39 protein-coding genes and 1 pseudogene are annotated in these 48,700 nt (G+C 32.6%); 23 read left to right on the top strand and 17 right to left on the bottom strand.

Annotation, left to right across the window (positions count from 1 at the left end; genetic code table 11):
• Positions 1-449: 449 nt before the first annotated feature.
• The 3 genes from lpdA to EM932_RS18125 all read right to left on the bottom strand — a co-directional run bounded on the left by lpdA (position 450) and on the right by EM932_RS18125 (position 4,037).
• Complete coding sequence (gene lpdA / locus EM932_RS18135) at positions 450-1,850, bottom strand: dihydrolipoyl dehydrogenase (protein WP_135878622.1); 1,401 nt, start codon at positions 1,848-1,850, stop codon at positions 450-452.
• Between the two features lie 82 nt (positions 1,851-1,932).
• On the bottom strand, positions 1,933-2,436 hold the full coding sequence (locus tag EM932_RS18130; RefSeq protein ID WP_211344320.1) for a hypothetical protein: 504 nt from the start codon (positions 2,434-2,436) through the stop codon (positions 1,933-1,935).
• Between the two features lie 107 nt (positions 2,437-2,543).
• The gene (locus tag EM932_RS18125; protein WP_246041140.1) at positions 2,544-4,037 is read right to left on the bottom strand and encodes a S41 family peptidase; all 1,494 of its coding nucleotides are present in this window, start codon (positions 4,035-4,037) and stop codon (positions 2,544-2,546) included.
• 227 nt (positions 4,038-4,264) lie between these two features.
• On the opposite strand from EM932_RS18125, the gene smpB reads away from it, so the two are divergent.
• The 3 genes from smpB (at position 4,265) to EM932_RS18110 (ending at position 7,283) form a co-directional block, all read left to right on the top strand.
• On the top strand, positions 4,265-4,723 hold the full coding sequence (gene smpB, locus EM932_RS18120) for an SsrA-binding protein SmpB (RefSeq protein WP_135878620.1): 459 nt from the start codon (positions 4,265-4,267) through the stop codon (positions 4,721-4,723).
• A 159-nt stretch (positions 4,724-4,882) separates the two neighbouring features.
• Positions 4,883-5,419 carry a hypothetical protein gene (locus EM932_RS18115; protein ID WP_135878619.1) on the top strand — a complete coding sequence of 179 codons (537 nt, stop codon included), beginning with the start codon at positions 4,883-4,885 and terminating at the stop codon, positions 5,417-5,419.
• Positions 5,420-5,435: 16 nt separating this feature from the next.
• A complete protein-coding gene (locus tag EM932_RS18110; protein ID WP_135878618.1) occupies positions 5,436-7,283 on the top strand; it encodes a Xaa-Pro dipeptidyl-peptidase in 1,848 nt (615 codons plus the stop codon).
• A gap of 294 nt (positions 7,284-7,577) precedes the next feature.
• Here the strand turns inward: EM932_RS18110 and EM932_RS18105 are convergent, their stop codons facing one another.
• Complete coding sequence (locus tag EM932_RS18105) at positions 7,578-8,219, bottom strand: protein-L-isoaspartate(D-aspartate) O-methyltransferase (protein ID WP_135878617.1); 642 nt, start codon at positions 8,217-8,219, stop codon at positions 7,578-7,580.
• Between the two features lie 158 nt (positions 8,220-8,377).
• On the opposite strand from EM932_RS18105, the gene EM932_RS18100 reads away from it, so the two are divergent.
• From EM932_RS18100 to EM932_RS18050, 11 genes and pseudogenes are all read left to right on the top strand, one after another.
• On the top strand, positions 8,378-9,337 hold the full coding sequence (locus EM932_RS18100; RefSeq protein ID WP_135878624.1) for a Gfo/Idh/MocA family protein: 960 nt from the start codon (positions 8,378-8,380) through the stop codon (positions 9,335-9,337).
• A gap of 10 nt (positions 9,338-9,347) precedes the next feature.
• Positions 9,348-10,238 (top strand): 3-hydroxybutyryl-CoA dehydrogenase, encoded by an 891-nt coding sequence (locus EM932_RS18095; protein ID WP_135878616.1) that lies wholly within the window; start codon positions 9,348-9,350, stop codon positions 10,236-10,238.
• 109 nt (positions 10,239-10,347) lie between these two features.
• A pseudogene (locus tag EM932_RS18090) lies at positions 10,348-10,713 on the top strand (four helix bundle protein).
• A 59-nt stretch (positions 10,714-10,772) separates the two neighbouring features.
• Positions 10,773-12,011: a DUF1015 domain-containing protein gene (locus EM932_RS18085; protein WP_135878615.1), complete on the top strand. Its 1,239-nt coding sequence runs from the start codon at positions 10,773-10,775 to the stop codon at positions 12,009-12,011.
• Between the two features lie 43 nt (positions 12,012-12,054).
• A complete protein-coding gene (locus EM932_RS18080) occupies positions 12,055-12,525 on the top strand; it encodes a DinB family protein (RefSeq protein WP_135878614.1) in 471 nt (156 codons plus the stop codon).
• A 12-nt stretch (positions 12,526-12,537) separates the two neighbouring features.
• On the top strand, positions 12,538-13,209 hold the full coding sequence (locus EM932_RS18075; protein WP_135878613.1) for a YggS family pyridoxal phosphate-dependent enzyme: 672 nt from the start codon (positions 12,538-12,540) through the stop codon (positions 13,207-13,209).
• 91 nt (positions 13,210-13,300) lie between these two features.
• Complete coding sequence (locus tag EM932_RS18070; protein ID WP_135878612.1) at positions 13,301-14,665, top strand: exonuclease domain-containing protein; 1,365 nt, start codon at positions 13,301-13,303, stop codon at positions 14,663-14,665.
• 2 nt (positions 14,666-14,667) lie between these two features.
• A complete protein-coding gene (locus EM932_RS18065; protein ID WP_135878611.1) occupies positions 14,668-16,632 on the top strand; it encodes a DUF3857 domain-containing protein in 1,965 nt (654 codons plus the stop codon).
• 24 nt (positions 16,633-16,656) lie between these two features.
• Entirely contained in the window at positions 16,657-17,508 is an 852-nt protein-coding gene (locus EM932_RS18060) for an ion transporter (protein ID WP_135878610.1), read from the top strand.
• Positions 17,501-18,406 (top strand): tRNA (adenosine(37)-N6)-dimethylallyltransferase MiaA, encoded by a 906-nt coding sequence (gene miaA / locus EM932_RS18055; protein WP_135878609.1) that lies wholly within the window; start codon positions 17,501-17,503, stop codon positions 18,404-18,406. The genes EM932_RS18060 and miaA overlap by 8 nt, the downstream gene beginning before the upstream one ends.
• 2 nt (positions 18,407-18,408) lie before the next feature.
• Complete coding sequence (locus EM932_RS18050; RefSeq protein WP_135878608.1) at positions 18,409-19,092, top strand: GNAT family N-acetyltransferase; 684 nt, start codon at positions 18,409-18,411, stop codon at positions 19,090-19,092.
• Between the two features lie 35 nt (positions 19,093-19,127).
• On the opposite strand, the gene EM932_RS18045 is transcribed toward EM932_RS18050, so the two are convergent.
• From EM932_RS18045 to EM932_RS18035, 3 genes are read right to left on the bottom strand one after another with little or no spacing between them, the layout of a single operon-like run.
• Positions 19,128-20,708 (bottom strand): hypothetical protein, encoded by a 1,581-nt coding sequence (locus EM932_RS18045; protein ID WP_135878607.1) that lies wholly within the window; start codon positions 20,706-20,708, stop codon positions 19,128-19,130.
• A 10-nt stretch (positions 20,709-20,718) separates the two neighbouring features.
• Positions 20,719-21,294: a hypothetical protein gene (locus EM932_RS18040; protein WP_135878606.1), complete on the bottom strand. Its 576-nt coding sequence runs from the start codon at positions 21,292-21,294 to the stop codon at positions 20,719-20,721.
• A complete protein-coding gene (locus EM932_RS18035; RefSeq protein ID WP_135878605.1) occupies positions 21,278-21,829 on the bottom strand; it encodes an RNA polymerase sigma factor in 552 nt (183 codons plus the stop codon). The genes EM932_RS18040 and EM932_RS18035 overlap by 17 nt, the downstream gene beginning before the upstream one ends.
• A 288-nt stretch (positions 21,830-22,117) precedes the next feature.
• Here EM932_RS18035 and EM932_RS18030 point away from each other — a divergent pair, with 288 nt between their 5' ends.
• Both EM932_RS18030 and meaB read left to right on the top strand, forming a co-directional pair.
• On the top strand, positions 22,118-22,672 hold the full coding sequence (locus EM932_RS18030) for a DUF2911 domain-containing protein (protein ID WP_135878604.1): 555 nt from the start codon (positions 22,118-22,120) through the stop codon (positions 22,670-22,672).
• A gap of 85 nt (positions 22,673-22,757) precedes the next feature.
• Positions 22,758-23,831 (top strand): methylmalonyl Co-A mutase-associated GTPase MeaB, encoded by a 1,074-nt coding sequence (gene meaB, locus EM932_RS18025; protein WP_135878603.1) that lies wholly within the window; start codon positions 22,758-22,760, stop codon positions 23,829-23,831.
• Positions 23,832-23,930: 99 nt separating this feature from the next.
• Here meaB and EM932_RS18020 read toward each other — a convergent pair whose 3' ends face one another.
• The 5 genes from EM932_RS18020 to mnmA form a co-directional block, all read right to left on the bottom strand.
• On the bottom strand, positions 23,931-24,500 hold the full coding sequence (locus tag EM932_RS18020) for a phosphatase PAP2 family protein (RefSeq protein ID WP_135878602.1): 570 nt from the start codon (positions 24,498-24,500) through the stop codon (positions 23,931-23,933).
• A 9-nt stretch (positions 24,501-24,509) separates the two neighbouring features.
• Positions 24,510-24,737 (bottom strand): hypothetical protein, encoded by a 228-nt coding sequence (locus tag EM932_RS18015; protein WP_135878601.1) that lies wholly within the window; start codon positions 24,735-24,737, stop codon positions 24,510-24,512.
• Between the two features lie 161 nt (positions 24,738-24,898).
• Positions 24,899-26,278 (bottom strand): MATE family efflux transporter, encoded by a 1,380-nt coding sequence (locus EM932_RS18010; protein WP_135878600.1) that lies wholly within the window; start codon positions 26,276-26,278, stop codon positions 24,899-24,901.
• A gap of 444 nt (positions 26,279-26,722) precedes the next feature.
• Positions 26,723-27,664 (bottom strand): NAD(P)H-dependent flavin oxidoreductase, encoded by a 942-nt coding sequence (locus tag EM932_RS18005; RefSeq protein WP_135878599.1) that lies wholly within the window; start codon positions 27,662-27,664, stop codon positions 26,723-26,725.
• Between the two features lie 240 nt (positions 27,665-27,904).
• A complete protein-coding gene (gene mnmA / locus EM932_RS18000; protein ID WP_135878598.1) occupies positions 27,905-29,092 on the bottom strand; it encodes a tRNA 2-thiouridine(34) synthase MnmA in 1,188 nt (395 codons plus the stop codon).
• A 183-nt stretch (positions 29,093-29,275) separates the two neighbouring features.
• Between mnmA and EM932_RS17995 the strand changes: the two genes are divergently transcribed.
• A complete protein-coding gene (locus EM932_RS17995; RefSeq protein ID WP_135878597.1) occupies positions 29,276-30,664 on the top strand; it encodes a fasciclin domain-containing protein in 1,389 nt (462 codons plus the stop codon).
• Positions 30,665-30,813: 149 nt separating this feature from the next.
• On the opposite strand, the gene EM932_RS17990 is transcribed toward EM932_RS17995, so the two are convergent.
• The 5 genes from EM932_RS17990 to EM932_RS17970 form a co-directional block, all read right to left on the bottom strand.
• Positions 30,814-31,512: a toxin-antitoxin system YwqK family antitoxin gene (locus EM932_RS17990; RefSeq protein ID WP_135878596.1), complete on the bottom strand. Its 699-nt coding sequence runs from the start codon at positions 31,510-31,512 to the stop codon at positions 30,814-30,816.
• 182 nt (positions 31,513-31,694) lie between these two features.
• Complete coding sequence (gene yidC / locus EM932_RS17985; protein ID WP_135878595.1) at positions 31,695-33,590, bottom strand: membrane protein insertase YidC; 1,896 nt, start codon at positions 33,588-33,590, stop codon at positions 31,695-31,697.
• Positions 33,591-33,739: 149 nt separating this feature from the next.
• Positions 33,740-35,380 carry a CTP synthase gene (locus tag EM932_RS17980; RefSeq protein WP_135878594.1) on the bottom strand — a complete coding sequence of 547 codons (1,641 nt, stop codon included), beginning with the start codon at positions 35,378-35,380 and terminating at the stop codon, positions 33,740-33,742.
• Positions 35,381-35,921: 541 nt separating this feature from the next.
• On the bottom strand, positions 35,922-36,332 hold the full coding sequence (locus EM932_RS17975; protein ID WP_135878593.1) for an efflux RND transporter periplasmic adaptor subunit: 411 nt from the start codon (positions 36,330-36,332) through the stop codon (positions 35,922-35,924).
• Positions 36,333-36,365: 33 nt separating this feature from the next.
• A complete protein-coding gene (locus EM932_RS17970) occupies positions 36,366-36,707 on the bottom strand; it encodes an efflux RND transporter periplasmic adaptor subunit (protein ID WP_135878623.1) in 342 nt (113 codons plus the stop codon).
• Positions 36,708-36,895: 188 nt separating this feature from the next.
• On the opposite strand from EM932_RS17970, the gene EM932_RS17965 reads away from it, so the two are divergent.
• The 6 genes from EM932_RS17965 to EM932_RS17940 form a co-directional block, all read left to right on the top strand.
• Positions 36,896-40,072, top strand: a complete 3,177-nt coding sequence (locus EM932_RS17965; RefSeq protein WP_135878592.1) for a SusC/RagA family TonB-linked outer membrane protein — start codon at positions 36,896-36,898, stop codon at positions 40,070-40,072.
• A 12-nt stretch (positions 40,073-40,084) separates the two neighbouring features.
• Positions 40,085-41,995, top strand: coding sequence for a RagB/SusD family nutrient uptake outer membrane protein (locus EM932_RS17960; protein ID WP_170179844.1), 1,911 nt, complete (start codon positions 40,085-40,087; stop codon positions 41,993-41,995).
• A gap of 26 nt (positions 41,996-42,021) precedes the next feature.
• Positions 42,022-43,971 carry a SwmB domain-containing protein gene (locus EM932_RS17955; protein ID WP_135878590.1) on the top strand — a complete coding sequence of 650 codons (1,950 nt, stop codon included), beginning with the start codon at positions 42,022-42,024 and terminating at the stop codon, positions 43,969-43,971.
• A 168-nt stretch (positions 43,972-44,139) separates the two neighbouring features.
• On the top strand, positions 44,140-45,801 hold the full coding sequence (locus tag EM932_RS17950; protein WP_135878589.1) for a sulfatase family protein: 1,662 nt from the start codon (positions 44,140-44,142) through the stop codon (positions 45,799-45,801).
• 21 nt (positions 45,802-45,822) lie between these two features.
• The gene (locus EM932_RS17945) at positions 45,823-48,330 is read left to right on the top strand and encodes a glycoside hydrolase family 2 TIM barrel-domain containing protein (protein WP_135878588.1); all 2,508 of its coding nucleotides are present in this window, start codon (positions 45,823-45,825) and stop codon (positions 48,328-48,330) included.
• A gap of 224 nt (positions 48,331-48,554) precedes the next feature.
• The coding region (locus EM932_RS17940) for an alpha-L-fucosidase (RefSeq protein WP_246041141.1) at positions 48,555-48,700 on the top strand (146 nt) is incomplete at its 3' end.

The following is a 48,700-nucleotide window of genomic DNA, read 5'->3' as shown; positions in this document are numbered from 1 at the left end:
CTTTTATTTGAATCTCGGACAGGAGTCGTTGTCTGTCAGATAAAGATAGCTTTAGCAGTTCTGACTTGATTTCTGATATATCCATAATCTAAATGTATAAAAATAATACCTATTTTAAACTACAGCCTTATTCTTCTAAAAAAATTAAATAGAAACCGAAGTTATTTAGATTTCCGTTTCCACGGGAATGACAACTTCAACGGAAACCCCGAGGCAGAGCCTCGGAGAATTCTTTTCGATTAAAAGAAAATTACGTGATCCTTAATTGATTGATTCCAAAAATGGCCATAAAAAGAGGCTTTCTGAAAAGTGGTTAATCTTGTCATTCAGAGCAACGCGAAGAATCTTATTTCACTCATAATCAGAGTCATATATTTTAAAAAGATTCTTCATTCCATTCAGAATGACACTTTTCAGACAGCCTCTTATTTTTAAGGTACTTTAATAAATTATATATGCAATGCTCTATCGTCGGTAGCCGCCAAAGCCGCTTCTTTAATAGCTTCTGTAAAAGTAGGGTGTGCATGAGACATGCGTGATACATCTTCAGCAGATGCTCTATATTCCATAGCCACAACAGCTTCGGCAATCATGTCTGCGGCTCGTGCACCCACCATATGCACTCCTAAAATTTCATCTGTTGCTTTATCTGCAAGAATTTTTACAAACCCGTCTAAATCCATACTAGCTCTGCTTCTACCCAAAGCACGCATTGGGAATTGTCCTTTTTTATAGTCTACACCAGCTTCTTTAAGTTGCTCTTCTGTCTTACCAACTGCAGCAACCTCTGGCCATGTATAAACAACCCCTGGAATTAAATTATAATCAATATGTGGTTTTTGTCCTGCTAATGTTTCTGCAACAAAAACACCTTCTTCCTCAGCTTTATGTGCTAACATAGCTCCTTTTACAACATCTCCAATCGCATAAATATTAGACACACTTGTTTGTAAATGATCATTTACTTCAACTTGTCCTCTATCATTTAATTTTACCCCTGCAGCTTCAGCGTTTAAGCCATCCGTATAAGGACGACGCCCAACAGATACTAAGCAGTAGTCTCCCTTAAACTCTACTTCTGCTCCTTTTTTGTTATCTGCTTTTACAATAACTTCATCACCTACACGCTCAACAGATTTTACTTTGTGAGAGGCATTAATTTTGAATTTCTGTTTCTTTAAAACTTTATTAAGTTCTTTAGAGAGCCCTGCATCCATAGTCGGAATAATACGATCCATGTACTCTACAACAGAAACTTCTGCTCCTAATCTTTTATAAACTTGACCAAGTTCTAAACCAATAACACCACCACCAATAACAATTAAATGTTTTGGTATTTCCTTAAGTCTTAAAGCTTCTGTTGATGTTATAACACGCTCTTTGTCAATATTTATAAATGGTAAACTTGAAGGTTTACTTCCAGTTGCTATAATTGTGTTTTTTGCTTCTATTTCTGTAGTTTCTTCTCCAGAGATTGTGATATGAGTTGCGTCTTTAAAACTTCCTAAACCTTGATAAACATCAATATTATTTTTCTTCATTAAGAAATCAACACCACCAATAGTCTGATCAACAACAGCTTGTTTACGAGCAATCATTTTTTCTAAATTCACCTTAACATCTCCTGGTATTTCGATACCGTGCTCTTCGAAATGCTTTACAGCATCTTCATAATGATGTGAAGAATCTAAAAGTGCTTTACTTGGTATACAACCAACATTTAAACAAGTACCTCCAAGAGTAGAGTACTTTTCTATAATGGCAGTTTTCATTCCTAATTGTGCACAACGGATAGCTGCTACATATCCTCCAGGTCCTGAACCAATTATGGCTACATCGTATGAATTCATAAATATATTTTGATGTTTTTATTAAAAATTTGAAAAACAAAAATACTGAATGTTTTATGGGTAGACAATAAAAAAAGCGTGTTTAATAAAGTGGAATTCTTGTTTCTTTTACCCCTAAAGAAATTAAGTACTCTTTAACTTCTAAAGCCTCGTCTCCTCCTTTTTTGGCGTGATGTAGTAAAGTAAAACCATGAGGTCCTTTTGCGTTAATTAAGCTGGGAGAAAATTCAATCATAGGTCTTAAGATATCCATTTTACCAAATAGTGCTGCAGTAAAAACGTTAGCCTGAGCGCCTTTGTCTAAAAAGTATTGCACAACGTCTTTATTACCTACATGGCTTGCAGCCCCCAGCCCTGTTTCAAAATCACCTGCTCCCCAATCATGAGCTGCATTAAGAAGTGTTGGATGCTCTTCAAGTAGCTCTTTAACCATATCAAACTTATCATGGGAAACCCTTACAAATTCTTCAACTAATGCTTTGTTTAATTGAGGTTCTTTTTGTGATTTACTAAAAGAAAACAATGGTAATATTGGAATGATTAAAGAAGTCATTCCAACTGACTTAATAAATTGATGGCGATTCATAATTTGGTTGATTTTTCAATAAAACTATGAAGAAAAATTTAATAAACGAGAGTGTTTAACACGTTTTATATTAAAAACACATTCTACGAATCCATAACCTCATAAAATCATCTCTTTTCCTTAATATCATTTAATACCCATTCTAATTCTGAATCTCTTTTTAGGTTTCTATCGTTAACTGTTGGTAAAATTTCAATATCTGGTTTTACACCATAGCCATCTGGATTTTGTTTTTGTGGTGCTTCTACTTGCATCATACCCATCCTTATCTTTAGTTTGGTATTTGGCAATTCATATATTTTATAAATGCCCGCAACAGTACCATTATAGGCACCTCCCGTTTCTTCCCCTACAAAAGTAGCTCTCTTGGTTGCTTTTAAATGCGTTGAGATTAAAGAGGAAGCCGAAAATGAATTTCCATTAATCAATACATAAATGTGTCCAGCAAAATGTAAAGGCCTAGGGGTTCTAACCTTTGTTTGCCTAAATCTGTAATACAGCTTGCCATCTTGTTTTCTCGTTCTTATTAAATTCTGAACTATGATTATTGGGGATACAATACCTGACAATATTTTTAAACTATTTGGTGTTGTATTACTCATTAAAAATTTCAAAAATGGTACCCGACTATTTACCTCACTATCTTCTATAAATTTATATTTATCTTTGGTTAAATACGAATATAGATAATCAATTTCGGCGATTCTCCCTCCTCCATTATCTCTTAAATCTAAGATTAAATACTTTGTTTTTGCTGAATCTAATTTTGCAAAACTTTCCTTATAAAATTTTTTATAACTTCCATTAGTAAAACTTCTTAGTTTCATATAAGCCACATCTTTAGCTTTTTTCACAAAGCCAAAATTTCGTGTATATTCTTTATTCTTTTTTATAAAACCATGTTTTCTATTAAACTTCCGCTTCTTTTTAGAAGCCAGTCGATTTGCTTTTTTCTCTTCAGAAGTTAATTTTATACGCTTTTTAGTTTTGGTGGAGTCTTGCTTTTTAGGCTTTTCTTTCTTTTTTAATCTTCTAAACGTCTTAATAAATAAGGAGTCTTTCTTTTTAAAAGTAACCCTTAAACTATCTACAAACCCTTTATCCTTATAATAAAAATTAGAAAAATGCCGCCCTACGTACCTATTATGCAATGTAGTATTATAGCCGTCTGAAGAAAAACGTGTTTTATACAAATCTATTAAATCGGAAACCAAATCCTCTTCTATTTTGACCACTTCACTACCTACCATTGTAGAATCTTTTCCTCTGGTATTTTTAACCCATAGCTTGTTTTCTAAATATTCAAAATCCAAAGCATAAAACTCAAATTTCTTCTTAAGCAATTGCTTACGTTCTTTCTTTGTATACCACTTATTTGCAGAACTTAAAGAAATATGACCTTGTTTTACCTGAGATATTACTGGTGCTAACTTTTTGTAGAATTCCCTAGAGTTAATTGGTGTAATAATTGTGCGTTTCAAGCTATCAAACTTAAAATCCAAAACTTCTTTGGAAGTATATTGATATAATTTGGGATGATGTCTTTTTAATTGACTATATACTTTATCTATATCTTCGTGCAAATCAATAACATCATGCAATTTCGTGATTTGTTCATTATGATTTTTGAGACTCCTACAAGAGATCAAAATAAAAAAAACGAAAAGTAATAAAACTGCCTTTCTCATATACTAAATTGAATTCCTCTTGCTAAAGTAATTGTATTTACTTAAAAGTATAATCAATTAATAATTCTTTAACGCCCTATTTAATTTTTCGATAGTGTCACACATAAATAACTTCATAAAATTATGTAGTTTTGTGCTCCATGCAAAAAACCATTAACATACAAAACAAAAAAGCGCGCTTTCAGTATGAGATATTAGACAAGTATACTGCGGGAATTGTGCTAACTGGAACAGAAATAAAATCCATACGTAGTAGCCGAGCTTCCATAGCTGAAAGTTTTTGTGAGTTTAATGAGCAAGGAGAACTTTTTGTTATCAATATGACCATTGAAGAATATGCTTTTGGTAATTATTACAATCATCGTCCCAAAGCAGAAAGAAAACTATTGCTAAACAAACGAGAGCTAAAAAAACTATTAAAAGAGGTTCAAAATACTGGGCTCACTATTGTTCCTTTACGATTATTTATAAACGAAAAAGGATACGCTAAAATGGACATTGCTTTAGCAAAAGGTAAAAAACTATATGATAAAAGAGAAACTATTAAGGATCGGGACAATAAACGTGATTTGGATAGGATCAAGAAAAACTTCAAATAATTTTCCGGATTTTACTGAAACCAGTTAAGCATGGCTGTTTGTGTACCAGCGTTGATGCACTCATCGATAAAAGAGCCTTAAATTTAAGAAAGCATTAACGATTAAAAGCCAACAAATGCTTTACTTTGTTAATCAAAATAAGATTTACCATATTTTAAGATGAAAAAAACGATATCCATTATACTATTGTGTATTGTAACATTATCTGTAACATCACAAGAAAAAAAAGAAGCAGCAAAAGACTATTCTGAAAAAGTAAAAACACTAGATAGTACTGTAAAAACATTATATGCTGTTATTTCGGGAGAAAGAGGCGCAAAGAGAGATTGGGAGCTATTTAAATTTTTATTTAAACCTGGAGCCAAATTAATCCCTTCCGGAAAGAACAAAGAAGGTGAGATTAAAGTACGCTATATGTCTCCTGATGATTATGTTAAAAGTTCAGGAAAATGGCTTGTTGAACATGGTTTTTTTGAAAAAGAAATACACAGAGAAGTCAATACTTTTGGTAATATTACCCAAGTATTTAGCACCTATGAAGCTTTTTATAGCAAAGATGATATCAAGCCATTTATGAGAGGTATCAATAGTATTCAACTTTTAAATGATGGTAAACGCTGGTGGGTTATCAATATTTTCTGGACTCAGGAAACTAATGAAAATAAGATTCCTGAAAATTATCTTCCAAACGAATAAATCTCAATTAAAAAATATGAATTCCTCTCTAAGACTAAAGTCTATACTATTAACAGGCACCTTATTTATTACAGGTGTTTTTTCAAGTTTAGGACAAAAAGCAAAAACGACACCTGTCTTTAAAGATGGCGAAGCTCAAGTAGTAGAAGCATTTAATGACCCTAGCAAATGGATTAGACATGATTTGTGGGTAGAAACAACGTTTGATACCGATGGCGATGGTAAACCAGATCGTATGCATGTTGCTGTTACCAGACCAGAACAAACTGAAAGTGAAGGATTAAAACTTCCTATTATTTATATTTCCAGTCCTTATTTTGCTGGTGTTGCGCCAGATGTAGATGGCCTTTTTTGGGATGTAAAACATGAACTTGGGGAATCTGCTAAAGAACGTGTTCATGCAGAAGTAACCCGAATGGGGAAACGTCCAATTATCTCTAATTCTCATATACGAAAATGGGTTCCTAGAGGTTATATTGTGGTTCACTCTTCTTCTCCTGGTACTGGACTTTCACAAGGGGCTCCAACTATTGGAGGCAAGAATGAATCTTTAGCTCCAAAAGCTGTTATTGATTGGCTTTGCGGACGTATAAAAGGTTATAAAACTATTGATGGAAATGAACTTGTTACAGCCTATTGGTCTTCTGGAAAAGTTGGTATGACAGGAACATCCTATAATGGCACATTACCTGTAGCAGCGGCTACAACGGGTGTAGATGGCTTAGAAGCTATAATTCCTATTGCACCTGTAACCTCTTTTTACAACTATTACAGATCTAATGGTTTAGTAAGATCTCCTGGCGGGTATTTAGGAGAAGATGTTGATGTTCTTTATGATTTTATCCATAGCGGTGCAGAAGCTAATCGCCCGTACAATAATAAAACTGTTAGAGATACCGAAATGAAAAATGGTATGGATAGAATTACTGGGGATTATAATGATTTCTGGGAAACACGTAATTTAATGGATAATGCCCAGAATATGAAGGCAGCTTTATTGATGTCTCATGGTTTTAATGATTGGAACGTGATGACTGAGCACAGCTACGGCTTATATACCAAAGCTAAAGAAATGGGGCTTCCAACTCAAATATTTTATCATCAAAACGGGCATGGCGGCCCACCTCCTATTAAATTGATGAATCGCTGGTTTACACGTTATTTGCATGGTGTTGAAAACGGTGTTGAAAATGATGCGAAAGCCTGGATAGTTCGTGAGGATGACGAAATAGACGAACCTACAGCTTATAAAGACTACCCAAACCCAGAAGCATCCAATGTGAAGCTTTACCTAACTTCTGGAGCTCCTAAAACCGGTGGATTGAGTACATTTAAAGTGAAAAAGCAAGGACATGAAATCTTGGTTGATGATTATTCGTTTTCTGGTAAAGACCTGGCAACAGTAGAAAATTCTAAGCATCGTTTACTTTACGTAACTCCTAAATTAAATAAAGATATTCATATTTCTGGAGTACCTAAAGTAACCGTAAAACTAGCGAGTAATAAACCAGCTACCAACTTATCTATTTGGTTAGTATCACTTCCCTGGAATGAGCAAGAAGGCACTGCAATTACAGAAAATATCATTACACGCGGTTGGGCAGATCCTCAAAACTATAAATCATTAACCGAAAGCAGCCCCTTAAAACCCAGAAAATTTTATGAAGTTTCTTTTAATTTAATGCCTGATGATCAAATTATTAAAGCAGGGCAACAAATTGGTTTGATGATTTTTTCTAGTGATAAAGAGTTTACTTTACACCCAAAAGCCGGAACCGAACTGACTGTGGATTTGGATGGTACTAGTTTGTCCTTGCCTGTTGTTGGTGGGGTTGATAGGGTTAATAGGGCTTTGGAAAATTAAAATTTTATTGAAAAATGAAGATTTTCCCAACTACAAAAAGGAACTTTATATTAATTGGAGACCTAATTGAAACATTAAATCGGTTAAACAGAAGAACCGAAAAATCTGAAAATTTGACTTCTCAATACACTGATAAATCGTTTCGAGGGAAAATAAATGGAAATAAATTTAAAACAATATCATCTTTGTCATTCAGAGCGCAGCGAAGAATCTTATAAATTAAGCGTAAAAATTTCAAGAGATTCTTCATTTCATTCAGAATGACATTTTTTGATAGCCTCTTCTTTTTCTCAATTAATTCTTATCCTCCAACAAAGGCACAAAACGGAACTCGCCAAATTCTTCTTGCGAAAACTCTTTTTGTCCTTTTCTGGTAAACATGGTCATGGTTTGCACATCATCGCCTACAGGAATAACCAGCCTACCACCCATTTTTAATTGACTCAACAAAGGTTTTGGTACAAAAGGTGCCCCTGCAGTAACAATAATACTCTCAAAAGGTGCTTCATCAACTAACCCCTTATAACCATCACCGAAAATAAGTTTCTTTGCACGATATCCTAATTTTGGTAAAAACTTGCTCGTCTTTTTAAATAGTTCTTGCTGACGTTCAATACTAAAAACCTTGGCGCCTAATTCACACAAAACTGCCGTTTGATACCCGCTTCCTGTGCCAATTTCTAAAATCTTATCGCCTTTTTTAACTTGTAACAATTCACTTTGAAATGCTACGGTATAAGGTTGCGAAATAGTTTGATCTGCTGCAATGGGAAACGCTTTATCTTGGTATGCATGGTCTAAAAAACCAGAATCCATAAACAAATGCCTTGGTATTTTGCCTATAGCGTTTAAAACATTTGCATCTGTTATTCCTTTGGCCTTTAAAACATTAACCAATTGTTGGCGTAAGCCTTTGTGTTTAAAAGTATCTTTCAATGTTGGGTTGGTTTATTAATGCTAAAATTAGTTAAACATTTTCAAGATGAAAACAAAATATGCAAAATTTATTTCAGACATCAAATAAGCAAAAAATAAGCTGTAAATAATCAAATTCATGTTCTAAATATCTTATTTTTGTGGAAAATGTAAAAACTATGCTCAAAGTTGGTGTACTAGGTGCAGGACACTTAGGAAAAATTCATTTAAGACTCCTTAATCAATCAAAAAAATATAATCTCGTAGGTTTTTATGATGCCGATGCAACAAACGGTAATAACGTAGAAATTGAGTTTGGTTATAAATTCTTTAATTCCATAGAAGCTCTTATTGATGCTGTTGATGTGGTAGATATAGTCACACCAACACTTTCGCATTACGATTGTGCAAAACAAGCCATTGCAAAAGGCAGGCATATATTCATTGAAAAACCGATTACCAACACCGTAGAAGAAGCAGAACATATTAGAGAGTTACTGTCTGAGTATAACCTTAGAGGGCAAGTAGGACATGTAGAGCGCTTTAATCCTGCTTTTATTGCCGTAAAAGAAGACATTAAATCACCTATGTTTATTGAATCACATCGTTTGGCAGAATTTAACCCAAGAGGGACCGATGTGCCAGTAGTACTAGATTTGATGATTCATGATATTGATATTATTTTAAGTCTTGTAAATTCAAAAGTTAAAAATGTTACAGCTAGTGGTGTTTCAGTAATTAGTGATACACCAGATATTGCAAATGCACGAATTGAATTTGAAAACGGCTGTGTCGCCAACCTAACGGCAAGTAGGATATCTTTAAAGAAAATGCGTAAAGCACGTTTTTTCCAAAAAGACGCTTATATTTCTGTAGATTTCTTAGAGAAGAAATGTGAAGTTGTTAAAATGAAAGATGCTCCAGAACAACCTGGAGATTTTGATATGATACTTCAAAATGCCGAAGGTGTAAAAAAGCAGATTTATTTTGATAATCCAGAGATATCAGAAAACAATGCGATTCTAGATGAATTAGAAACGTTTGCCGACGCTATAAATAATAATACTTCCCCTATTGTAACGCTTCACGACGGTACAGAAGCACTAAGAGTAGCAACTCAAATAATAAATTGTTTTTAAAAATATTTATATGAAAAACATTGCAGTTATAGGAGCCGGTACTATGGGTAATGGTATCGCTCACACTTTTGCACAAAGTGGCTTTACAGTAAAACTTATCGATATAAGCGAAGCTTCACTAGAAAAAGGCTTGGCTACCATTACCAAAAATTTGGACAGAATGGTCGCTAAAGAAAAAATTTCTGAAGCAGATAAGACTAAAACGTTAGCAAATATTACAACGTTCACAAGTATTCCTGAAGGGGTTACTTCTGCGGATTTAGTTGTTGAAGCTGCTACTGAAAATGTAGACTTAAAACTTAAAATATTCAAACAATTAGACGACGTTTGTCCAAACGATACCATTCTGGCTACCAATACGTCTTCCATATCAATTACACAAATAGCCGCAGTAACATCCAGACCGGATAAGGTTATAGGTATGCATTTTATGAACCCTGTGCCTATTATGAAATTAGTTGAAATTATTCGTGGTTATAACACGAGTGACGTGGTGACTAAAAATATCATGGCTATGTCTAAGACTTTAGGTAAAGTTCCTGTAGAAGTTAACGACTATCCTGGCTTTGTAGCAAATCGTATTTTAATGCCCATGATTAACGAATCTATAGAAACACTTTATAATGGTGTTGCTGGTGTGAATGAAATTGATACCGTTATGAAATTAGGTATGGCACACCCTATGGGGCCTCTGCAATTAGCAGATTTTATAGGATTGGATGTTTGTCTATCTATACTTCATGTGATGTACGATGGATTTAAAAACCCAAAATACGCGCCTTGCCCATTATTAGTAAATATGGTTAGAGCAGGTAAATTAGGTGTAAAATCTGGAGAAGGCTTTTATGATTATTCGGAAAGTAGAAAAGCGGAGCATGTGGCTAAGCAGTTTTTTAGGTAGTGTTCAGTGATCAGTGTTCAGTAAACAGTGTTCAGTAAACAGTGTTCAGTGTTCAGTTGGCAGTAGTTAGCTGATAGTAATCAGTAATTATTAAATTAATTTTTAGGTAATGAAGTTTCAAGATTTATTGGCTTATAGAAAATCATTTGATTTAGCAATGAAAATTTTTCATTTATCAAAACACTTTCCTAAAGAAGAAACTTATTCTCTTACAGATCAAATTAGAAGGTCTTCAAGAAGTGTATCCGCCAATATTTCGGAAGCGTATCGAAAAAGATTATATCCTAGACACTTTATAAGTAAATTAACTGATAGTGACGCAGAAAACTCAGAAACTCAAACGTGGTTAGAGTTTTCGTTACATTGCGAATACATTTCCAAAGAAACCTTTAATTAACTCATGAGTGATAGCAATGAGGTAGGAAAAATAATCAACTATATGATTCAAAACCCTGGAAAGTTCGGTTGCAAATAAAACCTAAATAGTGGTCAGTAGGCAGTAAACACTGGTTACTGAACACTGAACACTGAAATATGGCAAAAATACTACCATTTAAAGCAGTCAGACCAACACGAGACAAAGTCAGTCTGGTTGCCGCCCGTTCATACCAAACATATACGTTAGCAGAACGTGAATCGAGAATGGGTTACAATCCATTTTCTTTTTTACATATTATAAACCCAGGCTATAAATATCATAAGGATATTTCCGGAAAAGAAAGATATGACCTAGTTAGAAATCGCTATTTAGAATTTAAAGAAGATGCTATTTTTATTCAAGATAAAAAACCTAACTATTATATATATAAAATTGTAAATAGAGAAGGCCATGTTTTTTCAGGAATTGTTGCTGCTGCAAGTTCCGAAGATTATGAAAAAGATATCATCAAAAAGCATGAAGATACTATTGAATATAGAGAAAACGTATTTAAAGATTATTTAAAAACAGTAGGTTTTAATGCAGAACCAGTACTTCTAACCTACCCAGATAACGCCCTTATTTCCAATATTATTTCAGATGTACAAAAAAATAGAGCAGAATTTGAATTTACAACTACGTATAGAGATACTCATTATTTATGGAATCTTGACAATCCTGAATTAGTTGCTCGTATTCGAAATGAATTTGAAAAAATTAACACCATATACATTGCAGATGGCCATCATAGGTCTGCTTCTTCATATCTACTTTCTCAAGATCTAAAATCTGAAAATAAGACCCATACAGGAAACGAACCGTATAATTATTTTATGAGCTATTTAATTCCTGAATCGGACTTAAGAATTCACGAATTTAATAGGCTTGTTAAAGATTTAAATGGGTTATCTAAAGAAACATTTTTGATACAACTCGATAGGATGTATCGTATTGAAAATAAAGGCAGTGAATTATATAAGCCAAGTGGCAAACACCACTTTAGTATGTATCTTGATGGTGACTTTTATTCTTTATATTTAAGAAAAAGTAATTATAAATTTAGTAACGCCTTAGAAGCTTTAGATACTCATATTCTATACAAAACCATTTTAGAACCTATCTTGGGTATTAAAGATGTGCGTAACGATACTCGTATTGATTACTCACATGGTAAGAACGATTTAGTTAATATTAAAAATAAAGTAGATAATGGTGAGTTTGAAGTAGGTTTTGGCTTAGTACCCATTAATGTCAAAGAAATGAAAGCCATTGCTGATGCTGGTTTAACCATGCCACCTAAAAGCACTTTTATAGAACCTAAATTACGAAGTGGTGTTACTATTTATGAATTTTAAAAGTATTAATATAAAATACCTACCTTTTATCAAATAATTTTTAATGAACGCAACAGAAATTATCCTACTAAATTTTTCTGAGATTAGAAGGCGAAGCATAAAACTTTGGCAAGGTATTCCAGAAGAACATTTACATTGGAACCCAGATAATCAAGCCTTTACAATAATAGAGATGATAAGACATGTACTGGAAGGAGAGCATTTATTTCATATGATCATAAAGAATAGAGGCAACTTGGGAGATTATAAATCACCTTGGGAAGATCTGCCATACAAAAGTATAAACGATGAGCTTCAGTTTGCAGAAACTTACCGAAACGATTTCATTAATATGATTAAAAATTTCGATTCATTACATTTAGAACAAATTAGAATTGAACGTAGTGAAGTTGGACAAAGTAAAACACTTGGCGATTACTTAAACCGTATCGCCTATCACGAATCTGTACATACAGGGCAAATGTTAAGCTACTTAAGAACTATTAATATTGAAAGACCCCTCATTTGGGATTAATTTTATTTAATAATGAGTATAAAACAAAACCTTCAAAACATAAAAGCATCATTGCCAGATCATGTAGCACTTGTTGCTGTTTCAAAAACGAAGCCTGTAAGTGACCTAATGGAAGCTTATCATGCTGGGCAACGTATTTTTGGAGAAAACAAGATTCAGGAAATGGTAGAAAAACATGAAACCATGCCTAAAGATATTGAATGGCACATGATTGGTCACGTTCAAAGTAATAAGGTAAAATATATGGCATCATTTGTGCACTTAATTCATGGTGTAGATAATTTTAAACTTTTAAAAGAAATAAATAAACAAGCTTTAAAGCATGATAGAGTGATAGATTGTTTGCTTCAAATAAAGATAGCTTCAGAAGATTCAAAATTTGGAATGACACCAAATGAAGCTTCAGAAATTATAAAATCAGAAATGTTTTCAGAATTAAAAAACATTAAGATCGTAGGACTTATGGGAATGGCTACATTTACTAATGATGAAAATTGGGTAAAAAAAGAATTTAATTACTTAAAAGATACTTTTGAAAATTTAAAACTAACAAGTGCCGACAATTATCAATTAAATACCATAAGTATGGGTATGAGTGGGGACTATCAATTAGCAATTAATTGTGGTAGTACGATGGTTAGAATTGGAAGTAGTATATTTGGTGAACGAAATTATTCAATTTAACGTCATATTGAGCAGAGTCGAAATATCTTAAAAAAAGATGCTTTGCCTGGTTCAGAATGACAGCTTAACAACAAATAAATAGCAGCATACAATTTACGCAATATTAGACATAGAAACTACTGGAGGTAAGTATAATGAAGAAGGCATTACAGAAATTGCGATCTATAAATATGATGGTCATGAAGTAGTCGATCAATTTATAAGTCTGGTTAATCCAGAACGCGAGATACAACCCTTTGTAGTAAATCTAACTGGTATAAACAGCAATATGCTACGCCATGCACCAAAATTTTATGAGGTTGCCAAACGTATTGTAGAAATCACAGATGATTGTATTTTGGTAGCTCACAACGCTCAATTTGATTATCGAATTTTAAAAACAGAGTTTAGCCGCTTAGGATTCGATTTTGAAAGAAAATCACTTTGCACTGTTGAGCTCTCAAAAAATTTAATTCCCGACCAACCTTCATACAGTTTAGGTAAGTTAGTTAGGTCTCTTGGTATTCCTGTAACAGACAGACACCGCGCTTCTGGCGATGCTTTAGCAACAGTAAAGCTATTTAAAATACTCTTAGATAAAGACAGTACTAAAAGCATTATTCAACAATCTATACGATTAAATCCGAAACATCAGCTCGAACCAAGACATATAGATATTATTAAAGATTTACCTGCTATTACTGGTGTTTACTACATTCATAAAGCTAACGGAGATATTATATATATTGGAAAAAGCAACAATATAAAAAAGCGTATCAATCAGCATTTTACAAGTACAAACCAAAAATCAAAAAAAATACAAGCTCAAGTTACCGCTGTTACTTATGAAGCTACAGGTAGTGAACTAGTCGCACTCTTAAAAGAAAGTGAAGAAATAAAACGTGTTAAACCTATATTTAACAGAGCATTGCGCCGAACCAGCTTTACACATGCCTTATATAGTTTTAAAGATGAAAATGATTATATAAATTTAAAAATCGATATTGCTGATGGGCGGAAAAAACCAATTACGACTTTTAGTAATAAACAAAGTGGCAAGAGTTTTATGAATAAGGCCATTGAGGAATATAAATTATGTCAAAAACTAACAGGTATTTATAAAACAAATACAAGCTGTTTTAACTATGATATAAAAACATGCGAAGGTGCTTGCATTCAAAAAGAACCTATAGAAACTTATAATAAAAGAGTAGAATTATTATTGTCTAAAAACAGTTTTTCCAACAAAAACATGGTTATCATTGATAAAGGTCGTGATATTGATGAACACAGTGCCATACTAATTGAAAATGGTGTGTTTAAAGGATTGGGCTTTTTTAATCTTAACTATCAAATCAATAATATTGAGGTTTTAGAATCTATTATCACTCCCATGAATAATAATCGTGACACACAACATATTATTCAAAATTACCTCCGTAAAAATAAAAAAGTAAAACAAATTATATTTGATTAAGTATGAATCAAACCATCTTCTTATCCTTTTTACTTCTCTCTAGTTTAACTCTTTTTTCTCAATCAAACTTTCATTCCAATTCTTACAGAGTAACTTTAGGAGATCTGAAAACCAATACTTTTGAAAAAGATTCTACAGCTAACGCACTGATAATATATAAGTATGGAAATAGCTTTGTGGATAGATCTGATTATGACTTAAGAACCGAGATAAAACAAAAAATAAAAATATTAAATAAAGAAGGTTTTAATAAAGCTAACGTTTCCATTCATTTATACAATAAAGGGGACAGAAAACAAAAAGTAGAAAAAATTGTTGCAACCACTTATAATCTAGTAGATGGAAAAGTCATTAAAACACCATTACTTAAAAAGGATATTTTTAGAGAGAAACACGACGAAAACCACACCTTTGTTAAATTTACACTCCCTAATATTAAAGAAGGTTCTGTAATAACCTATAGCTATACTCTTATCTCTCCTTTTATGTTTAACTATAAAGGATGGGATTTTCAAAGCGATGTACCAACTCTATACAACGAATACAGAACAAGCATTCCTGGAAACTGGCATTATAACATTAAGTTAGTAGGTGGTAAAAAACTAACAACAAATACAACAGAAGAAAAAAAGAATTGCCTCGAAAGTTCCAGAGGCGGTAGCGCAAATTGTGCCAATAGTGTTTATGCTATGAAAGATATCCCAGCTTTTATAGAAGAAGATTATATGACTTCTAAAAGCAATTATTTGGCAAGAGTAGAATATGAATTACAGACATTTAGAGGTTTTGATGGCAGAGTAAATGATTATACAAAAACATGGAGAACTGTTGACAGAGAATTTAAAACAGATAAAGATATAGGGAGACAATTATCAAAATCTATAGATTTAGAAGATTTATTGACCCTAGAAATTATTAATGAAAATGATTTACTAAAAAAGGCTAACGCTATTTATAAACATATTCAGGAAACCTATACATGGAACGGGGATTATAAAATATTTGAAGATGTTTCCATTAAAGATTTAATTAAAAACAAATCCGGAAATGTATCATCAATAAATATTTTGCTTCATAACTTATTAAAAGAGGCTAACATAAATGTAAAACCTGTATTAATATCAACCAGAGAAAATGGTTTTGCTACAAAAGTTTTTCCTATCATTTCAGATTTTAACTACTTAATTGTTCAGGCTACCATAAATGATAAAATTTATTATTTAGATGCTACAGATAATTATTTATGCTTTGGCGATATTCCTTTCAGGTGCTTAAATGGTGATGGCAGGCTTATGGATTTTAAAAATGGGAGCGAATGGGTAGACATAAAACCAGACAAAGTTTCAAAAGTTTATTATAATGCAGAATTGCATCTCGATGAAAACGACATTATTTCTGGAAACATAAAATCAAAACGAACTGGATACCACGCCTTAAATTATAAAAAATCATATTATAAAAATAAAGATGCTTATCTACAAGAATTAGAAAACAAGTTTCCTTATTTGGACATTTCAAATTTTGTAGTTTCAAGCAGTGGTATAACAGGTCCCGACTTTAAAGAAACATATCACATTGACTATAATTATGAAGATACTGGAGACAATATTTATTTAAATCCGTTTTTTGTTAAGTTTTTTAACGAAAACCCATTTAAACTACAGGAAAGAACATACCCCATTGATTTTGGTTATAAAGACGCCTATTTTTATTCATTTAAATTTAATTTCGATGACACAAAATATGCAGTTATTGAATATCCTAAAGTAAAGAATATTGCCTTACCAAATAATTCAGGTAGAGTCCTTTTCTCTACTAAAACTGTTGGCAATTCTATTCTTATGTCATTAAACATAACTTTTAACAAGTCTGTTTACGAGCCAGAATATTACCCTGCTTTAAAAGAGTTTATGAGTAGAATTGTTGATATTCAAACGAATTCACTCATACTTTTAAAGAAAAAGTAATCTATCTTTCTTACTTTTGAATACATGGATACACCTAAAAAACAGTATTGGAAAACAAAACTTCATGATATTATTTATGAAGCTGAGACTCCTGCTGGCAAACTATTTGATGTTGTTTTACTAATTACTATTATAACCAGTATTATATTAGTAATGCTTGAAAGTGTTAATAGCATTGATATTAAGTATCATAATTTTCTTAATATTTCAGAATGGATTATTACCATTTTATTTAGTATAGAATACATAGCTCGTATTATAACCGTAAAAAAACCTTTTAAATATATAACAAGTTTTTATGGTATTATTGATTTATTATCTACCGTACCTAAATATATATCATTAATCTTTGGAGGTGTGCATGCGCTTGCTGCATTAAGAGCGTTGCGGTTGCTTAGAATTTTTAGAATATTAAAACTGGCACGTTATTTAGGTGCTTCAAATAATTTGGTAAATGCCTTAAAAGCAAGTCGGGCTAAAATATCTGTGTTTTTATTCGCTGTACTTATAATCGCCATTATTTTAGGTACTATTATGTATTTAATTGAAGGCGAAGAAAATGGATTTTCTAATATTCCGAAGAGTGTTTACTGGTGTATTGTAACCTTAACTACTGTAGGTTTTGGTGACATTGCACCGCAAACTCCTCTTGGGCAATTTATTGCGTCTTTAGTCATGATATTAGGTTATGGTATTATTGCGGTACCAACAGGTATTGTATCCGCAGAATATAGCACTCAGAAGAAATCAAAAAAAGAATCAAAAAATCAAAAAGTTCATTTAAACTCGCTTTCTTGTGTAAACTGTATGGCAGAAAAACACAAAGATGGTGCACAGTTCTGCTATAAATGTGGACACAATTTACATAATGACTAAGACACTCATTTCTATAGTTGGTCCTACTGCTATTGGCAAAACTGCTTTAAGCATTAAATTGGCTAATCATTTTAATACTGAAATACTATCTGCCGATTCTCGACAGTTTTTCAAAGAAATGCAAATTGGTACAGCTGCTCCCACTCCTGAAGAATTAGCTACAGCAAAACATCATTTTATACATCACAAATCTATTGAAGACCATTACAATGTTGGTGCTTTTGAAAAAGATGCTATTAACGCTTTAAATACTCTTTTTAAAACCTATGATATTGTTATAATGGTTGGTGGCTCTGGACTATATGTTGATGCCGTTAATAAAGGCTTGGATGATTTTCCTGAAGTTAAAAACAGTATCCGTGAGACCCTCAATAATGATTTGGAAACGAAAGGATTGCCTCATTTACAAGAACGCCTGGAACTGCTAGACTCTGTGGCTTATAATACGATTGCAATTGATAATCCGCATCGTGTTATTCGTGCTCTGGAAATTTGTGTTGGCACAGGTAAACCCTATTCCTCATTTTTAAAAAAAGGAAAAATAAAACGTCACTTTAAAACGATTACCATTGGACTCACTGCTAAAAGAGACATCATATATAACCGCATCAATAAACGAGTTGATATTATGATGCAAGAAGGTTTATTGGGAGAAGTTAAAAGCCTTGTACCTTATAAAGATTTAAACGCCTTAAATACGGTTGGTTATAAAGAATTATTTAAATATATAGATAGCGAATGGTCACTCGATTTTGCTATTTCTGAAATTAAAAAGAATACACGGCGTTTTGCAAAACGCCAACTTACCTGGTTTAAAAAGAATGAGGAGACGCAATGGTTTGATTTTACCACGCCTAAAGAGATCATTATAAATTGTATAAATAAAAATATTTCTTAACAATGACAATACCTGAAGATGCTTTAGATAACCCTGTTTGGTTCTCTTTAACAGATTGCCATTATGATTATGCAATAGATTATGGTGATGTGAAATTTTTTCAGCCAGATTACGGACCTTTTGGAGCGTTTATAAACAATGCAGATACTAGTCTGGCTATAGAAAAACACGCCAAATTAATCACAGATTTTTTTATTGTTGGTGACAAGCCTAAAATGCCTTTACATTTTAAAGAACCTGTAGAGTATATAGGTTTACAAATGATTATATACAACAAAATAAATTATCCTATTACAGAAGCTATTATAGAGTTAACCGAATCACATTATGATGACTTAATTAATTTGGTTAAGCTAGTATATCCAGAATTCTTTAAATCGAAAACAAATACTTTAGGACAATACTATGGTATTTATAAGGATAAAAAACTTGTTGCTGTAACTGGAGAACGGATGCAAACTAATGATTTTATTGAAATTAGCGCTGTAATAACGCACCCGGATTATACTGGCAAGGGATATGCAAAACAACTCATTACACATACTGTAGAAAGTATTTTGGAGAAAGATAAAGTTCCTTTTTTACACGTAGATCAAACGAATCTTGGTCCTATACAACTATATAAAAAGCTAGGATTTATTACACGAAGAAAATTTAGTTTTTGGAGAATTCGTTGTGAAGAATAATGAAGATTATAATTAGTATCGTTAGGATATACTAATTACTGCATAATCACATGGCTATACTTAGCATTTACAAGAATGCTTTTTCCACTTGCTAAACTACCTGTAGAAAAGTTAGAAATATTATGGTTAAGTTTTTCTTTTGGATGGCTTACATGTGAACGATTCCCTTTATACTGTAAATTATAATTTACTTTAGGGAGCGATATCACTGCGTTACTATTTTGAATAATGATGTTTAAGTTAGAAAAAGTATCTCCTATATCTAAAATTTTTAAATCACCTATATTACCATCAATCATGGCACTACCTAATAAATTCTTTATAGTTATATTAGATGAATTTGAATTTAAAACCATATGTTTTACATGGCCTAGTTCTACATCTTTAGTATAACGAAGATTTAACTCCCCTAAATTCCAATAAGTTACATACACAGGCGAATATGAAGCATTAACGGAAGTTGAACTTCCATTAATGCTATATGCTGTAAATTTTGTATGCGATAATTCTGCTTTTAAATCATCAACGTTAGCAGCAAATTCTATCTCTCCATGTCTAACATTAACCTTTAACTTAGCCTTTTTAGGCATTTTAATTTTAATCGTCCTTTTAATTTTAGAATTAGACTCTTTATTAACTAATCTTTCTATTAGAACTTTTCTATTCTTTATCAACTTTTCTCGGTTCGCTGCTCTTTTCTCAAGTGCTTTAACATGTTTTTCCATGTATTCTTTTCTTTTCTCTGCATGCTTTTCCATGTGTTCTTTTCTTCTTTCTGCATGTTCTTTTCTCCTTTCTATCTGCTCAGCACGTGCTTCAATACGTTCAGCTTGACTTTCCATTTTTTCAGCAAAACGTTCTCCCCATTCTTCCATTTGCTTTCCATATTTTTCTTCCCATTCTTTTCCGAACTTCTCTCCCCATGCTTCCATTTGCTTCCCATACTTTTCACCCCATTCCTTTCCAAATTTCTCCCCCCATGCTTCCATTTTTTCAGCATAATCTTTACCAAATTTCGATTCGAATTTTTGTGTATATTCCTCCAAATACTTTTCGCCATCCTTTTTATAGGCCTTGTAATCAAAGTGAATCTCATTGACTCCTTCTGGTAACTTAGGTAGTTCTGGCAACTCTGGCATTACGGGTAGTTGAGGCATTTCAGGAAGTTCTGGTACTTCTGGCATTACAAAGTCCACCCCATCAATTAACACTTCTGGTAAATCTGCCAATTCAAACTTTAACTCTTCTAATAGAGCATGTACTGCCTCATTATCGTTATGACTTGAATTATATACCCAAGAGTTACCTCCAGTACCTTTTGTTTTAATTTTAACTAATCCACTAGAAGCATCAACATCTACATCCCAATTTTTTAAAGCATTTTCTAACGCTTCTTTGCTTAATTCATCGCCTTCAATATAAGCTTCGATTTCGATGGCATCTTTATTCCACGTATCAATTACTAAATTGCAATGGCTAGTGTTTAAATCGATAGTAACATCTTTATTTACTTTAATAGATTGCGATACTTTTTCTAATTTTTGTTGTGCCATCAGCCCCCCAGTAACGAGTAAGCTTAAGGCAAATAATTTGATTTTTATGATTGTATTGTTCATTTTTTGATTTTTAAATTGATTGTTCTACTTCTTCTGTAACATCACTCGAAGTATTTAATTCTTTTAATTGATCTCTTAAACGATACAAAAGATTTAAACGAAACTTTAAATTATCAATTAATGCATTTACCGTTAATTCACTCGGTCCTGACTCGGTTAATTCTTCAGATAAGCGTTTATACTCTTTATCAAGCTCATCTAATTGTAACAAATACCCATCGAAAAGATCTTTAGTTTCGGGAGTATATTTCATTTTAGATAATTCTAAATTGATACTCGCTAAATAATAATCTTCAACTTTTTTAAGTCCAGGAGATACATCTCCCAAGGTTTTTGTTTCATCAGTTTCTGTCGCTACAACCTCTATTGGCTTCACTTCTTTTGGTTGTAAAAACTTAAAAGCTCCAAAGCCTAAACCAATTAACAATACGATACTGGCAGCAATACGCATCCAATTAAATTTAGATTTGCTCGCTACTGGCATTGCTTCATCTAACTTTTCAAGAAATCTTTCTTGATGATTTTCAGGCATCTTTTCATGCGTTATTTTGTCATCCTTAAATAACTCTCTAATATCTCGTGCCATTTTTTTTAAGTATTAACAGTTCTTGTAATTTAACTTTTCCTCTTGATAATTGCGTTCTTGACGCAACTTCAGAAATATTTAAAATCTCTGAAATTTCCTGATGATCGTATCCTTCTATTAAATAAAGCATTACAACGTATTGATACTTATCAGGTAATTTATCAATTGCAATTTTCACATCGTTTAATGTAACTGCATCGTCTACTAACCATTTGTCTTCGTATTCAGTATCTGCTACTTTGAGGTGCACCTCTTCTAATTCAACAAGTTGTTGTTTTTTAGCTTTTAAGAAGTCGATACTTTTATTAACGACAATACGTTTTAACCAAGCACCAAAAGTTACTTCTGCTTTATATTGATGTAGTTTTGTAAAAGCCTTGATAAAAGCTTCTTGTACTACATCCTCAGCTTCAGCAGCATCTTTTAAAAATCGTTTAGCAACAATATACATCCCATCACAGTACTGGTTGTATAACTGTAATTGCGCTTTGCGATTGTTTTGTTTACATTGTTCAATAATGTCAACTTGAAACATGCTAATTTACTTTTGGTTATGAGTTAGTTCATTTTAAAGACGACTAAAAAAGTCTAGTGTTGCAAAAAAAATTATTCAATATGTTTTTAAAATGCTTTTTTTGTCTTTTTATTACTCTATAGCACAGTTATAAACTGCTAAAAACCGTATAATGACAAAAGTTAATTGTTTTTGTCTTCAAACAAAAAATTAAACCACTTAATCAATAAAAAACTCTAAAATCTGTGTTAACATTATTAATAATTATTTCTTTTTGAAGTATATTTATACTCTTTTTAAACTCTGCATATGAATACATTCTTAAAGCGTATATTAGTTCTTTTATCCATAATAGCATTAGGACTATTTCTATATTCTTTTTTTGTTGAAAATATTTTTTCACAACGCCTGAGTCCTAAAGATACTGTAGAATTTAAACTTAATGATTTAAAACTTGAAGTGTTTTATAATAGACCTTCTAAAAAGAATAGAGCTATTTTTGGTGCTTTAGTACCTTTTAATAAAGTTTGGCGTACGGGTGCTAATGAAGCAACTACTTTTGAAACCAACCAAGCTCTTGAAATACAAGACATGCCTTTACCTATGGGCAAATATACACTTTGGACGGTACCAAAAGATACCGTTTGGACTGTTATATTTAATTCTAAACAATACCCTTGGGGTGTCGATTCTGATATGAAACCAATGCGGGATGCTAACTTTGATGTTTTAAATATTGAAATTCCTGTACAGAAATTATCTTCTACTGTAGAACAATTTACCATAGCTTTTGATAATTCCACAGATAATTTATTCTTAACAATGGCGTGGGATGACGTAAAAGTTGCTGTACCTCTTAAATAAGTATTCAGTCGTTAGTTACAGTAATTAATGGTTCTAATCAATTTTCTCAAATAAAATAGTAAATTAGACAAACATTTGTTTATTCGTGTCAAAAGAAAAAAAATCTGCACTTAGAGAAAAAAAAGGTGTTTCGGTTTCTGAAATCACCAATCAATCCAGTATCAAAACTATTAAGGAGAAACGTAGGGCTGAAATTAATACAAGTGCTCTAGTAACCTCTATTTTAAATAAGGATATTACGGCTTTAAGCAGGGCCATCACTTTGGTAGAAAGCAAAAATCCAACGCATTTAAAAAAAGCAAATAAAATAATAAAAGCATGTTTACCGCATGCAAATAAATCCATTCGCATAGGTATTACTGGGGTTCCAGGAGTTGGAAAAAGTACTTTTATTGAAACTTTTGGAAAACATATTACTTCAAAAGGAAAACGTATTGCCGTACTGGCAATAGATCCTAGTAGTTCACTAACAAAAGGGAGTATTCTAGGTGATAAGACCAGAATGGAAGATTTAGTGAAAGATGCCAATGTTTTTATACGTCCATCGGCTTCTGGGGATTCACTGGGAGGAGTTGCCAGAAAAACCAGAGAGGCTATTATTTTATGTGAAGCTGCTGGATTTGATGTCATTATTATTGAAACTGTTGGTGTTGGTCAAAGTGAAACCACTGTACACAGTATGGTCGATTTCTTTTTATTATTAAAATTAGCTGGTGCTGGTGATGAATTGCAAGGTATAAAACGAGGTATTATAGAAATGGCAGATGTGATTGCTATTAACAAAGCAGATGGAGATAATTTAAAACGTGCCAAAGTTGCTAAAGTAGAATTTAACAGAGCACTTCACCTCTACCCTGAAAAACTTTCTGGTTGGCAACCTAAAGTAACTATTTGCAGTGCCATTAATAATGAAGGTATCAATTCCATCTGGGAATTGATTTTAGATTATGTGACTACTACTTCTAAAAACAATTACTTTCAAGAAAAACGACATGAGCAAAATAAATTTTGGCTGATTCAAACTATTGAAGAGCAATTAAAATTTGAGTTCTTTAATCACTCAAAAATTAAAAAAGAATTAGCAAATCAATTACTGCTTATAGAAACCAATAAAAAAACACCATTTGCTGCGGCTGATTATTTATTAGGGTTAACGTGATTTTTATATCTTTCTGATTAATTATTTATTATCAATCAATTTTTGTTTCTAACATGCTCTAAGTCATCCTATGTTTGTAAACGAAAAGGAGTATAATAGTTAAGAAGATACAAATCGTTTTAAAAGATACTTCGCTAATTTATAAAATAGAAATCCTGAAATAGCACCAAATACTAATCCACATACAATATCTAACGGATAATGGACACCAACATAAATTCTACTATAAGCCACTACTAAGCTCCAAAACAATAAAATAAAAATAAGGTATTTATAATACTGTTTTAGTATTAAACCTGCAAACACAGCTGCTGCCATAGAGTTAGATGAATGCCCTGAAAAGAAACCATACTTGCCACATCGTACAGCTATAAATCGCATTTGGTCAATTAAATTATCTTCTCCACAAGGTCTTGAGCGTTGAAATCCTCGCTTGAACACATTGGTTATTTGGTCTGTGAAAGTGATCATTAAAGCCACAACCACAACAAAAATAAGTAATGATTTTAATCCATATTTTTTATAAAGTAAAAAGAGCAAAATAGCGTACAGTGGGATAAACGTAAGCTTATTTGTTATTATTAACCATAGGTTATCCCAAGGTTGAGAACCTAGATTATTTAAAAACAAAAATAGTTCGGTATCACGTTCTAAAAGTTTTTCAATCATTGCTATATACTAATCTTCATATTTCGCTACTTCATTATCGTAAAACGCTGTAGCTAATTTTATAGCGTTTTCGGTTTCGTTTTCAAGCTCTTTTTGATCTTCAACATCAAAGTCTTCAAACCATTCTACTTCATCGTCTTCAAGGTTTATTATAAATCTAGGAAACTCTGTATGAATGACAAAAATAGCATTAGGGTATTCTGTATTATCGCCAAGTATAAATTTTGGAAGTGTCATATTAAATTATAAGTTATAAATGCCTAAAATGTACTTAAATTATCTGATGCAAAGTTAAAATTTATTAGATACTGAAGTGAAAATAGCAAAAAGTCTTTTTAATTTTATAATAAGCTCTTTGTTTGTAAAGTAACACTATAAACTTAAATACTTTAGTTCACTTACACGCTTTCAACTTTAATTAACTTTTTAGTTAAATGATTAAATCGAATATACAATAATATAGCAGCTGTTGTTAAGCCAGCAAGTAAACCTAACCATATACCAAAACTACCATAAGCATCTTCCTTTCCTAAAAACCAACTTATAGGAAATCCAACTAACCAATATGATACAAATGTGATCATGGTTGGTATTTTGACATCTTGTAATCCACGCAAAGCTCCTAAAACTAAAACTTGTATACTATCACTTATTTGAAATATTGCAGCAGCTATTAATAATTTGGATGCAATACTTACTACTTCGGTATTATCAATTAAGTTCTTGGCATCATTAAAATCTACATACAATTTTGGCAATTGATTGTGAAATAAAAAGAATATCAACGCAAAACTTACAGCAAACATAGTTCCCATTAAAAATAAAGAAAAAGCAATACGTCTTAACTCGTAATATGCTTTTAACCCTTTTTGATTACCAACACGAATCATAGAGGCCACGCTTAACCCCATAGCTATCATAAATGTCATAGACGATAAATTAAGTGCTATTTGGTTTGCAGCTTGAGGGTTCTTTCCTAACAATCCACTTAACCATATGGCCGCTGTAAAAATGGCGACTTCAAAAAACATTTGCATGGCACTTGGTGCTCCTAAATTGATAATTTTATTAAGCATTAATTTGTCTAAAACGAAAAATTTAATATTCGTTACAAAAGCTTTCGATTTCTCTTTTCCTTTAAGTAAAAACCATAAATGCCAAACCATAATTATACGCGATACTAAAGTGCCATAAGCAGCTCCTACTATACCTAATTCTGGAAATCCAAACTTCCCAAAAATCAACAAATAATTTAAAACTATATTTATAATATTTCCCAATAATGTTGAGTACATCGGGTATTTGGTCATAGACAGCCCGTCACCAAACTGTTTAAACCCTTGAAAAATAATCAAAGGAATTAAAGAAAAAGCAACTAAATCTAAGTATGGAATGGCCAACTCTACGACCTCTACCGGTTGTTTCATTAAATGCATAAGTGGTTTTGCAAAAAAGACCATTAAGAACAGTAATATTCCTAAAACAGTACATAAAAACAAACCATGTTTAAAAGATGATTTCCCTTTTATAAAATCTTTTGCTGTATCTGCTTCTGCAACTAAAGGTGTTATAGCTGTTGAAAAACCAATCCCTAAAGACATAGCAATAAACATAAAGCTATTACCTAAGGATACTGCAGCAAGTTCTGCTGTTCCTAATTGTCCAACCATGATATTATCTACAAAGCTAACAAACGTATGCCCTAACATCCCTAGCATAACTGGAGAGGCTAATTTCCAATTGTATTTAAATTCTTTGGTATAGTCTTTTAATTGCATTAGGCAAAAGTAATCTTTAGCCTTATATCTTTATCAATTTTGTAACCTTCTTTTGATTTTTATTAAAAATTAACAAATGTTGATAACTCTTTACAAATGTTTATAAATTTTCAACTCTTAAATGTTGGTAATTTCATACATTCGCATCGCTTTAAAAAAGCAAACTAAATAATAAACAACACTTTAAGGAACATTTAGCTTTTTATTTTAAAGGGAGAACAAAGTATAAGCTTATAAGTTTCAGCGTTTATTTTAAGGAGGAATTATATATTCCTCCTTTTTATTTTCTTTAATTATTTTTAAAATTTATTTAAAAAAAATAGGAGACACCGAACGAATTGTAAATTTGAAGAATTTAAATTAAACCTAAGCAAATTAGATTTACCACCAGGATTAAGTCGATTATATAAAATCCCCGCAAGTGAATTACCAAAGAAATGAGGGTTATAAACCAAGTACCATCTTCTTAGCTACTTCAAACTCTTTTAGCATATCTTCTACAATGTTAGATACTGGCTTAATATTGTGAATCAAGCCTGCAATTTGTCCAATTTCTAATTCCCCTTCTTCTAATTCACCTTCAAACATGCCCTTTTTTGCTCTTGCACGACCTAATAAAGTTTTAAGCTCCTCAATGGTTGGTCCCGTTTTGTACAAGGCTTGTATGTCGTTGTAAAATTTATTTTTTATCAAGCGTACAGGTGCTAATTCTTTTAATGTTAATTGGGTGTCACCTTCTTTAGCATCAACAACTACTTTTTTAAAGGCCACATGAGCAGAACTCTCTTCACTTGCTACAAACCGACTGCCCACTTGTACGCCATCCGCACCTAAAATCATAGTTGCCAACATCGCTTTTCCTGTAGCGATACCCCCAGCTGCAATTATTGGAATATGAATCTGCTCTTTCACCATGGGTATCAGAGTCAACGTCGTTGTTTCATCTCTACCATTGTGTCCTCCAGCTTCGAAACCTTCAGCAACTATAGCATCAACACCAGCTTCTTGTGCTTTCAATGCGAATTTTACACTACTAACCACATGCACTACTATAATACCGCGTTCTTGTAACCAGGATGTCCATGTTTTGGGGTTTCCGGCTGAAGTAAATACAACTTGTATGCCTTCTTCAACAATGATGTCCATGATCTCTTCAATATTTGGATACAACATAGGAACATTAACACCAAAAGGTTTATCTGTAGCTTTTTTACATTTTTGAATATGATCTCTCAAAACATCTGGATACATAGATCCTGCTCCAATGAGTCCTAAAATACCTGAGTTACTTGCTGCCGAAGCTAATCGCCAACCACTATTCCAAATCATACCCGCTTGAATAATGGGGTATTTAATATTGAATAATTGAGTGATGCTATTGGTCATTTAATATTTTATAAGTTTTATGTTTTTGATATGTTTTTAGATTGAATTATAGCTATATGGCTCCATTTGAAAATGAAGATATATCTACCTGATTATTATCTTTGGTAATAATAGTTTCTATTATTTTTTTCCTAAAACATTAAAAATAGTAACGGATAACTCACTTTGATCAAGAGGAAGACTAAAACGAATTAGTCCTTTTGTTGGATTAGGAAGTATAGTCATTTAAGCTATTGCAATTTAAGAAATTACTCCCGAACCTACTAACTCATCCCCTGAATACCACGCTACAAATTGTCCTGCTGTAATTGCAGATTGAAATTCTTCAAATTCAACATATAAACCACTTTCTACTTTATGTAACATGGCTTTTTGTAATGATTGTCTATAACGAATTCTGGCCATAACTTCTATTGTTTCACCTGAATTTAATTCTAAATCCTCCCGAACCCAATGAAGTTCTTCATTAGTTACAAACAACGCCTTTTTAAATAACCCGGGATGCTCTTTTCCTTGACCTGTATAAATAACATTCTCATTAACATCTGTGTCTATTACAAATAAAGGCTCTACGGTACCCCCTACTGCTAATCCTTTTCGTTGACCTTTAGTAAAATAATGAGCGCCCTGATGTTTACCTACTATTTTACCATAATCAACTTTATAATCAATCTTACGAGATAAGTATTTTAATTTCTCCTCTTCCGAATTAAATTCTGTATCAACATGACTAAAAACTTCTTGCTCTTTAGGAATTTCAACTATAACACCTTCTTTTGGCTTTAACTGTTGTTGAAGAAAATCCGGTAATTTTACTTTACCAATAAAGCATAATCCTTGAGAATCTTTCTTTTCGGCTGTTACTAAATCCAGTTTGGTTGCTATCTCACGCACCTCAGGTTTTGTTAATTCCCCTATTGGAAACAAAGATTTAGCTAATTGATCTTGAGATAATTGGCATAAAAAATAAGATTGATCTTTATTATCGTCTATTCCAGCAAGTAACTGATAAATTTCTTTGCCCTCTTTTTGAATGGTTCCTTTTCTACAATAATGGCCTGTTGCTACATAATCTGCTCCAAGTTCTAAGGCTATTTTCATAAAAACATCAAACTTAATCTCTCTATTACAAAGTACATCTGGGTTTGGTGTTCTACCCTTTTCGTATTCGTTGAACATATAATCTACTATACGCTCTTTATATTGTTCACTTAAATCGACTGTTTGAAATGGTATTCCTAATTTTTCGGCAACCAACATGGCATCATTACTATCATCTAACCAAGGACATTCATTCGATATCGTTACAGAATCATCATGCCAATTTTTCATAAACAAGCCAATAACTTCGTACCCTTGCTCCTTTAATATATAAGCAGCAACACTAGAATCTACACCTCCCGAAAGACCAATAATAACTCGTTTCATTAAAAAAAATTAGGGTACAAAGATACATATAATTACAAGATTTCATATAAAATGAAATTAACCAAAACATCGATGAAATGCATTTTTGTTTAAATTTATTTTAAAATAATTAAACAAAATTTGCTTTTTTGTTTAATTATTTAATATATTTGTTAAACAGATTATAACTAAAAAAAATTAAAGATGAAAACATTAAAAAAATTAAGAAATTTATCATTCCTTTTCTTAGGATTAATTTTAGCAACTTCGTGTAGTGATGATGATAATGAGATAATCGAATTCGTTCCAACGAACAACATTGTACAAATTACACAAGCAACACCGCAATTATCTAGCTTGGAAACTGCTTTACTTAAGTATCCGGATTTAGTAGATTTACTAAGTAATAGTGGTACTTTTACAGTGTTTGCACCAGACAATGATGCCTTTGACGCTCTTTTAACTGCGATAGGACAAACATCTATAGATGATATCCCTGAGGATGTTTTAAAGAATGTATTACAATATCATGTTTATGCGACTGCAGCATTAGAAGCAAGTGCTGTTACGACAGGTACAATCACTATGGCTAATGGAGAATCAGCAGATATAGTCGCTGATAGTAATGGGGTATTTATTCAAAATACTCAAGTTACTGCAGTAGATGCCATAGCAACAAACGGTGTGGTACATATTATTGATAATGTAATGGTACCACCTTCAATATTACCAATAGTTGGTACAATAGTAGCACCTGCATATTTTAATAAAGACTTCACGACTCTCATTGCTGCCGTTGAAAATGCAAATACAGATATATTAGGATTACTTTTAGGTAATGGTCCTAGCGGAAACGGTTTAACACTTTTCGCTCCTACTAACGCTGCTTTTGAAGCTGCTGGTATTACAGACGTTGCTGGTGCAGATGCCGTTTTAGCTTATCATGTTATAGATGCAACAATAACAGAGTCTATGTTACCAACAACATCAGGATCGGCCGCAGAAGTTGAAACTTTAGGCGGAAACATATATTTAACAAATGCAGGAGGTGATGTCTCTATTAATGGAACAACCATAGTTACCGCTACAGATATTACTGGATCTAATGGTATCGTTCATGTAATTGACAGAACTTTAGTACCCCCAACTAATACGATAAATGAAATAGTAGCTAGTTTTGCTAGTGGTGATCCTGCAGAATTCACATTATTAGCAGCTGCTTTATCAAGAGCTGGTTTATCTGACTTCTTTTCAGGTGATGGTCCTTTTACAGTATTTGCACCAACAGATGCTGCCTTTTTAGCCGCTGGGTTAGATGAAGCTGCAATAAACGCTACAGCTCCAGAAGCAGTAGCAGGAATATTAACACATCATGTAGTTAAACCTAATGCTTATGTGTTTTCAACCGATTTAACAAATGGCAATGTAACTATGTTAAATGATCAAGATGTTACAATAAACTTAGGAAATTTAACTGTTCAAGATGCAAGTGGATCGACTCCTCCTGCAGGTTTGGTAGCTAGCCTATTAAATGTACTTGCAACAAATGGTGTTGTACATGTAATTGACAAAGTATTATTGCCTTCTAGTTAATAAAATTAGTTTGGTTTGTGATTGTAGGCAAGTTAATCTTGGATTAAAATTGTCTATGAAAAAGAGAGGCTCCTAATAAACCAGGAGCCTTTTTATATAAATATGTTTTGTGTTTTATGATTAATTACGGACAATCAGTTTTATACTAATTATTTTTTCTTGTACTTCCCTTCTGGTGAAAAGTTTTTCTCATCTTTCAGCTTTCCATTTTCATAATACTTCCAAATTCCATGTTTTTTCTCATGCTTATATCTCCCTTCAGCTATCAACTCTCCTTTTGAATTATAAAATTTTGATTCTCCATGCAATTCTCCATCTACATAAACATAGGTTTTTAAAACCACATTATTAGTAGAATACCATGTTGATACACCGTCTAATTTTCCATCAACATAATTTTGCTTTTCAGCTATTTGTCCATTAGGATAATATACAAAACGCTCACCATCTAAGTTTCCTTTATCATTATAATGTTCTAAAGTAAGTAACTTATCAGAGTTTTTTTGATAATACTTCCATTCTCCTGTATATAACTTACCATCCATTGTACCTTCACTAATGACTTTTCCCCTCGTTGCAAAAAATTTGACATAAGTTTTATTATCATTTTCATTGAAGGTTCTGGTAGCTGTTAAAACTGGTTTTTTTCTAATATTCTTATAAAACTTAAAAACGCCTATTTCTTTACCATGCAAAAACTCACCTTCATACCTAAGAACATTTGTGTTTTTAAATGTCTTTTTCCAAATACCATGACGTTTACCATATTCATCAAATTGATTAATATTTTGAGAGAAACCAAAATTAAAAACAAATAAAACAATTAGAGATACTATTACTTTTTTCATTTTAAAAGTTATCATTTTTTTTAATTTTTATTTTACTAAACAACACTATTGTAAACGAAAATATTATTTTCAAATTGTATAACAAAAAAGCTGCCAAAAAATTGACAGCTCATTTTAATATTAAGACTTTTAATAAAAATTCAAAGACACTTTCCTTTATTTAAGAGAAAGGTATTTATCTTTTACCTTTTTTTTTGTGCTTGTTTCTGTTTTTCAGCCTGCTCCATCATACCCTGCATACGTGCTTGGAATTTACTTTGCTTTTTAGGCTTCTTTTTATTCTCTTGAATCTGAGCATGAATTTTATCCTCATCAAGAATGTAATTTTTAATAACTAAAATAATTCCAATACTAATTAGGTTAGAAATAAAGTAATACAAACTTAACCCAGATGCATAGTTATTAAAAAAGAATAGCATCATTATTGGAGAGAAGTACATCATATACTTCATCATTTTACCCATATCTGGCATCCCTTCTTGTTGCGGTTGTGTAGCTACTTGTTGTCCCGTTGTTAAACGCATATAAAAGAAAATAGCAATAGATGCTAACAAAGGAAATAAGCTTACATGATCTCCATAAAAAGGGATATTAAACGGAAGATTTGCTACGGTATCATACGATGATAAATCTTCTACCCATAAGAAGCTTTTTTGTCTTAAATCGAATGCAGACGGAAAAAATTGAAACAGTGCATAAAACACAGGCAACTGTACTAACGCTGGTAAACATCCACTTAATGGACTTGCTCCTGCTTTACTTTGCAACGCCATAGTTTCCTGTTGCGCTTTCATTTTATTGTCTTTATACTTCTCGCGAATAGCATCTAATTCCGGTTTTAGAATCTTCATTTTTGCTTGCGATAAAAACTGCTTATATTGCACAAAGGACATTAATAACTTGATTAATATCGTCATGACAATAATGGCAATTCCGTAAGGTAAAAACCCTCCTAAGAAAGCAAACAAAGGAATGAAAACATATTTATTTATCCATCCGAAAATACCCCAACCAAGAGGCACAACTTCATCTAAATTTCTATCGTATGCATTTAATATTTTAAAATCACTTGGTCCATAATACCAATCCATTGTTTTATTAATCTCGCCACCCGCTAATTCTAAAGGTAGTTTAGCAACAAATGCTTTGGTATAAACAGTATCTATTTCTTCATCCTGAACTAGATTTCTAGATTCAAAAGTTCCCGTTTTAAAAGGGACATCTGCTAATAAAATAGATGTGAAGAAGTGTTGCTTAAATGCTACATAACTAACATCTGCCGCTGTATCATCTGTTTGTTCTTGTTGCCCTAAATAGTCATCTTTTCCATCTTCATATTCAAAAACAACCTCAGTATATCTATTTTCATAAGAAATACTTTTTGCATGACGATACGTTTTAAGATTCCAATCTAAACTAACAGCTTGTGAGCTATTTATAATATCACTTAATCCTTGCGAACGAATAGTAAAGTCGATCATGTAATCGTCTTTTTTCAACTCGTAGCGATATTCTAAAAACTTAGTTTCAGACACCTTAAGTTTCATTGAAACTATAGTGTTGTCACCATTTTTAGTGACAGTAGGCGTAAAATATCTATCCTTTGTATTTACAATTCTACTTTCAGTAGTCCCAAAATTAATATTGAAAGAAGCATTATTATCTTTTACAATATAAATAGGTTCTTTATTGAAATCCACAAACTCCTTTAATTTTACCTCAGATAAATACCCTCCTCTATTATTAAACTTTAATTCAAATAAATCAGTTTCAACACGTGTTTCTTTTTTATCCGAAACTAAAGTTTCTGAATATGCTAAAGCCCCAAGTTTATTTTTTAGATTGATTAATTGAAGTGAATCAGAAACCGCACCAGACGTATAATCTTCCGCAGTAGTTACTTTAGTCTGATTTTGTTCTGAAGTTTTTTTATCTGCTTCAATTTGTTCTTGCTTTGCTTTTTCTTGAGCTTCTAGCTCTTCTGGTGTTGGCTGATTTTGCCAAAGCATATACATTAATATTCCGAAAATAAGTAGGAACCCTATAATCGAATTAATATCTAATTTCTTTTCTTCCATATTTTAATTTGTGTCATTCTAAATGCAATATAAAAATCTCTTAGTTAGATATTTCGCTTTATTCAATATGACAATTATACGCGTTTAAATTTAATGAGATTTCCATTTTCATGGGAATGATAAATAGATTATCAAATAGTTATCCAATTTTAATTTTGTGCCATACTGACACCTTTTTGATCTTTTTTATGATTTAAAGCTGCTTTAACGAAAGCCACAAATAGAGGATGTGGATTAGCAACTGTACTTTTATATTCTGGGTGATATTGCACACCTACAAACCAAGGATGATCAGGTATTTCTATAATTTCAACTAAACCTGTATCTGGATTTAACCCTGTTGCATGCATTCCAGCTCCCTCTAGCTCTTCTCTATAAGTACTATTAAACTCATAACGATGTCTATGACGTTCTTTTATAATGTCACTTTTATAGATATCATGAACTATACTTTCCTTTTTCAACTCACAAGACCAAGCTCCTAAACGCATAGTTCCTCCTTTATCAATTACCGTTTTTTGTTCTTCCATCAGATCAATTACCGGATTCGCTGTCGTAGCCTCCATTTCAGTTGAGTTGGCATCAGTAAGGTCTAAAACATGTCGCGCAAACTCAATAACAGCCATTTGCATACCTAAACAAATTCCTAAAAATGGAATGTTATTTTCTCTAACAAACTTTACTGCTGTAATTTTTCCTTCTATACCTCGTTCACCAAAACCAGGAGCTACTAATACGCCATTTAAATGACCAAGTTTTAACCTTATATTATCTTCATTCAAATATTCTGAATGAATTGATTCTATTTTTACTTTAACTTCATTTTCTGCTCCTGCATGAATAAAAGCTTCTAAAATAGATTTATACGAATCTTGTAATTCTACATATTTTCCAATTAATCCGATAGTAACATCCGATTTTGGATTTTTATGACGGTGTACAAAATTATTCCATTTGGTAATATCTGGTGTAGAACTCTCTAAATCTAATTTTTTTAAAACAACCTTATCTAAACCTTCTTCTAGCATTAAATTAGGCACATCATATATTGTAGATGCATCTATAGATTGTATGACCGCTTCTTCTCTAACATTACAAAATAAAGCGAGTTTACGACGTAAATCTTTTGGTAAATTATGTTCTGTTCTGCAAACTAATATGTCTGCCTGTACCCCACTTTCCATAAGTGTTTTAACACTATGCTGTGTTGGTTTTGTTTTTAATTCTCCAGCCGCCGATAAAAACGGTACCAATGTTAGATGTATAACGGTAGCATTATTTTCTCCTAAATCCCAACGAAGTTGACGAACAGCTTCTATATAGGGTAACGATTCAATATCACCAACCGTGCCTCCAATTTCTGTAATAACGATATCATAATCGCCAGACTTACCTAAAATTTGTACACGACGTTTTATTTCATTTGTAATATGAGGAACAACCTGTACTGTCTTTCCTAAAAACTCACCTCGGCGTTCTTTTTGAATCACGCTTTGGTAAATTCTTCCCGTTGTTACATTATTGGCCTGACTTGTAGGTGTATTTAAAAAACGCTCATAATGCCCCAAATCCAAATCCGTTTCTGCACCATCTTCAGTCACATAACATTCACCATGTTCATATGGGTTTAATGTTCCTGGGTCTACATTTATATATGGATCTAATTTCTGAATCGTAACTCGATATCCCTGAGCTTGTAATAATTTAGCAAGAGATGCTGCTATGATGCCTTTTCCTAAAGACGATGTAACCCCTCCGGTTACGAAAATGTATTTTGTTGTAGTTGTCATGTTGCGCTTATAAACGCAGGCAAATTTACAAAATTAAAATAGTTATTTAAGAATTAGTTTTGGGTTATTTAATGGGAGTTTTCAACAATGATATTGGGAAGGAAAACGATAAATCCTTTTTATTGAAAACATTGATTTTATTTGAGAGAAAAACTTATACATGTTTAGTGTTAAAAGTAAATCAATATGTGTTGAACTTATTTTAGCATGAAACAACTCCATATTAAACCATTGATAAACATTTATAATGAAGAACGTTATAGGAATATTATCAGGATTAATTTTAAGCATCATTTTTATACTTTTTTTCTATATTTTATTTTATCTGATTCGATTAAAAATCAGGTTTTAGGAATTTTATCTATAATTATTTTGGCTTTGATCATTGGTTTCACAACAAAAAAAGAAAGTATTTTGTACTTACCTTTCTATAACTTCATTTTCAATATTAATATTTCTAATTTTCATAAAACATAAAGAAAGTGAAAGTGAAAATTTAGTCATTCGTAAATTAGAATCGATGCAAAAATAATATGGCGCATTAAGCTTTTCCTTTTATAACTTTAAACAATACTTCCTGGTTATCTCTTAATATAACTGAAGCTTTGGGTACAACAAACTGATTGGGAATATCTTTCTGTATTAATACTTTTACGTTCATACCTTCCAATAAGTCACCATCATTTTTTACCTGCGCTTTTATTAAAATAGTACCGTCTTTTTCTACCTGGGGGTTTATAGTCGCTATATAGCCTTCATAGCTTTTATTAAGCGCAAAGGGAGCTATAGAGACTTTATCCCTGGTTCTAATATCTTTAAGTTCTGATTCAATAACGTAAAATTCCACTTCAAAAACAGCATCGTTAATAAGGGTTATAAATTCTTTTCCAGCACTAATCTGTTCGTATTGTTTACTATTTATACTAGCAATTTTACCGCTAAAAGACGCTATTAGCTTTGTTGACCTTAAATCGAAACGTGCATTTTACAAATGGTGTAACGCATTTTTATACCTGGATTTAATGGCCATCATATCATACTCTTTTTTAGAAAGACTGTCTTTAGTATTAGCGTTAAAACCGCGACGTACTTGCAAGTCGTTAAACTCTAAAGTGGCTTCTTTTAAATCTATTTCGGCTTTTTGTACTTTTTGCCTATATGTAAAGGCATTTAAAGATGCCAGTAACTGGTCTCTTTTAACATAGCCGCCATTTTTAACATAAATCTTTTCAAGCTTTTCACTAACATTAAATTTAAGTTCGCTTTTAAAATGAGTACGACAGGCTTCTTCACTATCGAAATGAGCTGTAAAACTTAATATACTCACCTACTATTTTTTCACCTAAGTTAAAACTTCTCTTTTATATTATTGGTAATTACGGGTATTTAAAAAAAAATTAACACTTTTTAATAATTTACCATATGTATCAATTAAAAAAACATCTGTTATGCTTGCTTGTTTAGATAATATTAACATTTGTAGAAACTAAATTAACATAAATATAAACTGTGAGTATGAAATTAAATTCATTTATTAAATGTAAACCAAAAACGTATTATATTGCTTTCCTCTTTGCAATGAGTTTTGGTTGTATTCAAGCGCAAAAAACTACGGTAAAAGGAAACGTTGTTGGAGAGGGGCAACCACTACCTGGTGTGAGTATTCTTGTAAAAGGCACTCCAAATGGAACTGTCACGGATTTTGACGGAAACTATGAAATTAAAACAGATTCAGATAGCGTTTTAATTTTCAGCTACTTAGGCTTTCTAACAGAAGAAGTTTCTGTAAACGGGCAAACTTCAATAAACGTGGTTTTGCAACCAGACGTATCAACTCTAGACGAAGTCATTGTTGTTGGTTATGGCACACAAAAGAGAAAAGAAGTATCAGGATCTGTAGGGCAGGTCAAAGCTGAAGTCTTAACAAAAACTACCACTTATGATATTGGTACTGCATTACAAGGACAAATTGCAGGTGTGAGTGTAACCTCTAGTTCTGGAGAACCAGGGGCAGAAGCTAATATATTAATTAGGGGTTTTAGTTCTGTTATAGGGGAAAACAGTCCGTTGTATGTTGTAGACGGTATCCCTTTTAATTCAGATCCTCAGTTAAGTATTAGCGAAATTGAAACCATAGATGTCTTAAAAGATGTTGCATCTGCGGCAATATATGGAGTAAGAGGCGCTGGTGGTGTTATTTTAATTACCACTAAGCAAGGTAAAATAGGGCAAATGAGAATTAGTGTGAACTCTGAGTATGGTGTGCAAGATATTACGTCTGGTGTACCTTTAATGGATAGCCATCAACATACCTTTATGGAAATGTTTCGTGGAACTTCGCTTTCTAAAAAACCTTTAGGCGAAGTCGTTGGTGATATTCATAGAAATCGAAGCTGGTTTACTAATAATACAGATCTTGAGAGTATAATACTAAACGATTTAGCCTCCATACAAAACCATTCGATTAATGTGTCTGGTGGCAAGGAAAATTTAACATATAATTTTAATGCCAATTATTTTGATCAAGAAGGAATCATGATTAATTCAGGCTATAAACGTTTTAATGTACGTTCTAATACTAAATTTACTAAAGGTAAATGGCATATAGCAACAGGAATAACGTTTAAAAGGGATGAAAGAGTTCTCCCAAATTGGGGAGTTTTTAATCAAATACTTCGTTATAAACCATTTCAACAATCTATTGTACTTGGTCAAACAGAGTTATTTAATGTCACCGAAGATGATTTAGATGAACCCTCAGGTTTAGGACCTATCATAAGATTTGGAGGCATTGCAAGAGGCCTAAACACAAAAGAAAACAGAAATGGAACAAGTACTACAGGTAATATTGCTATAGATTTTGACTTAACAAACGATTTAAAATTAACAGCACGAGCAGGAGCTACATTTGCAGATACAAAAGGGATTAGAATTATACCTCGGTTAGATGTATATAATACAGCTGGCGACCTTGTACCTCCAAGTCCATTTGATATTTCAAGAAATAGAACATCACATTCAACATTTTATAAGTTAACTGGTGAATTTATCGCTAGATATAAGAAGCAATTGGGTGACCACAATATTACATTAATGGGGGTTTTTTCAAGAGAGAAAGTAAACTCCGAATATTTTGAAGCTCAAAAAGACGATCAGGCAAATGCTGCAATTAGTGTGTTAGATGGTTATAATAGTAATGATCTTGTTAGTTCTAATAATAGAGATTTTACACGAACTTTAGAAGGTATGTTAGCAAGGCTTCAATATAATTATATGGGTAAATATTTATTTAGTGCCAGTATCCGTAGAGACGGATCTTCTAGTTTTGGTAAAGATAATCGGTATCAAGCGTTCAAGCAATTTTCTGCTGGCTGGAATGTATCCGATGAGTCATTTTGGGAGCCCTTGAAAAATGTAGCCAGTTCTTTTAAACTTAGATTAAGTTATGGAGAAACAGGTAACGATCGTATTCCTCCATATAGCGACCAAGCTGTAGTAAACATAGGTCAAAATTATGTGTTAGGAAGTAATTCTACGACCCTTAATTCAACAAGTGAATTGCCTGGTTTAGGAACGACTCAACTACGGTATGCAAACTCTGATGTTAAGTGGGAATCGTCTATTGGTCAGAATTTTGGTTACGATATTGGGTTTTTTAATGAGAAATTAACATTTTCTAGCGATTTTTATATAAATGATAAGAAAAATTTATTATTTGGAGTGGTTAATCCGCCTTCAACTGGAGTTTCTGGAAACAATAGAACAAGTATATTGAACATTGGTGATATGAGAAACATAGGTGTAGAATATACTCTAAATTATAAATATAAAGGTAAAAAAGGGTTTAACTGGAATGCTTCCTTAACCTACACTCAAAATGATAATACCGTGACTAGAACTCCTCCTGGTAATTCAATGGTTGCCTTAGATAATAGTTTTATATCAGACCGCCCACGTAAAAGAGAATTAGTCAGTTTTATTACTGAAGGTTATGAAGCGGCTGCATTTTTTTTAAGAGAAACAGATGGCGTTATTAATACGCCAGAAGAGCTTGCAGAATATAAGGCATTAGTGAGTGGTACTTGGAGTCTAGGAGATTTAAAATATGTAGATCAATTAACCGTAGATACAGATAATGATGGTGTACCAGATGCTGGTGATGGAGTTATAGACGAGAATGATAAAGTATATAAAGGTAGTGGTACAGAAGAGTTTAATATGGGGTTTAACTTTAATGCCAATTATAAAGGTTTCGATTTTACAATGAACTGGTATGGATCTTACGGTGCTGAGGTCATGAATGGGAGTAAAGCTTATGCCTATCAATCTGGAACCCATAGAGATATTTATTATTCTTGGACGAATATTAATCCAGAGTCTCAAATACCTTTTTATGACGGAACTCCAAATGGTCCATCTTTTAGAGGTGGCTCAGATTATTTTCTGGAAGATGGGTCATTTATAAGACTAAGAAATGTTGCTTTAGGCTATTCTTTATCTAAGAATTTGTGTGATAAGTTAGGGTTTAACAAATTTAGAATATATGTACAAGCCCAAAACCCTTTAACGATTACAAGCTATTCTGGTTTCGATCCTGAGGTAGGAAATAATGGGTTCAGTGCTCGAGGTCTTGATCGGGGTACATATCCTATAAGCTCACAATATAAAGTAGGTTTACAACTTCAATTTTAAAAAATTATGAAAATGAAATATATAAAAACAACTAATTTATACATAAATACCAAGTTTATGTGTAAAGTTTTACCAATTATTTTGCTTGTTCTATTTTGTCAATCTTGTGAAAAAGATTTTTTAGATCAGACAAACCCGAATGCGTTAACAACCAAAAGTTTTTGGCAAAATAATGGCGATTTAAATGCAGGATTAATATCTGTGTATAGTGTACTCAAGGACAATGATGTTCTTGGAATACAATCCGAATCGATAAGAACGGATATAGCAGCTCCTGGAAATTTCAGAAATAATGGACAAATAATTCCAATGTATCACTTAGGCTTTGATCTAAGTACTCCATATGTAGAAGATAAATGGAGTGCTTTATATTTAGGCGTTTTTAGGGCTAATCAAGTCATTGAAAATTATGAACCTATATCAGCTACCTATATTAATGAAGCTTCACGTGAAGAGGGGCTAAGAATTTTGGCGCAAGCAAGAGCACTTAGAGGTTATTTTTATTTTATGCTCAATAATAGTTTTAATAATGGTTCAGTACCAATTTTAAAATCTATCCCAAAAACATTTGCAGAATTTCAGCAAGCATTTTCTACGTCTCAAAAGGTAAAAGAGTTTTATAGAGAAGATCTTAAATTTGGGTTGGAAAATTTACCAAAAACGTATTCAGAATGGTTAGACGAAGGAAAAAGTAATTTAGGTAGAATTACTGCTGGAGCATGTGAAGCCTTATTAGGTAAAAGTTATCTTTATGAGAATGATTTTTCTAATGCAGAAATACATTTTAAGAATGTTATAGACAATTATAATTATAAACTTGTAGATGATATGGCAAAGTGTTTTACAGGTATTGATGAGTTTAATTCAGAATCGATCTTCGAATTAAATTTTACAACAGCGCTAAATTTAGAAGCTAATGGTGAAGAAAAGTTATCACAAGATATTACTCATATGGTCTATAATGGTACAATACAGCCTAGTTCACATTTAGTAATGAAATATCAAGCAGATAAGCTTGACGAAAATGATCCTGCAAATATGAATTTAGGGGCTAATGTTTATGATTCTCAGGGCGAAATTATTGGAACAGAAGATAGATTGCGTACATATAGTTTGAGAATGGGAAATTGTATGGGACAAGTGGATGATCCAGATTCACCTATGTATGGTGAAACATGTGGCGAGTTTGGTAACTTTTCTAATGTAGCACCATTTGCCAGAAATAGAATAACCCTATTTAAAAAGTATTTACACTGGAATACTATAGGAGGAGGAGCTGGCGAAGATAGAGGTTCTGAATTAAATAATAAATCTGATATCAATATTATGGTACTTAGGCTTGCCGATATCTATTTAAGCTATGCCGAATGTATGCTGGTAAAAGGAGATTTATCTGAAGCATTACGTTATATAAACAGAGTTAGAAAGCGTTCTCATCTGGTTCTTTTAGGTAAGGCTAGTGATCCAGGAGCAGAATTTAATAATTTGCAAACAACATATGTAGATGATATCGATTTTGATATTTCTAATGGAGACCAAGAGGTTAATACAGAAAATTTAATGACGCATTTAAGATTTACAGAAATTCCTTTAGAATTATGTTTGGAAGGCGATCGCAATGCAGATTTAAGACGTTGGGGCATTTATAAAGAATATTTACAGGAGTTAGCATCAGTTAAATATGATTATTGGCATTATCCAAAAAATGGGAATGGTAAACATGGCGATCGTTATAAATGTTTTATAACATTTTCTGGAGATTCTCCAACAACATATACAGGAACAGGAAGTTTTTCTGAGCCGCCGGAAATTCAAGATAAGTTTACAGCAGCAAATGAATTTGATCCAAATTTTCATAATTATTTACCAATACCACAACTTGAGATCACTACCAATTTAAACTGGGATGTTATAGCAGATTAAATAAATCAAATTTAAAAATTTAAACCATGAAAAATATAAAAAATATAAAAACAGTGTTTAAAATACTCTTGCTACTCTTGGTGGTAAGCAGTTGTGAAGAAGACGATTATGTGGCGCCTAATGAATTTGTAAACGCGGGTTTTACTACTGATTTTGGCCCTGCAGTGAAAGAATTAAATGTTTTCGAGTATACCGCTTTTATGGATATATCAGAGGGTGCTACCTATCACGAATGGCGTATACCAGAAAGTGCTTGTTTTTTAAAAGGGCCTATACCAAACAGTACAAGAAACTACGATAAATTCATTATTAATGAAGGAAGTACAGTTACAACAGATAGAACGGCTTTAGTACTTTTTAAAGAAGGAAATACTAGTACTAAAGTTACATTATATAATGAATTTGATGAGTATACTGAGTTTATTTTACCAGTAAGGGACTCTATATCAAAAACACAAGTTATTGATACGATCCGTACTATTTTTAAAGACAATAAATGGATTTATGAACAGACTATATGGCTCGATGTATATGATACGATAGTTCCAGATATGGCAATGAGGGATGTATTAGGTAATAATATTGATTTTAAAAACCTAACAACAATTGACTTAAAATTTGAAGACAAATTAGTTTTTGAAGATTTAAGCGAAACCACTAACAATGCAAGACCAACATCTACAAAATGGAGAATACACACCATTGAAGAGAATGAAGAAGATGAAATTAATTTGTTCTCTGGTGAAACTAAGATAGACACCATTACATTTAACAAACGTATAGGTAGTTTTAAAGGCAAGTTAATCTCCAAACGAGACAGAACAGAAACAGTAAATGGAGATGAAGATACCTATGAAATACCTGTTATCTTTAATGTCACCGCTTTAGATGAGCCATTTATTCAAAATGGTGACATAATAGAGCGTGCAGATAATACAATTGTGATCCCTTTAAGTTCTATAGTTGCAGATCCTGGCTCTAGTCAGGCAGCATTTTTTACTGTTAATGTTAATGGAAGTCCAGCTGCAATAACTTCTGTAGTTAAAAGCAATACCACTGGCGATTTTTTATTGATTACACTTGAAAATGAAATTTTTGAAACAGATACAGTAACCGTATCGTACGATGGTAACGGAGCCTTTAAATCATTAGATGATAGACCATTGCAGGCCTTTACGGACGTTCCTGTTATTACTTACGTGATTGTACCAACTGTACAGACGGGAAACGTTGTAGAATTAAGAGATGAAACCATACAAATTCCTTTTGATGCTCCATTTGATGGAGATACTTTTACGGGAGATACAACACAAGGTTTTGAAGTATTGGTTAATGGAGTTAATTTTGTTATCTCATCTGTTAACTTGGATATCGATAACACGAAACTAAATATTAGATTGGTTGACAAAATTTATAGACCAGATGTTATTACAGTTTCCTATGATGGATCTGGAAGTATAAACGCTGTTGGAGGGGGTATTATAACTCCTTTCTCATTGGTGCCTGTTATTATGGATAATGGTGATATTTTAAACGGAGAAGGTAGTTTTAATGATCCTTCAAAATGGGTCAATGCTGGTAATGGCACATCTACTATTACATTTGTAACAGCATCTGTACCAAATTCGCCAGATACAGGTACTGTAGCATTTGTTGAGGCACCAGATGGAAATAAACCAGATCTTAGATCCACGGACACGTATCCTTTCGAAGTAGGAAAAACATATGTTTGGACAGCTAAAAGATATATTTTTCCAGAACATACTACCACGTTTGCTAAGCCATATTTAGATATTCAACTTTCTAACGAAAATTATAATGGTGCTGCCAGAGGGGTATGGGAAGATGTTATAATAACAGAATTTACGCAAGCCGCAACAGGTAATTTTAATGTAAGGCTTCAACCTATACCGCCAGGAATATGTAAAGTTTATTATGATGATATGATTATTGCTGAAAAGGAAGTAAGGCCTTAATTAATAATAACAATAATTAAAAGCCCTGTAATATCACTTTACAGGGCTTTATATCATTAATAAATCATGGTGTTTGCTTACATTAATAACAGGTATCTATTAGACCTAAACATTCTTTATGTATTTTGTACTCGCGATAATAATTTTTACTAATATAAAAAATAGATAATGATCAATAAAACACTATTTATTGTAATATTCTCAGTCTTTCTGTCTTGTAAAAATGTCTCACCTAAAAAAGATATTACGGAAAAACAACCGAATATTATCTTCATCATGTCCGATGACCATACCACTCAGGCATTTGGAATATACGGAAGCAGATTAGCAACGTTGAACCCCACGCCTACTTTAGATAAAATAGCCAACGAAGGGATTATTTTCAACAATTGTTTTGTTACCAATTCCATTTGTACACCAAGTAGAGCAACTATAATAACTGGGCAATACAGTCAAACAAATGGTGTTCTGGACTTGGAAGGTCATATTCCTGTGAACAAACAATACCTTCCACAAGAAATGAAAAAACTAGGTTATGAAACAGCCGTAGTAGGAAAATGGCATTTAAAGAATGAACCTGCTACATTTGATTTTTATGCTGTTTTACCAGGTCAAGGTAAATACCACAACCCAGTATTTAGGACACAAGGCAGCAAACCTTGGCCTAAAAATACTATAAATAAAAAAGGCCATTCTTCTGATAATATCACAGATATATCTATAGATTGGTTAAAACATAAACGAGACAAAACCAAACCGTTTTTTTTAATGCATCACTATAAAGCACCTCATGACGATTTTGAATATGCCCCGCGTTATAAAGACTATTTAGAAGACACATTTATACCAGAACCAGCAAGCCTATATGACAATAAAAATAATGGTTCTATAGCTACCAGAGGTAAAAACGATTCTTTAATTCATGATATTGGGTCTTCAGTTTCTAAAAGAAATACCGTACGAAACATGGGCATGCGTCTATGGAGTGATGAATTTACTAAAATTTCAAATCCAAACTTTGATCCTTCAAAAAGAATAAAACCAAATATGAGTGATAAAGCATATACTCATGAAACCTACCAAGAATATTTAAAAAGGTACTTGCGCTGTGTAAAAGGTGTTGATGATAATGTCGCTCGTTTAGTTCAATTTTTAAAAAATGAAGGCTTGTACGAAAACACGATTATTGTGTATACTGGCGACCAGGGATTCATGTTGGGAGAACACGATTATATAGATAAAAGATGGATGTATGAAGAATCCCAACGCATGCCATTTTTTTTAAGGTACCCAGAAAAAATTAAATCAGGAACGAGAACTGACGCTATAATAAACAATGCGGATTTTGCTCCAACTTTAATTGATTTAGCTGGTGGAACACCTCCCAAAAAAATGCAAGGAAACAGTTTTAAGCACATTTTGGAAACAGGTGAGGAACCAAAAGGCTGGCAACAATCCACATACTACAGATATTGGATGCACATGGCACATGCCCATGCAAATCCTGCTCATTTTGGCATTAGAACTAAGCAATATAAACTCATCTTTTTTTATGGTAAATATTGGGTAGACACCAATAATCCAGATGCTGAGTGGAATAAAGACAGTTGGGGAAACCGTTTTGAAATGCATACACCTACCGCCTGGGAATTTTATGACTTATCCAAAGATCCACAAGAAATGAATAACGCTTATAAAAATCCAGAATATAAAGACATTATAACTGAATTAAAAACGCAACTCATAGCGAAACGTGAGGCATTAAACGAAGAAGATCTAGACAAATACCCCCACATTCAAAAGGTTATTGATGCGCATTGGAACGACTAATTTCAAGCTAAAAAACTTAACATGAGAATACTACTATTATTTTTATCAATTATTTACTTAACTTCCTGTCATCCGAATGATTCAAAAACCAGTATCTCAGAAAGCATAGATTTTAATTTTGGTTGGGATTTTTTTGAAACAAACCAAGATTTAAATATTTCAGACATTCCCAATCAAAAAGACTGGAAAAAAATTAGATTACCACACGATTGGGCTATTAAAAAACCATATAATCAAGCTTATTTAGTAACCGATAGCACACCGAATTTAGGTTCCATAGGCTGGTATAAAAAAGAATTTACCATAGCTTCTGAAAATAAAGATAAAATTATTAGAGTAGATTTCGATGGTATTTACAATAATGCAGAAGTTTATATTAACGGAAACAAAGTAGCGGAACGCCCATACGGTTTTAGTGCTTTTAGTGCCAATTTAACCTCCTTTTTAATGTTTGACGGGCAGAAAAATTTACTCGTTGTTAAAGTAGATCACAAGGCTTTTTTAGATAGCCGATGGTATAATGGAGCTGGGATTTATAGAGATGTTAAATTGGCTATTAACAACCCCATTCATTTCAAAAAATGGGGTATTGGAATTACAACACCCTTTGTTTCTAAAGAAAAATCTACGGTTCAAGTTAAAACAGAAATCGTTAACATCCCAAAAGGAAAAAACCTTAAAATTTTACATCAATTAACAAACCATCAAAATCAAATCATTAAAGACATTGAAACTTCCATTTCTAACGAAAAATCAATCATTACCATTGATGTCGATAAACCCAAACTATGGAGTCCGAAACATCCTTATTTATATATATTAACAAGCAGTATTGTTGACGAGACTGGAAAAGTGTACGATATCCAAAAAGAACATTTTGGTATACGTAGCCTTAAATACACCCCCAATGATGGTTTCTTTTTAAACGGAAATAAAACAGCTATAAAAGGGGTGTGTTTGCATCATGATGCGGGAGCCCTTGGAACTGCTGTACCAGATGCGGTCTGGAGAAGACGAATAATGACATTAAAAAAAGGCGGCGTTAATGCGATTAGAACGGCACACAATCCGCCTTCATCAAATTTTTTAAACTTATGTGATGAACTTGGTCTTTTGGTTCAAGATGAAGCCTTTGATGAATTTGATTATGCAAAAGACAAACGCAAAAATTATAACTCGCAAGGCATAGATGCGCTTACAACAGGTTATGTTACCCATTTTCAAGAATGGGCGGAACGCGATTTAAAGGATATGGTTTTGCGCGATAGAAACCATCCTTCTGTTATCATGTGGAGCATAGGCAATGAGATCGAATGGACCTACCCTAGGTATGCAAAATCAAGTGGCTATTTCAATTCTGGTAAAAAATATTATTACGACGAGCCTCCAATTACCATAGATCAAATGAAGGCCAATTTTAAAAACAATCCTGCAAAAAAATACGAATTAGCAAAAACAGCACAACGTCTATCTAAATGGGTTAAAGACATAGACACGACAAGACCCGTTACCGCAAATCTAGTTATCCCAACTATTGCTCATTTTTCAGGTTATACAGATGCATTGGATGTTGTAGGCTATAGTTATAGAGCTTCAGTATATGACTACGGACACAGGAATTATCCTGAAAAAATGATTTTAGGTACAGAAAACTGGGCAAATTATGTAGAATGGAAATCTGTAATAGATAATCCCTTTGTTCCTGGAATATTTTTGTGGACTGGAATTTTTTATCTAGGGGAAACATCAGACGTCACAGAACGTGGTTCCGATAGTGGTCTTATAGATTTTGCTGGATTTCCCACTCCAAGGTGGCATATGTTTAAGTCTCTATGGAATACTGAAGAACCGGAAATCTACGCAACTACTATAGAATTAAGTAAATCTGAATATATCAATAAAAATGGAAACGCTGTAGACAAAACACCAAATTTATGGAAAAAACGCAGATGGGGTTTTCAACCTTTTAATACCCATTGGAATTATACCAAAGGCGATACCATTGTAATTGAGACGTACACAAACTGTAAATCTGCTGAGCTATTTATTAATAATACATCGTTTGGAACAAAAAAATTAGCAAATAATGAGGACCATATCATCAAATGGATAGTACCATATATCGAAGGGAATTTAAGGGTTGTAGGGGGTGGTAATGATGCCATAGCTTTTGAAATAAAAACCGCAAAGTCCCCTAGTCAACTAGAAGCAAAATGTGATAAAAAAACACTAAAGTCTGATGCCTATGATGTGGTACATATAGAAATACAGTTAACTGATGATAATGGAAATCCTATTACTCATCTGGAACAAATTATTAGTATCACTCTGGAAGGACCAGCCAAATTATTGGCACTTGATAATGGTAGTAATGTTATGAAGAAACATCCATCACATTCTAAAACGAGCAGAACCCACAATGGAAAGCTTTTGGTGTATATACAAAGTACAAAAGAAAAAGGTGCCATCACTCTAAACATGGCATCTAAAAACTGTAAACCCAGCACTGTGCACATCATTTCCGAATAAATCATGGGGTTGGTATTGGGGAGCCTAGTACCTGTTGTAAAATTGAATCAGGCAGCACAGATTTTAATCATTTAGTGCACTGTAAAAAACATATGTGTTAACCCTTGCACATATTTATATACGAATTTAGCTGGATATTTTTTAATGAACCATCAGTAATGAAATCTATCAAAAATCAATTCTTCAAGCTGTCCGTTCTGGGCACTCTAATCTTTACTTCCTGTATGGAAAAGACCGGGAACGGCGATACCGCCGAACCCAAACAACCAAAATTCGAGGCCAATTGGGAATCCATCAAAGCCAACTACAAGGACCCTGAATGGTTCAATAAGACCAAATTCGGGATCTTCATACATTGGGGCGCCTATAC

Origin of the sequence: Flavivirga rizhaonensis (genome assembly GCF_004791695.1) — a bacterium.
Taxonomy (GTDB): domain Bacteria; phylum Bacteroidota; class Bacteroidia; order Flavobacteriales; family Flavobacteriaceae; genus Flavivirga; species Flavivirga rizhaonensis.
Note: the sequence above shows the minus strand (reverse complement) of the source record. Positions and strands in the feature narration are given on the sequence as shown.

Coding starts and splice junctions, on each gene's coding strand:
- lpdA (WP_135878622.1), bottom strand. CDS start 1,850: ATGAATTCATACGATGTAGCCATAATTGGTTCAGGACCTGGAGGATAT.
- EM932_RS18130 (WP_211344320.1), bottom strand. CDS start 2,436: ATGAATCGCCATCAATTTATTAAGTCAGTTGGAATGACTTCTTTAATC.
- smpB (WP_135878620.1), top strand. CDS start 4,265: ATGCAAAAAACCATTAACATACAAAACAAAAAAGCGCGCTTTCAGTAT.
- EM932_RS18115 (WP_135878619.1), top strand. CDS start 4,883: ATGAAAAAAACGATATCCATTATACTATTGTGTATTGTAACATTATCT.
- EM932_RS18110 (WP_135878618.1), top strand. CDS start 5,436: ATGAATTCCTCTCTAAGACTAAAGTCTATACTATTAACAGGCACCTTA.
- EM932_RS18100 (WP_135878624.1), top strand. CDS start 8,378: ATGCTCAAAGTTGGTGTACTAGGTGCAGGACACTTAGGAAAAATTCAT.
- EM932_RS18095 (WP_135878616.1), top strand. CDS start 9,348: ATGAAAAACATTGCAGTTATAGGAGCCGGTACTATGGGTAATGGTATC.
- EM932_RS18085 (WP_135878615.1), top strand. CDS start 10,773: ATGGCAAAAATACTACCATTTAAAGCAGTCAGACCAACACGAGACAAA.
- EM932_RS18080 (WP_135878614.1), top strand. CDS start 12,055: ATGAACGCAACAGAAATTATCCTACTAAATTTTTCTGAGATTAGAAGG.
- EM932_RS18075 (WP_135878613.1), top strand. CDS start 12,538: ATGAGTATAAAACAAAACCTTCAAAACATAAAAGCATCATTGCCAGAT.
- EM932_RS18065 (WP_135878611.1), top strand. CDS start 14,668: ATGAATCAAACCATCTTCTTATCCTTTTTACTTCTCTCTAGTTTAACT.
- EM932_RS18060 (WP_135878610.1), top strand. CDS start 16,657: ATGGATACACCTAAAAAACAGTATTGGAAAACAAAACTTCATGATATT.
- miaA (WP_135878609.1), top strand. CDS start 17,501: ATGACTAAGACACTCATTTCTATAGTTGGTCCTACTGCTATTGGCAAA.
- EM932_RS18050 (WP_135878608.1), top strand. CDS start 18,409: ATGACAATACCTGAAGATGCTTTAGATAACCCTGTTTGGTTCTCTTTA.
- EM932_RS18045 (WP_135878607.1), bottom strand. CDS start 20,708: ATGAACAATACAATCATAAAAATCAAATTATTTGCCTTAAGCTTACTC.
- EM932_RS18040 (WP_135878606.1), bottom strand. CDS start 21,294: ATGGCACGAGATATTAGAGAGTTATTTAAGGATGACAAAATAACGCAT.
- EM932_RS18035 (WP_135878605.1), bottom strand. CDS start 21,829: ATGTTTCAAGTTGACATTATTGAACAATGTAAACAAAACAATCGCAAA.
- EM932_RS18030 (WP_135878604.1), top strand. CDS start 22,118: ATGAATACATTCTTAAAGCGTATATTAGTTCTTTTATCCATAATAGCA.
- EM932_RS18020 (WP_135878602.1), bottom strand. CDS start 24,500: ATGATTGAAAAACTTTTAGAACGTGATACCGAACTATTTTTGTTTTTA.
- EM932_RS18015 (WP_135878601.1), bottom strand. CDS start 24,737: ATGACACTTCCAAAATTTATACTTGGCGATAATACAGAATACCCTAAT.
- EM932_RS18010 (WP_135878600.1), bottom strand. CDS start 26,278: ATGCAATTAAAAGACTATACCAAAGAATTTAAATACAATTGGAAATTA.
- EM932_RS18005 (WP_135878599.1), bottom strand. CDS start 27,664: ATGACCAATAGCATCACTCAATTATTCAATATTAAATACCCCATTATT.
- mnmA (WP_135878598.1), bottom strand. CDS start 29,092: ATGAAACGAGTTATTATTGGTCTTTCGGGAGGTGTAGATTCTAGTGTT.
- EM932_RS17995 (WP_135878597.1), top strand. CDS start 29,276: ATGAAAACATTAAAAAAATTAAGAAATTTATCATTCCTTTTCTTAGGA.
- EM932_RS17990 (WP_135878596.1), bottom strand. CDS start 31,512: ATGAAAAAAGTAATAGTATCTCTAATTGTTTTATTTGTTTTTAATTTT.
- yidC (WP_135878595.1), bottom strand. CDS start 33,590: ATGGAAGAAAAGAAATTAGATATTAATTCGATTATAGGGTTCCTACTT.
- EM932_RS17980 (WP_135878594.1), bottom strand. CDS start 35,380: ATGACAACTACAACAAAATACATTTTCGTAACCGGAGGGGTTACATCG.
- EM932_RS17965 (WP_135878592.1), top strand. CDS start 36,896: ATGAAATTAAATTCATTTATTAAATGTAAACCAAAAACGTATTATATT.
- EM932_RS17960 (WP_170179844.1), top strand. CDS start 40,085: ATGAAATATATAAAAACAACTAATTTATACATAAATACCAAGTTTATG.
- EM932_RS17955 (WP_135878590.1), top strand. CDS start 42,022: ATGAAAAATATAAAAAATATAAAAACAGTGTTTAAAATACTCTTGCTA.
- EM932_RS17950 (WP_135878589.1), top strand. CDS start 44,140: ATGATCAATAAAACACTATTTATTGTAATATTCTCAGTCTTTCTGTCT.
- EM932_RS17945 (WP_135878588.1), top strand. CDS start 45,823: ATGAGAATACTACTATTATTTTTATCAATTATTTACTTAACTTCCTGT.